Origin of the sequence: Paenibacillus sp. NPDC058898 (assembly GCF_049316025.1) — a bacterium.
In the GTDB taxonomy this organism is placed as follows: domain Bacteria; phylum Bacillota; class Bacilli; order Paenibacillales; family Paenibacillaceae; genus Paenibacillus_AQ.
Map to the genome: position 1 here is coordinate 1 of NZ_JBMOSM010000027.1, position 44,267 is coordinate 44,267.

51 protein-coding genes, 1 riboswitch and 1 other annotated feature are annotated in these 44,267 nt (G+C 49.2%); of the genes, 3 read left to right on the forward strand and 48 right to left on the reverse strand.

Features of this window, described 5'->3' with window-relative positions:
• Window positions 1-128: 128 nt before the first annotated feature.
• From ACOZB4_RS33010 to ACOZB4_RS33095, 18 genes are all read right to left on the reverse strand, one after another.
• The gene (locus tag ACOZB4_RS33010; protein WP_379416183.1) at window positions 129-881 is read right to left on the reverse strand and encodes a hypothetical protein; all 753 of its coding nucleotides are present in this window, start codon (window positions 879-881) and stop codon (window positions 129-131) included.
• 23 nt (window positions 882-904) lie between these two features.
• Window positions 905-1,264 (reverse strand): 2Fe-2S iron-sulfur cluster-binding protein, encoded by a 360-nt coding sequence (locus ACOZB4_RS33015; RefSeq protein WP_071223933.1) that lies wholly within the window; start codon window positions 1,262-1,264, stop codon window positions 905-907.
• A 69-nt stretch (window positions 1,265-1,333) separates the two neighbouring features.
• Window positions 1,334-1,918, reverse strand: a complete 585-nt coding sequence (locus tag ACOZB4_RS33020; RefSeq protein WP_379416116.1) for a hypothetical protein — start codon at window positions 1,916-1,918, stop codon at window positions 1,334-1,336.
• A 41-nt stretch (window positions 1,919-1,959) separates the two neighbouring features.
• On the reverse strand, window positions 1,960-2,139 hold the full coding sequence (locus ACOZB4_RS33025) for a DUF2768 family protein (RefSeq protein ID WP_071223929.1): 180 nt from the start codon (window positions 2,137-2,139) through the stop codon (window positions 1,960-1,962).
• A 142-nt stretch (window positions 2,140-2,281) separates the two neighbouring features.
• Window positions 2,282-2,557 carry a stage VI sporulation protein F gene (locus ACOZB4_RS33030; RefSeq protein WP_076320957.1) on the reverse strand — a complete coding sequence of 92 codons (276 nt, stop codon included), beginning with the start codon at window positions 2,555-2,557 and terminating at the stop codon, window positions 2,282-2,284.
• Window positions 2,558-2,620: 63 nt separating this feature from the next.
• Window positions 2,621-3,661 (reverse strand): NAD(P)H-dependent glycerol-3-phosphate dehydrogenase, encoded by a 1,041-nt coding sequence (locus ACOZB4_RS33035; protein ID WP_076320956.1) that lies wholly within the window; start codon window positions 3,659-3,661, stop codon window positions 2,621-2,623.
• On the reverse strand, window positions 3,654-4,280 hold the full coding sequence (gene plsY, locus ACOZB4_RS33040) for a glycerol-3-phosphate 1-O-acyltransferase PlsY (RefSeq protein WP_379416120.1): 627 nt from the start codon (window positions 4,278-4,280) through the stop codon (window positions 3,654-3,656). The genes ACOZB4_RS33035 and plsY overlap by 8 nt, the downstream gene beginning before the upstream one ends.
• Before the next feature lie 11 nt (window positions 4,281-4,291).
• The gene (gene der, locus ACOZB4_RS33045; protein WP_379416122.1) at window positions 4,292-5,614 is read right to left on the reverse strand and encodes a ribosome biogenesis GTPase Der; all 1,323 of its coding nucleotides are present in this window, start codon (window positions 5,612-5,614) and stop codon (window positions 4,292-4,294) included.
• A 211-nt stretch (window positions 5,615-5,825) separates the two neighbouring features.
• Window positions 5,826-7,043, reverse strand: coding sequence for a 30S ribosomal protein S1 (gene rpsA / locus ACOZB4_RS33050; RefSeq protein WP_379416124.1), 1,218 nt, complete (start codon window positions 7,041-7,043; stop codon window positions 5,826-5,828).
• 120 nt (window positions 7,044-7,163) lie between these two features.
• Window positions 7,164-7,754 (reverse strand): lysophospholipid acyltransferase family protein, encoded by a 591-nt coding sequence (locus ACOZB4_RS33055; protein ID WP_076320952.1) that lies wholly within the window; start codon window positions 7,752-7,754, stop codon window positions 7,164-7,166.
• Window positions 7,755-7,775: 21 nt separating this feature from the next.
• A complete protein-coding gene (cmk, locus tag ACOZB4_RS33060) occupies window positions 7,776-8,456 on the reverse strand; it encodes a (d)CMP kinase (RefSeq protein ID WP_379416127.1) in 681 nt (226 codons plus the stop codon).
• 176 nt (window positions 8,457-8,632) lie between these two features.
• Window positions 8,633-8,920, reverse strand: a complete 288-nt coding sequence (locus ACOZB4_RS33065) for a DUF5359 family protein (RefSeq protein ID WP_076320950.1) — start codon at window positions 8,918-8,920, stop codon at window positions 8,633-8,635.
• Between the two features lie 64 nt (window positions 8,921-8,984).
• Entirely contained in the window at window positions 8,985-9,647 is a 663-nt protein-coding gene (locus tag ACOZB4_RS33070) for a flagellar brake protein (RefSeq protein ID WP_076320949.1), read from the reverse strand.
• 198 nt (window positions 9,648-9,845) lie between these two features.
• A complete protein-coding gene (ypeB, locus tag ACOZB4_RS33075) occupies window positions 9,846-11,195 on the reverse strand; it encodes a germination protein YpeB (RefSeq protein ID WP_339272147.1) in 1,350 nt (449 codons plus the stop codon).
• A 90-nt stretch (window positions 11,196-11,285) separates the two neighbouring features.
• On the reverse strand, window positions 11,286-11,432 hold the full coding sequence (locus tag ACOZB4_RS33080; protein WP_009595221.1) for a hypothetical protein: 147 nt from the start codon (window positions 11,430-11,432) through the stop codon (window positions 11,286-11,288).
• Between the two features lie 73 nt (window positions 11,433-11,505).
• Window positions 11,506-12,201, reverse strand: coding sequence for a glutamic-type intramembrane protease PrsW (gene prsW / locus ACOZB4_RS33085; RefSeq protein WP_076320947.1), 696 nt, complete (start codon window positions 12,199-12,201; stop codon window positions 11,506-11,508).
• A gap of 57 nt (window positions 12,202-12,258) precedes the next feature.
• The gene (locus tag ACOZB4_RS33090; protein WP_076320946.1) at window positions 12,259-12,870 is read right to left on the reverse strand and encodes a genetic competence negative regulator; all 612 of its coding nucleotides are present in this window, start codon (window positions 12,868-12,870) and stop codon (window positions 12,259-12,261) included.
• 201 nt (window positions 12,871-13,071) lie between these two features.
• Window positions 13,072-13,446 carry a hypothetical protein gene (locus ACOZB4_RS33095; RefSeq protein ID WP_379416131.1) on the reverse strand — a complete coding sequence of 125 codons (375 nt, stop codon included), beginning with the start codon at window positions 13,444-13,446 and terminating at the stop codon, window positions 13,072-13,074.
• A gap of 93 nt (window positions 13,447-13,539) precedes the next feature.
• Here ACOZB4_RS33095 and ACOZB4_RS33100 point away from each other — a divergent pair, with 93 nt between their 5' ends.
• Window positions 13,540-14,451, forward strand: coding sequence for a polysaccharide deacetylase family protein (locus ACOZB4_RS33100; RefSeq protein WP_379416133.1), 912 nt, complete (start codon window positions 13,540-13,542; stop codon window positions 14,449-14,451).
• A gap of 51 nt (window positions 14,452-14,502) precedes the next feature.
• Here the strand turns inward: ACOZB4_RS33100 and ACOZB4_RS33105 are convergent, their stop codons facing one another.
• From ACOZB4_RS33105 to ACOZB4_RS33115, 3 genes are all read right to left on the reverse strand, one after another.
• Window positions 14,503-15,321, reverse strand: coding sequence for a metallophosphoesterase (locus tag ACOZB4_RS33105; RefSeq protein WP_379416135.1), 819 nt, complete (start codon window positions 15,319-15,321; stop codon window positions 14,503-14,505).
• Window positions 15,318-15,524: a hypothetical protein gene (locus ACOZB4_RS33110; protein ID WP_379416137.1), complete on the reverse strand. Its 207-nt coding sequence runs from the start codon at window positions 15,522-15,524 to the stop codon at window positions 15,318-15,320. Before ACOZB4_RS33110 ends, ACOZB4_RS33105 begins: the two co-directional genes overlap by 4 nt.
• A gap of 193 nt (window positions 15,525-15,717) precedes the next feature.
• Complete coding sequence (locus ACOZB4_RS33115) at window positions 15,718-16,302, reverse strand: CPBP family intramembrane glutamic endopeptidase (protein WP_076320941.1); 585 nt, start codon at window positions 16,300-16,302, stop codon at window positions 15,718-15,720.
• Window positions 16,303-16,529: 227 nt separating this feature from the next.
• Window positions 16,530-16,760: a binding site (T-box leader), on the forward strand.
• 191 nt (window positions 16,761-16,951) lie between these two features.
• Here ACOZB4_RS33115 and serA point away from each other — a divergent pair.
• Window positions 16,952-18,544 carry a phosphoglycerate dehydrogenase gene (gene serA, locus ACOZB4_RS33120; RefSeq protein WP_076320940.1) on the forward strand — a complete coding sequence of 531 codons (1,593 nt, stop codon included), beginning with the start codon at window positions 16,952-16,954 and terminating at the stop codon, window positions 18,542-18,544.
• Between the two features lie 123 nt (window positions 18,545-18,667).
• Here the strand turns inward: serA and ACOZB4_RS33125 are convergent, their stop codons facing one another.
• The 18 genes from ACOZB4_RS33125 to ribD form a co-directional block, all read right to left on the reverse strand.
• On the reverse strand, window positions 18,668-20,101 hold the full coding sequence (locus ACOZB4_RS33125; protein ID WP_076320939.1) for an ATP-binding protein: 1,434 nt from the start codon (window positions 20,099-20,101) through the stop codon (window positions 18,668-18,670).
• Between the two features lies 1 nt (window position 20,102).
• A complete protein-coding gene (locus ACOZB4_RS33130) occupies window positions 20,103-20,819 on the reverse strand; it encodes a response regulator transcription factor (RefSeq protein ID WP_009595176.1) in 717 nt (238 codons plus the stop codon).
• 100 nt (window positions 20,820-20,919) lie between these two features.
• A complete protein-coding gene (gene ccsB / locus ACOZB4_RS33135; protein ID WP_379416144.1) occupies window positions 20,920-22,173 on the reverse strand; it encodes a c-type cytochrome biogenesis protein CcsB in 1,254 nt (417 codons plus the stop codon).
• Complete coding sequence (gene resB, locus ACOZB4_RS33140) at window positions 22,160-23,863, reverse strand: cytochrome c biogenesis protein ResB (protein ID WP_379416146.1); 1,704 nt, start codon at window positions 23,861-23,863, stop codon at window positions 22,160-22,162. The genes ccsB and resB overlap by 14 nt, the downstream gene beginning before the upstream one ends.
• Complete coding sequence (locus ACOZB4_RS33145) at window positions 23,860-24,387, reverse strand: redoxin domain-containing protein (protein ID WP_076320936.1); 528 nt, start codon at window positions 24,385-24,387, stop codon at window positions 23,860-23,862. The genes resB and ACOZB4_RS33145 overlap by 4 nt, the downstream gene beginning before the upstream one ends.
• A gap of 125 nt (window positions 24,388-24,512) precedes the next feature.
• Window positions 24,513-25,268 (reverse strand): pseudouridine synthase, encoded by a 756-nt coding sequence (locus ACOZB4_RS33150; protein WP_071223906.1) that lies wholly within the window; start codon window positions 25,266-25,268, stop codon window positions 24,513-24,515.
• A gap of 21 nt (window positions 25,269-25,289) precedes the next feature.
• On the reverse strand, window positions 25,290-25,628 hold the full coding sequence (locus tag ACOZB4_RS33155; RefSeq protein WP_076320935.1) for an N-acetylmuramoyl-L-alanine amidase: 339 nt from the start codon (window positions 25,626-25,628) through the stop codon (window positions 25,290-25,292).
• Window positions 25,629-25,753: 125 nt separating this feature from the next.
• Window positions 25,754-26,287: a spore maturation protein gene (locus ACOZB4_RS33160; RefSeq protein ID WP_379416149.1), complete on the reverse strand. Its 534-nt coding sequence runs from the start codon at window positions 26,285-26,287 to the stop codon at window positions 25,754-25,756.
• A 6-nt stretch (window positions 26,288-26,293) separates the two neighbouring features.
• Window positions 26,294-26,926: a nucleoside recognition domain-containing protein gene (locus tag ACOZB4_RS33165; RefSeq protein WP_076320933.1), complete on the reverse strand. Its 633-nt coding sequence runs from the start codon at window positions 26,924-26,926 to the stop codon at window positions 26,294-26,296.
• A 63-nt stretch (window positions 26,927-26,989) separates the two neighbouring features.
• Complete coding sequence (locus ACOZB4_RS33170; protein ID WP_379416152.1) at window positions 26,990-28,171, reverse strand: D-alanyl-D-alanine carboxypeptidase family protein; 1,182 nt, start codon at window positions 28,169-28,171, stop codon at window positions 26,990-26,992.
• 236 nt (window positions 28,172-28,407) lie between these two features.
• A complete protein-coding gene (gene ytfJ / locus ACOZB4_RS33175) occupies window positions 28,408-28,860 on the reverse strand; it encodes a GerW family sporulation protein (RefSeq protein WP_379416155.1) in 453 nt (150 codons plus the stop codon).
• Entirely contained in the window at window positions 28,833-29,513 is a 681-nt protein-coding gene (locus ACOZB4_RS33180) for a DUF2953 domain-containing protein (RefSeq protein ID WP_379416157.1), read from the reverse strand. The genes ytfJ and ACOZB4_RS33180 overlap by 28 nt, the downstream gene beginning before the upstream one ends.
• A gap of 191 nt (window positions 29,514-29,704) precedes the next feature.
• Window positions 29,705-30,310: an SMC-Scp complex subunit ScpB gene (gene scpB / locus ACOZB4_RS33185; RefSeq protein WP_076320929.1), complete on the reverse strand. Its 606-nt coding sequence runs from the start codon at window positions 30,308-30,310 to the stop codon at window positions 29,705-29,707.
• Entirely contained in the window at window positions 30,279-31,070 is a 792-nt protein-coding gene (locus ACOZB4_RS33190; RefSeq protein WP_071223898.1) for a segregation and condensation protein A, read from the reverse strand. Before ACOZB4_RS33190 ends, scpB begins: the two co-directional genes overlap by 32 nt.
• Before the next feature lie 66 nt (window positions 31,071-31,136).
• Complete coding sequence (gene ribE, locus ACOZB4_RS33195) at window positions 31,137-31,604, reverse strand: 6,7-dimethyl-8-ribityllumazine synthase (RefSeq protein ID WP_006209422.1); 468 nt, start codon at window positions 31,602-31,604, stop codon at window positions 31,137-31,139.
• 259 nt (window positions 31,605-31,863) lie between these two features.
• On the reverse strand, window positions 31,864-33,102 hold the full coding sequence (locus tag ACOZB4_RS33200; protein WP_076320927.1) for a bifunctional 3,4-dihydroxy-2-butanone-4-phosphate synthase/GTP cyclohydrolase II: 1,239 nt from the start codon (window positions 33,100-33,102) through the stop codon (window positions 31,864-31,866).
• Between the two features lie 46 nt (window positions 33,103-33,148).
• Window positions 33,149-33,817 carry a riboflavin synthase gene (gene ribE / locus ACOZB4_RS33205; protein WP_379416161.1) on the reverse strand — a complete coding sequence of 223 codons (669 nt, stop codon included), beginning with the start codon at window positions 33,815-33,817 and terminating at the stop codon, window positions 33,149-33,151.
• Between the two features lie 23 nt (window positions 33,818-33,840).
• Window positions 33,841-34,941: a bifunctional diaminohydroxyphosphoribosylaminopyrimidine deaminase/5-amino-6-(5-phosphoribosylamino)uracil reductase RibD gene (gene ribD / locus ACOZB4_RS33210; RefSeq protein ID WP_379416164.1), complete on the reverse strand. Its 1,101-nt coding sequence runs from the start codon at window positions 34,939-34,941 to the stop codon at window positions 33,841-33,843.
• A gap of 267 nt (window positions 34,942-35,208) precedes the next feature.
• Window positions 35,209-35,392: riboswitch (FMN riboswitch) on the reverse strand.
• Window positions 35,393-35,593: 201 nt separating this feature from the next.
• Between ribD and ACOZB4_RS33215 the strand changes: the two genes are divergently transcribed.
• A complete protein-coding gene (locus ACOZB4_RS33215) occupies window positions 35,594-35,995 on the forward strand; it encodes an acyl-CoA thioesterase (RefSeq protein WP_379416166.1) in 402 nt (133 codons plus the stop codon).
• Window positions 35,996-36,064: 69 nt separating this feature from the next.
• Here ACOZB4_RS33215 and ACOZB4_RS33220 read toward each other — a convergent pair whose 3' ends face one another.
• From ACOZB4_RS33220 to ACOZB4_RS33260, 9 genes are all read right to left on the reverse strand, one after another.
• A complete protein-coding gene (locus tag ACOZB4_RS33220; RefSeq protein ID WP_009595227.1) occupies window positions 36,065-36,496 on the reverse strand; it encodes a peptidylprolyl isomerase in 432 nt (143 codons plus the stop codon).
• A gap of 210 nt (window positions 36,497-36,706) precedes the next feature.
• Window positions 36,707-38,038, reverse strand: a complete 1,332-nt coding sequence (gene lysA, locus ACOZB4_RS33225; protein ID WP_379416169.1) for a diaminopimelate decarboxylase — start codon at window positions 38,036-38,038, stop codon at window positions 36,707-36,709.
• A 118-nt stretch (window positions 38,039-38,156) separates the two neighbouring features.
• On the reverse strand, window positions 38,157-39,782 hold the full coding sequence (locus tag ACOZB4_RS33230) for a spore germination protein (protein ID WP_379416172.1): 1,626 nt from the start codon (window positions 39,780-39,782) through the stop codon (window positions 38,157-38,159).
• A 23-nt stretch (window positions 39,783-39,805) separates the two neighbouring features.
• Window positions 39,806-40,234 (reverse strand): stage V sporulation protein AB, encoded by a 429-nt coding sequence (locus ACOZB4_RS33235; RefSeq protein ID WP_379416175.1) that lies wholly within the window; start codon window positions 40,232-40,234, stop codon window positions 39,806-39,808.
• Window positions 40,231-40,875, reverse strand: a complete 645-nt coding sequence (locus tag ACOZB4_RS33240) for a stage V sporulation protein AA (protein ID WP_379416177.1) — start codon at window positions 40,873-40,875, stop codon at window positions 40,231-40,233. Before ACOZB4_RS33240 ends, ACOZB4_RS33235 begins: the two co-directional genes overlap by 4 nt.
• 181 nt (window positions 40,876-41,056) lie before the next feature.
• A complete protein-coding gene (gene sigF, locus ACOZB4_RS33245) occupies window positions 41,057-41,812 on the reverse strand; it encodes an RNA polymerase sporulation sigma factor SigF (protein ID WP_006209412.1) in 756 nt (251 codons plus the stop codon).
• An 11-nt stretch (window positions 41,813-41,823) separates the two neighbouring features.
• The gene (spoIIAB, locus tag ACOZB4_RS33250) at window positions 41,824-42,282 is read right to left on the reverse strand and encodes an anti-sigma F factor (protein ID WP_379416180.1); all 459 of its coding nucleotides are present in this window, start codon (window positions 42,280-42,282) and stop codon (window positions 41,824-41,826) included.
• Window positions 42,279-42,632, reverse strand: coding sequence for an anti-sigma F factor antagonist (spoIIAA, locus tag ACOZB4_RS33255; protein ID WP_076320918.1), 354 nt, complete (start codon window positions 42,630-42,632; stop codon window positions 42,279-42,281). Before spoIIAA ends, spoIIAB begins: the two co-directional genes overlap by 4 nt.
• A gap of 88 nt (window positions 42,633-42,720) precedes the next feature.
• On the reverse strand, window positions 42,721-43,911 hold the full coding sequence (locus ACOZB4_RS33260) for a D-alanyl-D-alanine carboxypeptidase family protein (protein ID WP_379416181.1): 1,191 nt from the start codon (window positions 43,909-43,911) through the stop codon (window positions 42,721-42,723).
• Window positions 43,912-44,267: the final 356 nt, after the last annotated feature.

Genomic DNA, 44,267 nt, shown 5'->3' on the forward strand with positions numbered 1-44,267 from the left:
TGGTCTTATTGGTAAAACCCTCGATCCCTCCACCCGCATAGCGGGTGGTTTTATGTTTCGCACGCTATCGCGTGCTCAACTGACTAAAGTCATAACAAAAATACCCGCCGATAACGGCGGGTATAGGTTTAGGATAGCGGCTGAGCAACGGGCTGCCCATCCTTCCATGTATAAGGTACGGATTTTACAGGGACATAATAGGATTCTTGCTCCAGGAACACCCGTAAATCCTCTCCTTCTTGAGGGTCGGAATCGTTCTTCTGGATCGCCTGCATAATATCAAATGCATAATCGGCGTACACCGTTCCCTCTTCATCCATCATAAAGGCCATCTCCTGACCCGAGTATACACTCATCAATGTAATGGATTTGGCATCGGTCTTGGACAGGTCCACTGCCGTATACCCTGGGTAGAGGGCTTCTCCTGCAGGGAGAGCATTGTCATGCGCCATTTTGTACAAATTCACGGCTCTCTGAACGTCATTCACCTTCTGGGCCGTGGTTAAGTCCATCACCTTCACGGTTGGCTCGGTTTCCTCATTAATAATGAGAAAATATCCGCTGCCGCCCTTCTCAAATGCCGTATCCGGAATTTGGTCGATGTATCCCCGGTTCTTCAGCTGATCCATATCGACCCGGTATTTCTCATACCGCGGAATTTCCGGACCCGCTGTAATTATCGGCAAGATTCCCTGTTCTTTATAAAAGTCATCTACAGCCGATTGTATCCGTTTGACACTTTCTCTATATGAAACCTTGTTCTCCTGCAATTTCTCGTCAGGATAAAGACATCCTGTCAGCAACATCGGAAACAGCACCAGGATTAAGACTGCAGACGTCCGCTTCGAACGGCCTGCCGCTTGGGTCATCCAAGTGATCATACTCAACTAACATCATCCTCGCTTTAAATAAAGTCATCGGACTCCCGGTTTCTCGCAGCTTCCAGCTGTTTGCGTATCGCAGCTTTGAGCGGATCCTCGGGAATCATTACCTTAATGTGATTCGTAATTCTCGTCTGGCAGGATAGCCGGTAGCCTTGTTCAATCATCGATGTCCCCAGCTTCCTGATTTCCTTGGGCTCAGGCGCAGAGCAATGATCGCGTTCCTCGCTCGGAACGATGATCTTGCACATCAAACAACCGGCTTTGCCTCCGCAACGGGTAGGAATACGCACACCCGCCCGACGCGAGGCATCCAGAACATTCGTGTGCGGACGAACCTTGACCTTTTTCTGATCCGGCTGAAATAATACCTCGTAGTCCAAAGGTAACGCGCTCCTTTTCTTATGTACACATTCTGCTAAGCTCCCTGGCCATTTTTCACAGCACTTCGGTTACAATCCAGTTAATCGGTTCAAAACCATTCGATGCCCCCCATGCAGATGGTTCCGGCTTAACAACTGCTGCAGAAGCGGCATATGACGGTCCATGTCCCGCCGGATCGCTTCCCCAATGGCGACGTATCGATCCGGCCTGTCTCGAAGCACATTAAACACCAGTTCATGGGATAACGGCATCAGGCGCACCGTGACGTCCTGTATATGACTCTCTAGTGCTGCAGGATACAGCAATTGATCGATCTCAACGCAGTAGGAGGACCCGTTTGAATTCACTTCAAATCCGCCTACCAGTTCAATCGGGACTTTCTCTATTTCATAATGGCTCAGTATCGAGGAATATATCCCTTCTTGGTCTAAGTGGGGAGCATCCATGGCCATAGAAGCCAGCGACTCATGCAAAGGCTGTACACCCCCTGCATCGGTATAGATATCGATATCTCTCGGCGGCTTGTCCAATGTTACATCCTGAAGAAGCAAGCCGCAGCTTCCACCTAGCAGCCAAGCAATAGGCGCCTGATTCATCTTATGAATGGCGGTAGCTAACACATTCTCCAATTCCGGCAGATCATTCAGCGTCATGCTGCACCCCTTTACCGTAGCGTCCAGATCGGCTTCCTTCGTTATATGATGGAGGCCAGTCCAATAATAAAACCGAAAATCATCATCATAAAGGCTACGAACGACAGTGCCCCGCGCAGAAAACCCTTGGTCTTGCTTCGCGCAAGCGTAACCACGATGACCGATAGTGCCATAATCAATAATGCGACTAGGGACAGCCACATCTTTTGCATTGGATCCATGTCACGAAACTCTCCAATCTCTCATCAATTTCAACCTATTATATCACGAAAATGATAGCGCCTCACCTCAGGTATGTCGAAAAAAAGAACAAAAGCCGCTATCCCATCAGGAGCGTCTTTTGTTCAACATTATCATCGTATCTTATTTGTTCATCATCATTTTCATCAAGGCTTCCATATTGCTCGGATTCATGCCACTCTTCTTCACCGCACCGACAATCTCCTGGATCGTGTCCTCACTAACAGGTATGTTCGCCATCGAAGATACCTGCTTGATCAGCTGGCGGAGCTGGGCTTCATTTTGCATTGTAGACGGTTTAACCGTGCTAGCCAGCTTATTGACAGCCCCTGAAGAAATTTTCTTGCCGCTTTTCTTGTTAATCGCGCTCAGTACATCCTTGTGAAAGCTTTTGCTCATATCCACCCCTCCTCCGACATCCTCACATCAATATATGAGTCAATCATCGAAATGGTGAATAAGCTAAGTGTGCCATTGCTCCCAAGTTTCAAGCGGCATCAATTCCATCTCGGTCTTGGGGTCCCGGCCCATCAAGGCTTCAACGGCAATGCGGGGATTGCGGTCTTTAAACAACACATGGTACAGCTGATCGGCAATCGGCATTTGTACGCCGTATTTCTCGGAGATGGCATGTGCGGCTTGGGTCGTTCGAATGCCTTCCACAACCATTCCCATGGAACCCAGAACCTCGTCTAACTTCTTACCCTGACCCAGCATCGAGCCAGCTCGCCAATTTCGGCTATGCTGGCTGGTGGCGGTAACCACGAGGTCACCGATCCCGGCCAGCCCGGCAAATGTCAGCGGATTCGCGCCCATTTCCATGCCGATTCGCAAAATTTCTGCCAAACCTCTCGTAATAAGCGCTGCCTTGGCATTATCACCGAAGCCCAGTCCGTCGGACATCCCGGCGCCCAAAGCTATGATATTCTTCAAGGCCCCGGCCAGCTCAACACCAATCATATCCCGATTCGTGTACACTCTGAAATATGTGTTCATAAACAAATCCTGAGCGGCTACAGCCGCCTCGGCATCCAAAGACGCCACAACGACCGTTGTCGGGCAGCGTCTGACCACTTCCTCCGCATGGCTGGGTCCTGATAATACTACCACGCGGCCTTCCTCACAGCCAAGCTCCTCGGATATGACGGTGGACATCCGCTTCAAGGATTCAATTTCAAATCCTTTGGTCGCATGAATCACCAGCATGTCCTCGGTCCAAAACTGCTTCAGCTGCCCCGACACTTCCCGCATCGCGGACGAAGGTGCAACGATAACCACAGCAGCAGCCGACGAGACAGCCTCTTTCATATCGGTTGTAGCGCGGATATTCGGTGACAACTCCACCCCGGGTAAATAACGGTTGTTGGTATGGGACTCGTTGATTTCACGAGTCTGTTCCTCTGTTCTTGTCCAGACGACAACATCCAGATTATTAGAAGCGAGAACACTTGCCAAAGCGGTTCCCCAACTGCCTGCCACCAGAACAGCAACTTTGTCAGACAACGCGCTTCCCTCCTTTGCCCTGTCCTTTTCCTGAACCCAGCTTGTTTTCACGCCCCTGCACAAGCTTCACGATGTTCGAGCGATGCCGCCAGAAGGCGAATACACATATGATGAAGCTCGTCCAAAAGATTGGCCACGAATAATCCGCTATCAATAGAAAAACAGGGGTAAGCACTACAAAAATAAGGGAACCCAAAGATACATAACGGGTAAAAACAATGGATAGAATTGCGATAATGCCTGCTATAACCGCTGGTATAAAGCAAAGCGTAGCAAGCACCCCAATGGCGGTTGCAATCCCTTTGCCGCCTCGAAAGCGGAAGTATAGAGGCCAATTATGACCGATAATGGCCGCAATACCGCACAATCCCGGCAGCCACGCATTGTCCCCCCCAAGCCATCGTCCGATCCAAACCGCAGCGATGCCCTTAATTACATCCAAGACCAATACAAGTATCGCAGGTCCCTTTCCCAGGACGCGAAGGGTATTGGTTGCCCCAGCGTTGCCGCTGCCATGCTGACGAATGTCAATCCCTTTCAGGATTTTGGCAAACAGTACGCTAAAGCTTACCGAACCGAGTAAATAACACACTACTATCGCTACGATCTCCAAAATCAAGCTATTCTCCCCTAACTCTCATCAGACTTTCTTCGAGTAAATATCCTGATGGGTGTACCTTCAAAGTCAAACGCGGCCCGAATCTTGTTCTCAAGGTAACGCTCATATGAGAAGTGCATCAATTCAGGATCGTTGACGAATACGACCATGGTCGGCGGCTTAACCGCAACCTGTGTTGAGTAGTTAATACGCAATCTTCTTCCCTTATCCGTTGGAGGCGGATTGATGGCAATCGCATCGGATATGACATCGTTAAGGAGGTGTGTCTGTATGCGAAGTGAATGCTGATCGGCCACATGCTTAACGACAGGGAGCAGCTTTTGCAAGCGCTGCTTCGTTTTGGCCGACAAGAACACAACCGGCGCGTAGGTCATGAACAAGAAATGATCCCGAATCTTTTTCTCGAACTGCTGCATCGTTTTGTCCTCTTTCTCGACCATATCCCATTTGTTCACAACGAACAACGATGCTTTACCGGCCTCATAGGCGTAACCGGCAATATGCTTGTCCTGTTCGATGATGCCTTCTTCCCCGTTTATGAGGACGAGAACAACATCTGCACGCTCGATGGCGCGCATGGCACGCATGACGCTGTATTTCTCTGTGGTCTCATAGACTTTCCCGCGTTTGCGCATGCCTGCCGTATCGATGAGCACATACCGCTGCCCATCCTTCTCGAACGGCGTGTCGATCGCATCGCGTGTAGTGCCGGCAACGTCACTGACAATGACACGCTCTTCTCCCAAAATGGCATTAACTAGGGAGGACTTGCCCACATTCGGTCTGCCAATCAGGGCAACTCGAATAACATCCTCGTCATATCCATCGTCTTCCAGCTCAGGCAGATTCTCAACTACAACGTCCAGCAGGTCGCCAATCCCTGTGCCGTGACTGCCCGATATTCCGACAGGATCGCCAAATCCGAGGGAATAGAACTCATAGATATCATCAACGCGCTTCAAATTATCCACTTTGTTTACACTTAGAATGACAGGTTTACCTGAACGGAACAGAATCTGTGCAACTTCCTCGTCCGATTGGGTAACCCCTGCCTTTGCATCGCACATAAATACGATGACGTCTGCTTCTTCAATTGCAAGCTCGGCCTGCATGCGTATGGATTTCAATATCATGTCATCGCCATCAATTTCAATACCGCCGGTATCAATGACACTGAACGCTTTACCATTCCATTCGGCACTACCGTAAATCCGGTCACGGGTAATACCCGGTTTATCTTCAACGATGGCTAATCTGTCGCCAATCAATCGGTTAAATATAGTCGATTTACCGACGTTAGGCCGTCCAACGATAGCCACTACGGGTCTTGCCATAGTCACTCCTCCTGTCAATTCTTACGATTATCATCATAGCAAAAAACGTTACAATTGGCTAACCTTTCATCTTTATTTCTATTATGCTCTTCCCCATGTTACAACATCCGCAAACGTTCGTCCCCTAAAAAAACAAATGGCGAACCCAGATTTCTGGGTTCGCCGACTTCGTTATGATAGGTCAATAGACCGAACAAAACTGTTCCCGGGCTTACTTGAATTTGCTCAGCTTATCGCCGAAACGCTCTCCAAGCGTAACGCTCATGCCTTGATTGTTCAAAGAAACGTTCGGATTGTCTTTCAGGTCGATTTTAGGACCTTTGGACGGTTTTTCAGCTCGAGGAGCTTGAGCTGGTGCTTCTTCCGTTTCTTTGATGCTCAGGCTGATACGTTGCTCAGAAGTGTTGATATCAAGCACTTTAACCTGAACTTCTTGGCCTTCTTTCAATACTTCTTGCGGTGTACCGATATGCTTGTGAGAGATTTGGGAGATATGAACCAAACCTTCAACACCTGGTGCCAGTTCAACGAAAGCTCCGAAATTAACCAAACGTTTAACAACGCCAGTTACGATGTCGCCAGTGTTGAATTGCTCGCCAGCTGTTTCCCAAGGACCTGGAGCCGCTGCTTTGATACTGAGGCTGATTTTTCCTTTTTCAGGATCCACTTTCAGTACCTTCACACGCACTTGATCGCCTTCGGACAATACATCAGCAGGCTTGTCGACGTGGCTCCAAGCGATCTCGGATACGTGAACCAATCCGTCTACGCCGCCAACATCAACAAATGCGCCGAATTGCGTAAGGCGTTGTACTGTACCTTCCAGCACTTGGCCATCTTGAAGCTCGGACATCACTTTTTGTTTGTTAGCTTCGAACTCTTCTTCCAGAACATCCTTCTGGGAAAGAATCACTTTGTTGTTCTCGCGGTCCAATTCCTTCACTTTCACGCGAAGCGTGCGGCCTTTGTAGTCGCTGAAGTCTTCAACGAAATGACGCTCTACCATGGATGCAGGAATAAATCCGCGTGCACCAACATCAGTTACGAGTCCGCCTTTAACCACGTCAGCCACCGTTACTTCGAATACGTCCTGATCCGCAAAATGCTTCTCAAGCTCTTCCCATGAATTCTCGGTGTCGATCGCGCGCTTGGAAAGAACCAGGCTTTCCTTATCGTCGTTAATGCTAACGACTTTGCACTCTACCTCTTGGCCAACCTGAACCGCATCAGATGCGTTATCAAGTTGTACAGAAGACAGTTCGCGAACAGGAATTACGCCGTCATATTTATATCCAATGCTTACATAAGCTTGGTTGTCCTCCAGTTTGACGATCGTCCCTTTCACGGTGTCCCCTTTTTTCAAGGATACGATTTGGTCCAGCTGCTCTTGGTTTTCAGCAGCCTCTTGATTTCTTGTTTCTTCCGACATGTCAAATAACCTCCTCAATTCAAACCCCATTTATTTAAACTCGCATTGGCGAAGTTCAAAACATAATTGCTGTAGTATCTTTCCAATCTTCCCATGCTTTTTATGCATGAAGCGAATAAATCAGTTCATGGTTGGTTTGCCGCTTGCGCGCATTTCGTGAATCTTGGCCATGATCAACTCGGTTGCCGCATCCAGAGCTTCCGGTGACTTGTCACCTTCAAACTGAGATAGATCCACAGGTGCACCATAAATGATCTTCACTTTGCGAAAAAGCTTGTAATCTCCAATGATAGCAGCCGGTATGACCGTCGCCCCGCTGCGGAGAGCGAAGCTTGCCGCACCCCGTTTGGCCGCCGTTGAATCGGAATTACGCGTCCCCTCAGGGAAAATGCCCATGATCTCACCCGTGCGCAATATCGTGAGCGCGGTTTTGATCGAATCTTTACTTACTCCGCCACGCTTGACCGGAAATGCTCCAAGCTGACGAACCAGCCATCCGAACACCGGGATGTTGAACAGTTCCGCTTTGGCCATGAACTTAACCTGGCGCTTGACGTGAATGCCGACAGATATCGGATCTCGAATGCTAATATGATTGCTGCAGATTAGCACGCCGCCTTCTGAAGGTATGTTATGTACGCCGACAGATTCGAATCTGTAGAGAATAGCGAACAAACCGCGGACCACCGCTCTGCAAAAAATATAAATCATGCCCATTTCTCCCCATCCCACTTAAGTTTCGCAATATGAAAGAATTGCTTCCACAACCTGGTTGATATCCATATGTGTCGTATCCAGTATGATGGCATCCTCTGCGCATCGGAGCGGCGACACTTCACGTTCCTGGTCAAGCCTGTCACGATCTGCGATATCTCTTTCCAGTTGTTCCAGCGATATACCTTCATCACTCAACTCATTGAAGCGGCGGAGAGCACGTTCCTCGACACTGGCCGTCATGAAAATCTTCACCTCGGCATCCGGCAAAACCGTTGTGCCGATGTCACGTCCATCCATGACAACGCCCTTGTCTTGTGCCATTTGCTGCTGTAAACGGACAAGCTTTATCCGCAAACCCTCGATTCGTGCATATTGGGATACCACTGCACTAACCTGATGTGAACGAATATATGGTGTGACGTCTTCCCCGTTCAGCCAGACCATTTGACCATGTTCATGCGGTTTTAATTCAATCACCATGTTTTGTGCGTGTTGAAGCACTTTTTCGGGATTTCCTGGAGAAATCCCTTGGTTCAGCATGAACCAGGTGACTGCCCTGTACATGGCTCCGGTATCCACGTAGATGTAATGGAGCCTGCTGGCTACCATACGCGCTACGGTGCTTTTACCCGCGCCTGCCGGACCGTCGATGGCAATATTAATTCTGTCGCGATAACCTGTCCCCTGCGTAACCAACGGGGCATTCCTCCTCAAACATATACCTCGAAATCGAAAGGGCTTACCATCCGTTACGGACGGGATCACCGTTTCTCTAGTGAAAACTTATAAGAAAGCGCGGATGAAACAAAGGCGCAATCTTATATTTCAAGAAAAAAGCAGGCGCCCGCCTGCGACGTGAAAATTATACCACACTAGCTAGAGTGATGCAAAAGAGAAGGGGTGTTTTCCCCCATCCAATCGTTTACATTTGGCTCGTTAACGGGAACACCCTCCATCTGCTGAATGGGCGAAATATAGGGCCGGCTAGGCTCATAATGTAATAGCAGCTGGGTGATCACCAGGGCAAGTACAAGCCAGATCAGCAGCTTAAGCAGCATGATTCCATATCGGTCATGCAGAGCTTGTCCCTTCTCTTCATGCTTAACTTCCAGTCTTGTTTTTTCAAGCAGACGGTCTTGATCGTTTACTACTTCTGACATGGCAGACAGCCCCTCCGGGACAATTTTTTCGGATAGTGTGCCACCGGCATGTCCTATTTATGCATTAACGATTGCGAAAATCAAACTGTCTCTCAAAACAATAACGAATCAGCTTCTGGCGCTCCATATCTGCGATCTGACTAAACTTCAGCATCACGATGCGTCGATTGGTAGGCAGCTCCTTCACCCTCACAACCTCGCCTTCAAACGGAACATGCTCCACGGATCCGTTCTTAAACGGGATGAGTATCCAGCATGTCAGTATACTCCCTTCCGCAATCGTATGATCCGGCTGCAGATAAAAGGATACGCCACCGCCGCCGACATCATCGGTTTTGGCTAAAAACTGGGTGCCATCTTTGGTCATGACTGCTACCTCGAGCTCGGCTTGCACCCTTAGGAAGCTTCTTCTCTGTACCTTCGTAATTTGATCCTGCTCCGGCTTCTTGATCCGAACCAGACGGATAATATCCTCATGGTGACTCAGGACGTAGGAATTGAAGAAATTCTTAACTCCCCCTTCCGTTAAAAAATAAGCGGACAGCTCGTCCCCGATGTATAGCTTTTTCAGCTTGCCTGTTCCTTCTTGCAGCGGAACCTCCATATACATCGATTCGTCATCCATGTCGGAGATGCGGGATTTATATACAATATTGGCTTCCTTCTCATCCCCCGTATCCAACTGGATATAAAGGATGTCGTTAATCTTTGGATACAATGCGCTCACCCACTAATTCATCATAATCATTATTTTCCATTATATCATGGGATGCCGCGGTCCATAGGACAAAATCTTCAAATTAAGGTCGAATCCTGTCTAACCTTGGGAAACATGGGACTCTCCCCACTCTTTCAGCTCCTTCATCCAAGCAAAAAGCCGATTCAGGTTATCTCCTGAACCGGCTTCAATCGCGCAATACTTTGATTATCTAATTCCTGCCTGTGCATCCTTGACGACCTCAACCGTTTCCTCAAGGCCGGTATCCGAATTAATGTAAATTCGGTATTGGGACCCATTGATTCGCCCGCCGAACTCATAACACAGAACATCCTCGGAGCGATCGTTTTTGATTAAGGCCTTACGGTGATAGAGCACTTTGAACTCAGGATTCAAGACCTTCTCCGCTTCGGCAAGACTAAGTTTCGGCTGCGGGATTTCTCGCTTGATTTGATGCTCGTACACAAAGTCGCTGGCCTGGAATCCAATGACATCCCCATTATCCAGAGCCGAACGAACGGTAATTTTTTCAGGGTAAATCAGCACGCCGTCCTCTTCGCGGACAAAGGAGAAGTTGGCCAGGTTGTCATATTGGTCCGCCGAAACAACCGTCATGTCGGAATAGCCTTTTTTTGTCAGGAATTGCTGGGCTTTGTCGATAGCATTTTGAACGGACACTTTCTTCGCACCAACATTCCGCTCATCTGTATAAGAGATCAGCTGTCCGCCTTTTTCGGTAAAGTCCATGCTGAGCATATGACCCTTCGGATGTTGCACCTTCGCCGTATAAGATACCCACTCGGTGCCACTGCCGTTCTTCGTCACTTGTACTTTGGCATTATTACCCACATCGGAGAACTTCAGCGCTTTACGCTTCACATCCGCTTCCGATATCGGCATACCCGCCAATTGCTTCACAGAACGGCGGTCATAAATGCTGCTTACCGATGGTCCCCAGTCAAGCTCAGGGTAGGACTCCACCTTTTTATCCACCGTTTTGAAGCCGTCAATAATGGAGTTGTCCTGGACTTTATTCGTAGCCAGAGCCGTCTCTACATCCATCCAGCGCAAACTGTTTGCGATAACCTTATTCTGCACATGCTGCAAATCCTTCGTAATTTCACCGGAGTTGGCGTACAAGGATTTCAACGTTTTGACTTCACCCTCACTGAGCGGCTCCTTCGTTAAATCGCGTACACCTGTTTTGTAAGCAAAATTCGAAATTCGGGAAAGGAACTCTTCCGTCTTGTTGAAAGGAAGGAGCGTAAGCGGCAGCTGGCTGATCTCATTCTGAGCCTGGCTGGTTAGGCGCCATACATTCATCAAGCCCTTCCGGTGCATCCCTTGGGAGGTAGAACTTACCGCAAGCGTATTACCGAGCTCGGCATGAATCCTGTCCATATTGTAAGACAAGTCATGGAATGCCCGTTGGTATTGGTTCTCCGCATTAATCAATATGGCGTTTTTCTCTTTATTCTCTTGATAACCCCATACCAGAGCCCCGATCAATAAAATTGTGGCCACAGGAAACAGAATAGCGCTTAATCGTTTGTACATGATGCTTATAGTCTCCTTTCTTCTACTCACTGCCGTTAGTTTGACTAGAAGAAAGAAGTCTTATGCATATCTGTATAATTCCTTCATCCTTTAGAAATCTTCCTCAATATCGAAGTGATCGCGATTGTTGCACAGACACTGCTTAAATCCAGTTTCGATCCGGCCCTGCTCCTTTTTTCCCCGCAGCACAAAACGTTCACCGCAATCCTTACAAAGAATTTTCACTTTTACACGCAAAAAAAGACACCTCCCTTTCTATGATTCCCTGGCTGTCAACCGAGGTCTATAGAAAGAAGTGTGCCCTGATTTGTTAAGTGTTAACCTCTTCCTCCCGCTTGATGAAACGAAAAGGAGAACGGTTGTTAGCTCTAGAGATTTTGCCCATGCCGCCATACCATAGCAGCACCATAAGCGGTACGATAAACCATACCCATGTGTGGGTCAGCAGATTCAGAATCAGGTCGTACAGACCATGCCACATCCAAGGCAGGAACAAGGATAGAACGAGAAAGAACCTTCTTCGTTTCCCTTCCGTGAACCTCGCATGTCCCATGTAGTATCCCATGATGACACCAAACATCGCATGCCCCGAAACGGGCAGCAGGGCTCGCAAGAACATCGGACCAAAGGCTGCCTGGCTGTACCAGGCGTAAAGCAAGTTCTCTACCGTAGCAAATCCCAGCGATATCGCCACTGCATAAAGGATGCCGTCATAAGGCTCGTCAAATTCCGTATGGTTAAAAATAATATGGTACATCACGAACCATTTCAGAAATTCCTCAACGCCCGCCGAAACGAACAATGAGTTGACTACCGGATTGTCGCCAAGCCATAGTATCATTCCCCGCTGCAAAATCATAACCGGGAAAACGATCAGAACCCCTAGCATGAACACCTTGATCACCATGTGCAGGGGCTCTTGATCATACCTATCTTTCAGGTAAAAATACGTGAGCAATGCGAGTCCCGGCGCCAAAGCTGACGCAATTACCGAGAACACCAGCACTAAAATTCCCCTTCCGTTAGTTGCGGGCCTGAAGTCCGGCACGCACGCCCACCTTGATTAATGCTGACGCTGGAAGTGTGTACAGATAACCTCAATCGCTTGCTGAGGCATGACTTTCTTCCCGTATTCCTCCAGCATAGCCTCCGTTACTGAGGAGGATTCACCGAATTCAGCCAGCATCGCAATCACTGCCGGCAGCTTCTCGCTATCCAATTCCTCAGGATCGAAGTACAAAAACCATCTATCCATATAGTGATAGAGCTTACCCGCTCCGCCTACAAGATCCTTCAACATATGCGATGCTTCAATGAGCACTTCAAAATCTTGAAAAACATAGACGATAGTATCACTTTGATCCAGCGTTACTTCCATTTCATAAATCTCGTCCGGCATATCTTCTTCGGACAAGCCGCCGAAATGATGATCGTATTTCCCTCTCGTCACAATAACCACCATGCCCTGGGCAGGCAGTGCAAACACCTCAACAGCAAGAGGTCCGGTGGCATCAAATCCGAGTTCACTGTATGCCTGATCCATCATCTCCGTAAACAGGTCATAAACTTTCGGTATTTCCTGCCACATCTCTTCCTTCTGGATCCCTCGCTCACTCAGATCGTCAAACGTGAGGAAAATCCGTATCTTATCTTGACTCAAACGCTCTATTTTCATGACAGGATCCTCCTTACGTAAACAAAAGTTTATAACAAATTATGATGTCTGGATTATGACGTGATAAAAATGGTTTTATATAATTGATTTTATCATTTAATAACCACAAATGCACGCAAATATGTAGCTGAAGAAAAAAGAATCATTCACAGGGATTCATGTGGCCGCTCCCCGTGAATGATTCAAAATGGTTCATGCCGTTTACAAACCCGGTATGACGGTGTGGGTCTCTTTCAAAATCTGTTCGACTTCGTTCTTGACATCAGGGTTGTTTCGGATGAAATCCTTGACTTGTTTCAGGTTGGCAGCCTTCGAATGAGTCGATGTCTGTACCCCTGCAGTTCCATTGGAATGAGTGGAATCATGTCGGCCTGAACTGGGAGACACGCTTTCTTGGCTCGAGCCAGAGTACTTCTGGCTCTTAGTGCCCTGAATTTTACTCATCGCGGTATCCGCAAATCGGCCAAGATTCCCATCTTTCATCATCGAGGAGAAAAGTCTGCTGTTATTCCGGGAAATGATTCGGCATGCAACGGCACCGATAATGACACCATATAGAAATGACGAAGTCTTCACACATGATACCTCCTTCTATGATAAACTCGAGATTATTGTTCTCGCACCGCCAGAAACTCATGCTACATAAATACAGGAAAGTGAGATGGAATCATGGTTAGAAAACGAACAGCACTTCTGCTGGCTTGCTGCCTTATGCTCAGCGCATGCGGCAACAACGGAATGGATCAGAAGCAAAGCACGGCCACGGAAGTCGGTAATGACAGAGCAGCGCAGCAAAATGAAACCTCTGGAGCAGTGCCCACTCCGAAAGAAGGTACCGAGAAGACAACTGAAACAAACAAGCCTGAAGCCGAGCCTGACGTGGATAAATCCGCGGACCCATCAGATGGAACCGACAAGAGTCCCGATGCCGAGGCACCGATTGAACCGAAGTATCACATGAATAAGGTGTATCGCATCGTCCCCAATGATGAGTCCGTCCCCGAAAAAGTAGTGCTGCTCACGTTTGATGACGGCCCAAAGGACGAAACCATGATCAACCAAATGATCGACACGCTGGACAAACATGATGCCAAAGCGATTTTCTTCGTCAATGGATACCGTGCGAAGGCGCATCCAGAGCTGTTGAAACTGATCCATGACCGCGGTCAAATCATTGGGAATCATTCCTGGGATCATATCGACCTAAAAAAAGAAACCAAACAGACAGTGAAGAAACAGATTGGGGATGTGCAGCAAATCGTTAAGGAAGCGACCGGATCGGAACCGAAGTTTTTCCGTCCTCCGTTCGGCTCCGGCGGAGATACTGTAAAGGAAGTTGCCCTGAATCATGACCTGCTGTTCATGACCTGGTCCAACGGTTCGCTCGATTGGGAAAGCAAAAATAAAAACAAACCCGATGCCGTAGTCAGTAATGTGCTGGAACAGCTTCACCCTGGCAGCAACATTCTGATGCATGAGCTTCCGTGGACCGTAGAGGCCCTCGATACCTTACTGACCAAGCTTGAAGCCAAAGGGTATGGCTTCGTGGATCCGCAATTCATCGAACCTAAAATAAGATAATCCGAGAAAACACAAAAACCTTAATTCTGCCGTCACCATCTGACGATCGAATTAAGGTTTTTTGCGTAGTGTAATCACATGATATTCTGCGGGACATTGCAAGCGCAACGGGATATGCGAAGTGCCGAATCCCCGGCTGATCAGCATCCTGGAAGAATGCTTGGTTTCACCCGCCTTTCTCGGCAGCGTATACCATCCGGATCTAAACTTCTTGTAGAAACGTGTCAATCGAACGGCTCCTGCAACTGGCAGTACAATCTGCCCCCCATGGGTATGTCCCGCCAGCACGAGATCCCCATGCACCGCATCCTTGTCTTTGACCCATATTGGATCATGCACCAGAATAATGTGATACTGGTCTTCGGCTGCATTCCCCCGAAATCTTGTATACGGGTGCTTCCGGCTTGCCGGCTGCCTTACCCCGCTGAGAACCATAAGCTCGTTACTGCGCTTTAACGTAACGGTCTTGTCATTCAGCAGAGTAACGCCGCTCTCCCGTAATACTTTACGGACGGCGTCCTTGCCTGCATTCAAATCATGATTCCCCAAGACGGCATACACGGGTGCGATACGGACCAGCACCGACATATTATGCCTCATACGCTGAAGGGGCACGCCTCTTTCCGTAATATCTCCACCAAGCAATACGCAATCCACCGATGATAGATTGGATAATAGCTTTTCTTCTGATAATTGTCTGCGATGTATATCGGTAATGAACAATATCCGAAACCCGTCAAACGAGTGAGGGACACGTTCGGATACCACTTCTTCTTCACGCACCCGATAGCCCCTGGCTTCAGCCCTCATCCAGCCGATAGCGCCTGCACCAAGCGCCGCAGCACCTGCTATCCACATCAACACACTCATAATAACTCCTTTAATGGAGGCGCTCCGATAAGTCCCCACCACAGAAGACCCACCATTAACAATATGAAAATGACGATCAATGAGTTCACAAACCATTTGCTCATTCTTACGCGATACGAGGAATATGTATTCGTTCGTTTAGGAGCAGACGCTTCTTCCTCTGCTTGACGCTGGCGGGACCGGGTCGATCTGGAACGACTCAATCCATCCCCTATGCTGCTTCTCTGGTGCTTTTGTTCCACGGAACTTGTGGAGGGTGGCGATTTAGATCGACTCGATGTTTCATCTGCTTGTCGCGATTTCGCTGCCGCTCTTTTTTCTGATTGAGCCGTTGACGTGTTCTTGCGGCTTTTTTTTCGGCTCTGATGTCGCTGCATTCTGCTAAGTTCGTTCATGTTACTCTTTCCTCCGAAACCGAATCAACATTCCTGATATGAAATCAATCAGAAAATGGCACAGGATGGGCGCCCAAATGGTACCCGTTTGAATATAAACATAACCCAGACCGTAACTGCTCAAGAAAACCCATCCGGTTGGAAGCCAATGTTTTAAATATCTGACATGAATAAGTGCGAACAAGATACTAGTCCAATATGGTCCGAACGCATGCTGGATGGCTCCTCGAAACAATAACTCCTCGCAGATGGATACGATCAGAGCTATAACAAAAATATGCCAAACCGGCCTTTTCCGGAACAACATTTCATTGATTCCGCCATCGTCCATACTATCCTCTGACACAAACCGGGATAATACAAAATCCACGACCAACATTGCTGCAGCAAGTCCGAGCCCCCAATATACAAACTCGATATCCTTCGGAATGATAAAGAGCCCAAACGGATTCCTCTGCTGAAACAGGATCCAGATCAAACCTGCAATTAGCGTCAATGCTTGGGTAAGATACAGATTAATAAGCAGCAGCCGATCATTTAATTGATGGGCCTCGATTCTTTTTACGCGTATTTTAAATTTTTTCATAGAAGATGGGCCTGTCTTTCATCTTGATTTTTAAAGATTATTTTCGTGGACAACCATAGTAATATCAGAATAATTCAATCATAGGCGGGCATATGCATCATAGCAAATTAACGGCATGACATTCAAGGCTAACCCTTGATTCTTCCCCTACTATAAGGCCTATGGACGGAATAAACACCTATTGACACAATGTTAGAGCCATGATACATTATGAAAAAATTAATCTGTGAAAACCGATGATGGAAAAGAGAAGCTGTAACGTCCTCAGAGAGCCGATGGTTGGTGTAAATCGGTGGCGTAAAAGTATTCTTAAGCGTTCCTGAGATATTTCGCTGAAACTTGAAGTAGGCGCAAATCGGATGATATCCGTTACCAATCATGGTCTGAACAGACCGCTTGAGGCTGCCGCATCTTGGTAGCGAATAAGGGTGGCACCACGAATAACTCTCGTCCCTTACTACGGAGGTAGTATGCGGATTGGGAGTTTTTTTATGTTCCTGTCTCTTTGCCACGACACCGCGTCAAACCTGTATAGACCTCTTGCAGCTCTATTGGAATCTTTGGTGTATAACGGAATACGCCCAGCGTAATCCTTATTCAATATTGCAATACCGCAATTTATAGAGGATTTTAAGGAGGAAGAGAAACCATGTTTAAAGTATTGGTATCGGATCCGATCAGTGATTTGGGGATCCAGCAATTAATGGATGCCGCCGATGTGCAGGTAGACAAAAAAACGGGGCTTAATGAAGATGAGCTCACTGCCATTATCGGTGAATATGACGGGCTCCTCGTACGGAGTCAGACACGTGTGACAGAACGCATTATGAATGCAGGAACCAATCTCAAGGTTGTCGGCCGTGCTGGTGTTGGCGTTGACAATATCGATCTTGAAGCCGCTACGAAACGCGGGATCGTTGTTATTAATGCGCCTGACGGTAACACGATTACCACTGCAGAGCATACATTTGCCATGATGATTGCCCTCGCCCGCCACATCCCGCAGGCCTATGCCAAGACGGTAGGTGGATCTTGGGACCGCAAATCCTTCCTCGGCGTTGAGCTGCGCAACAAAACGCTGGGCGTTATGGGAATGGGAAGGATCGGCAGCGAGGTAGCTAAACGCGCCAAGGCTTTCGGCATGAACATCCTTGCCTTCGATCCGTTCTTGACGGAAGAGCGTGCGGACAAACTGGGCGTGACACTCTCCTCGGTAGATAACATTATCCGCAGCGCAGACTTCATTACGGTCCATACTCCGCTTACGCCGGAAACCCGCCATATGATCGCAAGACCGCAATTCGAAGTCATGAAGCGCGGCATGCGCATCGTGAACTGCGCCCGTGGCGGCATTATTGACGAACGTGCCCTCGTGGAAGCCATCGATGAAGGCATTGTTGCCGGAGCCGCATTTGACGTGTTTGAACATGAGCCGCCTGAAAGCGATCATCCGTTCCTGAACCATCCAAAGGTTATTGTAACCCCGCATTTGGGTGCATCTACCGTTGAGGCTCAGGAGAACGTGGCGATTGATGTATCGGAACAAGTGCTTCATATCCTGCGCAACGAGCCGTTTAAGAATGCGGTCAACTTCCCGCTTGTAGCGGCTAGCGTGATGAACAAGCTGCAGCCATACTTCTCGCTCGGCGAGAAACTGGGCAGTGTAGCTGCTCAGATCACCGCACACGCGGTGAAGGAGATTCACGTTGACTATGCAGGCGAGCTGGCTGAAGTCGATACGCAAGCACTGACCCGATACATCGTGAAGGGTGTGCTGGAACGCCATCTCGGAAGCGAAGTGAATATTGTAAACTCCATGCATTTGGCGAAGAGCCGTGATCTGCACGTCGTTGTGTCCCAGACACCAAAAACCAAAGACTTTACCAACCTCGTTACCGTTACGCTTAAAACGCAAAACGGTTTGGAGCGAATTGTTGCAGGTACCCTCCTGCTGGGTTACGGCGAACGGATCGTCCGTCTGGATAAATTCCCGGTCGATATCTCTCCGGAAGGTCATCTGATTCTGATCTCCCATAACGACAAACCGGGCCTTATCGGTCGTGTCGGAACGCTGCTCGGCGAGAACGATGTCAACATCGCCTCCATGCAGGTTGGACGTAAAGTCATCGGCGGGGAAGCCATCATGCTTCTGACGGTGGATAAAGACGTTCCTAAGGACGTTCTGATCAAGCTTACCGGGCTGCCGGAACTGAACACCGCGCAGCAAATCGCGCTGGGCTAAATCCAGGCCAGTTTAAGATATAAGGGGTTAATCATTGTTCCACGTAGAACAAGATTAACCTCTTAATTTCAACAAAAAAACACGCTCCCTGTGAGCGTGTTTTGTCTTTTGTGGAGACATTCCCTAAGATTCTGCCGATTTTGTTGGAATGATCATCGTAAACACCGTTCCTTCGCCTACTTCACTTGTTGCGTTAATCGTACCATGATGCGCAATCACGATATTTTTCACGATAGCGAGGCCTATGCCGGTTCCCACCGTCTCCCCCCGCACACGCGCTTTATCGGCCTTGTAGAATCGCTCAAAAACAAAAGGCAGATCCTCAGGCGGAATACCGACGCCTTGGTCGCTAATCTTCACCTGGAGAGCCTCTGTGTTCGATACGGTAATCCGATCCGCAATGATTCGAATCTGCTTGCCTGAAGGCGTATGACGAAAAGCGTTGTCCAGCAGATTGGTCAGTACCTGTTCTAGCTTATCTTCATCCGCCGCTTCAAGCAGAAGATTCGAGTGAAGTTTATTAAGCTGAAGATCAATACCCCGCTCCTTGGCTCTAACAGTAAACTTCCGATATACCCTTTCACACAATTCACCTGCATCCATCTTCCGCAGGGACAGCTCTGCATGCCCCGCTTCCATACGGGTTAAATCAAGCAGATCCTTCACCAGTCGGCCCATACGAAGCGATTCCTCATGAATTACCTGTATCAATTCTCTGCTCTCTTCCGGTGAAGCTGCCATTCCGTCAAGCAGCGCTTCACTGTAGCCCTGCATCATGGACAGCGGTGTACGGATTTCATGCGACACGTTGGCGATGAAATCCGTACGCATTTTCTCCAGCGTAACTTGCTCGGTAATATCTCTTAACACGACAACGGCTCCGCGGATCACCTCATCCGAATATAAGGGAGCCATATGGGCTGACCATATTCCCTGCTTCACATGCAGGTCAGCGCTTTGGTCTTTTCCTTCGTTCACGGTGGCATAATAAAGCTCACTGAGCGGTTTTGGCATGACATCGGCCGCCCAGCCTCCGCCCTGCAGCTCATCATCCCATTGCAGCCCTTTCCAGGTTTTCATGATTTCCTGCCCTGGCGGGTTCACCAAAATGACCTGACCATGATTATCAAAAGTAATCACCGCGTCGCTCATGCTTCTCAGCACACTGGATAGATGCTCCTTCTCATGGTTCAAATTGCGGATATTCGTTTCCAGCTCTGCTGCCATATGGTTGAACGTATTGGCCAGCTCGCCAATCTCATCACTGGTTACCAAATTTAATCGCGTGCCATACTTCCCTTTACGGATGTCATTGGCTGCCTCAATGAGCTGCTGCATGGGCTGGGTAATCTTCGTTAACAGAAACAACCCGAAAAAGGTGGTCATCGAAAAACCAATAATGGCCACATAAGTAAATAAACGTTTGATGGCATCCGAATTCGCAAACGTGGTATCGATATAGGGGAGCAAAAATAATCCGAGCGTCAGCAGTACGCACGCGACTAAACAGGTTATCGTAATCCACAACTTGCCGACGAGTGATCTCCAGAAACTCACGTTACTTCGGTACCTCCAGCTTGTAGCCTACTCCCCATACGGTCGTAATCATCGCTGCGGATTCTGCGGATACCTTATTTAACTTCTCGCGCAGCCGCTTTACGTGGGTATCGACGGTGCGAAGATCGCCGAAAAATTCATAATTCCATACGTCCTTAAGCAGTTCTTCGCGCGAGAATACTTTGTCCGGGGACGAGGCTAGGTAGTGCAGAAGCTCATACTCCTTCGGCGTCAAGCTGATTTCATGCCCTCCGGCCGTCACGCGGTGAGCATCATGTTCAATGATCAAATGCGGAAAAACAATGCTGTTGCTTGGGTTCGGTTCCTTGCTCAAATAGGCCGTAGCGGACGAGCGGCGTAAAATCGCTTTAACACGATAGATCACCTCGCGCGGACTGAACGGCTTCACAACATAATCGTCGGCCCCCACTTCAAATCCCTGTACGCGATTGATCTCCTCACCCTTGGCAGTCAGCATGAGAATAGGCGTAGACTTTACCTGACGGAGACGTGTGCACACTTCGACACCATCCATCCCGGGCAGCATCACATCCAGAATAACGAGCCCGTAATCTTCGGAACTTGCTTTGCGAAGAGCAGTTTCTCCATCTTCCGCCTCTTCGATTTCATACCCTTCCTTCTCCAAATACATTTTTAACAATCGGCGAATTCGTTCTTCATCATCAACAACTAGTATGCGATTTCCGTGCTCTGACATTGGCAGCCAACTCCTTCATTTTTATAGGGAAAATCAGAAGTGGCCCTCTTGATTAAGAAAGGGCCCTTCTGATTGATCATTCACTGCTATTCGATTTACATTAATCGGTTCCCGCATAGGAATGCAGACCCGCGATTATCAAGTTGACGCCGACCAGCGTAAACATGACCACGATAAAGCCGATAACGGACAGCCAGGACGAATATTTACCCTGCCAGCCGCGCGATAGCCGGAGATGAAGGTACACGCTGTAGAACAACCATGTAATAAGCGCCCATACTTCCTTCGGATCCCAGCCCCAGAACCGGCCCCAGGCAATTTCTGCCCAGATCATGGCGAATATGAGACCTCCCAGTGTAAATACCGGGAACCCAATCGCAATGGCTCGATAACTGATTTCATCCAGATCGTCCGGATCCAATCTATTAAGGGCAGGCTGAATGAACTTGGCCAGCGGCTTGCGCAGGATAAGGCGGAGCAATCCGTACAGGATCAACCCCGTGATCAGCGACCATATCACCGTATTCAGCTTACGTCCAGCGTTCACGCCGTGCATCCAGGACGGAGCTTCCATGAGTGGAGATTTCATGCCCAAGAAGGACTGCATGCTCTCCGTTTCGCTTTTATAAGGTGCGACAAGCGGTGGCATGTTATATTCCACTTTTACTATTGTACTATTTTCTGTCTTCGGGTCAACCAAAGTCTGGTTAAATTCAGCCTGATATCCGCTCGCACGGAAGCTGTATACCGACAAAATAAATCCGATCAGGATCACGATGGCAAACATGCAGAGTTCAAGCCAGCGCTGTTCCTTGCGCGCGCCTTTGTCTGTTCCGCTAAAGTTAACGGTACGGAGCAAGTGCATCAGGCCGGCGATAAAACCGACCGCAAAAAATGCATCGCCCAGCGCAGCCAAGGTTACGTGAATCCCCAGCCAATAGGACTGAAGCGAAGGAATCAGCGGCTGCACCTCCTGCGGAAATACAGCAGCATACGCCATGATCAGAATAGCCAGCGGCAGTGCAAACAATCCGAGCAGCGATTTTTTGTAGATAAAATAAAGTACGAGGAAGGCAATCATGATTGCCATCGACAAGAAGGTCATAAACTCATACATGTTGCTGACAGGCACATGTCCAGAGCCCGCCCATCTCGTAAAGAAGTACAGCAGATGTCCGATCAAACCGATCGATGCCGTCACAAATGCAATCTTCCCCCATTTAGCCAAATGGGCTTCCGGGTCCCGCTTGCGGAACCGTCGTCCCATCACGGCAAGTCCATACATAATAAATGCCGCACAATACAAGGTAAAAGCAACGATAAATGCGTTGCCGCTAAAATCAATTAGATTCATGCTTAGTCCCCCCGTTATTCTCCAATGACTTTTCATCGACTTCGATATTCATTTGCTTGAGGATCGCGGAGATCTCCTTGCGAAGCCCAAACCAGTTCTTGTTCGTATGTGCGCCAAGGGTCAGCGTTTGGTTATCAATACGCAGCCAGATCCGGCGATGGGTGAAATAAAAGCCCATGATCAGGCCGAGCATACCGATAAAACAACCAATCCAAATGAACGGCATGGCTTTATCCACACGAATATTCAGATAAGTCGTAGATTCCGAAAAGTCCACATCGTCCATGCTCCGTACATCCAGTTGTACGAGCGCTTCCCCACCCGCCAGCTGTGCATTGATCGCTTCCTGATTAAAGCGTTCCTTGTCAATCTGTTTAGGGAAGTAGAAGTATTGAATGCCTTCCTTTGGCAGTTCAGGTCCCTTAATCAGAAATAAGAATGCAGGCGCATTCGGGTTAGGTGACAGGTTTACCGGTTTGCCGTTATCGCCAAGTCCAAAATCGGTAAAGGATTGTGTAAGCGTTAACGTATATTCTCCCGCCTGATACTCTCTTTGAGGATCGTCGATCGACAAGGTGATTTTGCCGTATTCCTTCCCGCTCTTACTGTTAATCAGCACCGGCGAAACCGAACGGAGAATCGGGGTCAGATCATAATCGAATTGATAAGCTTTTAACCCTTTGTAATTAAGAGGATGATTCACCTCGATGTTATGGCGTGTCAATTCCACGAGCTGAGGTTTTTTATCAAAATCGTCGCAATTGGCCTCGCACATATACAGGATCGCCTGGGTTTGGAACTCCTTCGGCAGTACTTTATTCTTGCCTTTGAATTCCTCAGGCATATCGTCCTCGGTGTAGAACTCCACCTTAAAGCCATCGTTCAATAAATAGTAACTGGTGTTCTTGATGTGCACCGGTTCATCTTGAGGGAAAGCCATGTGCTCGTCCATATGCAGTCCGGGAAGATTCCGTCCAAGAACTGCAAGCAGGAAAACAATCAGACCGATATGAAGAACATAGGGGCCCCAGCGGCTGAACCGCTGCTTCTCTGCCAGTAGGGTTCCGCCATCCGTTCGCACTCGGTAACCCTTCTTCTTAATGATTGGCTTCACCCGTTCAACCCAGTCGGCACCGTCTTCATCAACATGCCCTTGGTATACCACCTTCTGGCGGGTAAGGAAGGACATGTGCTTCGGAATCCGCTGTCTGCTGAGCGCTTTGTACAGGGGCAGGACCCGGTCAAGACTGCAAATGACAAGCGATGCGCCGATCATGACAAGCAGCAGCACGAACCACCATGACGTGTATGTATGAGACAGCCCGAGCAAGTAATAAATATGCCCCAGCTGTCCGTACTCCTCTTTGTAATAAACTGAGGGGTCAATATTAAGGAATGTACTTTCCTGCGGAAAGATGGTCCCCAGCGAGGAGCCGATCAAGGTAAGCAATATCAGATATATTGCTACCTTTACCGAAGAGAAGAAATTCCATACCCGATCGATCATACCGGGGTTTTCTTTCTGTGATCGACGAGCAACGCCGTCATACCGCATTTCCAGAATCGGCTGGGCCTCCGCTTCCTCGGTCAGCGGCTTCCCGCAAGCCTCGCAGAGGACCGTCCCCGTTGGATTCTGGTGTCCACAATCACACTTCGTGTTCTGGATCAAAGGCTTGGAACCTTGACTCATTTCGCATTCACCAACTGTTCAATTTGTTTATCAAGGGTGTTCAAATCCAGTTCGCCTATACGAATATGGTCAATCTTGCCAGAGGCCGTAACAAAAAAGGTGGTTGGCATGGGCCCAACCCCATAGCTGGCAACAGCATTCCGTTTCGGATCCATCAGTATGGGGAACTTCACGCCGGTTTGAGCAACGAAATTCTCAACGGTCATTTTGTTCTCTCCCACATTAATTCCGATGATCTCAACGCCTTGACTGCTCCATTTCTCCCACTGAGCTTGTAGAGCCGGCATTTCCCGCACGCATGGCGGACAGTAGGTGCCCCAGAAATTAATCACCCTGGCCTTACCCTCGTATTCACTCATGGTATGTACGCCGCCATCCATGCCTAGAAGTTCAAAATCCGCTGCCTTTTGACCCACTTTGGGAACCTCATCAGAGCCGAATACAACGGTTGCAACGGCGTACACTCCGATCAGGATAATGGCAAGCAGAATCACAATCTGTACGCTTTTCTTTGATTTGCCCATAAAGCAGCAGCTTCCTTTCTATGACATTCATCATATCGTATACTACGGGTGTGAACATCCTATGAACAATTATAACGAAATTTGTCATAAACGCCGCTCGCCATTTTGAATATTATGTGTCGGGTTTAACGTTTTCTCTTCGGTTTCCCGCCCGGCTTAGCGGCTTTCGCCATCTGCAAAAGCTGGTTGATTTCATCCGCTGTCAAATGGCGGTACAAGCCCCGTTTTAAATTTTGCAGCAGCAGATCACCGTAAGATATACGCTTCAATCGCGTTACCGGATGGGAAATCGCTTCGAACATCCTTCTCACTTGACGGTTGCGGCCCTCATGAATGGTAATCGATATGACGGATTGTTTATTATCCGGATCCACATCCTTATACTCCACCTCGGCAGGAGACGTCATGCCGTCTTCCAGCATAATCCCTTGGCGAAGCTTGTCCAGTTCGGTGCCATGGGGCACCCCTTTCACGGTAGCCAAATAAGTCTTGGGTACATGATATTTAGGGTGGCTGAGCAGATTGGCAAATTCGCCGTCATTGGTCAGCAGCAGGAGTCCTTCTGTATCATAGTCCAATCGTCCAATCGGATATACCCGCTCTTTAATGCCCTTGAGATAATCCGATACAATTTTTCGGCCTTCGGGATCAGAAGCGCTTGTAATGACTCCCTTCGGCTTATTCAGCATAATGTATACCTTTTTCTCATTCTTTATCGGTTTGCCTGAAACCGTAATGATATCCTGGGCTGGATCGGCCTTCGTGCCGAGTTCGGTAACGGTCTCTCCGTTTACCTGCACCTTGCCTTCAAGAATCAATTCCTCGCACTTGCGGCGGGAAGCGACTCCGGCCTGTGCCATAATTTTCTGTAATCTCTCCATGTTCGTTAGGTCACCTCATTCCTAATGATAACCATCGACAGGATAAATCACAAGCGCGTTCCATGGAAAATGTGCCCCGGGACAGGTGTCGGAGTGAGGAAACAAGTATAACGGGGAAATATCATGGAGTCTGGATAGCTCCAAAATGATTTTGCTGGCGGTAAACAGCTGTGTTTTCTGGTCCAGCGACATGGACTGGTAGCCAATATTGAAGTCGCCCTCAAGACAGATGTGAATCTGTCCCGGCTGAACCAGCATGGATGAAGAAGAGACCGAGCCGTCCTGATGGATTTTAAAATCCCAGTTCCGCGGTTCCCGCTCGCACACGGTATGATGAATAACAAAACCCTCGAATTCCATTTCATCACCCCTACTACAATTTGTAACTGCAGCAGTATATGACGCGATGGAATCGAGGGTATAGGCATACGTCCTGTTACATAGAAAAAACGCTCCGTCTTACTCAGACAGCCCGCATGTCTTAATTATCCGAACACCAGCAGACATACGGCAATCGCTGCAATAAAACCGATCAAATCGGAGAACAGCCCCACCTTCAGCGCATACCGGCCATTGCGGATACCCACGGCGCCAAAATAGACGGTCAGAACGTACAAAGTCGTGTCCGTGCTTCCTTGTATGGTCGAAGCAATTCGGCCAATCATGGAATCCGGACCGTATGCGCGGATCAGCTCAGTCGTGTAAGCGAGAGAGCCTGTACCCGTCAACGGCCTGAGAATTCCCAAAGGCAAAATCTCGCTCGGTACCCCTAGCGATTGCAGAAAGGGGCCCGTCCAACCCACAAAAAACTCAAGCGCACCGGAAGACCGAAATACGCTAATGGCAACCATCATGCCGACCAAGTGCGGGATAATCCCAATCGCTGTGGAGAAGCCGTCCTTGGCTCCATCCACAAACGATTCATATACGGGTACTTTGCGCGTGTAAGCATAAAGCGGAATGAATGCGATAATCATGGGAATAGACCAAGCGGATACAAGATTAATCCATGATAGCAACCCTCATCACCCCTTCACATCCGGGTTCAGGCTTGTACCGATTCCCGGCGGCTTCTGGCGGCGTATCGTCCTTCTACGATACCATCGGTCAGCCATAATGGCGGCCGCCGTTGCAATCGCTGTGGCCAAAAGCGTGGTGCCGACGATTTCCGAAGGATTGGCGGACTCATAATTCAGCCGGATCGCGATTAGCGTTGTCGGTATCAGCGTAATGCTGGCCGTGTTTAATGCAAGCAGGGTACACATCGCCGGAGACGCTGTTTCCTTATCCGGGTTTAACTTCTGAAGCTCCTGCATCGCTTTGATTCCCATCGGAGTTGCCGCATTGCCCAGACCGAACAAATTGGCGCTCATGTTAGACAGTATATATCCCATAGCGGGATGATTCTTCGGTACATCCGGGAACAGGAAGCGGACAACCGGGCCCAGCAGCTTGGCAACCTTCTTCAGCAGGCCCGCGTCCTCTGCCAGGCGCATCATGCCAAGCCAGAACACCAGTATGCTGATGAGACCGAAGGAGACAGTCACTCCCGTCTGGGCTCCGTCAAAAGCGGCTTTTGTAACACTTTCGATGTTCCCGTTCACTGCCGCAAAGCAAACGCCGATCAGTATCATCCCCATCCAAATCAAATTGATCATCTCTTCGCCCCCGTTTGCTGCCCCCGCTCCGTGAGAATCCACGATCTCTTTAGCGAAGGCTAGTTATGATTTGGCCCTGAACAGATGCCTAAGCACTTCTCCTGCAGACTGCCACAGCGACAACGAACCGAGTGGTCCGGATGTGCTTCTGGACTTCTGCAAGACCTCAGGGACTTCAGGAAGCTTGCTTCCTTCCGCATAGACTGGAATTTTGCCGATGCTGACATTATCGAGCAGCAGTTCAATATGACCCCGTAGTCCGAAAGACAAGTCGGGTGTGCTCGCTTTATGCAGGACCAGTTTCTTCACCAAGCGTGCTTCCTCATCATGCGCGAACGCATAGGTAAAGGAACTGCCCGTGACGAGTGGATAGCCCTGGATCTTCTGCCCTTTCTCCGTAACCTTTTTCAGTGGAAAATGGGCAAATCCGTAATCCAGCATCTTGGAATGATCATTCCAATCGTTGCCGTCGTTCAGCGTGACCGCCGCAATCTGCTGACCGTTTCGGGTGGCGGAGCTCACCAGGCAGCGGAATGCTTTTTTGGTGTAACCGGTTTTGACGCCGTCCGCCCCCTCGTAGAAACGAAGCATCTTGTTTTTGTTATCCCATTTGTAGTCCCACGCTTCATTCGGATTGGGCGCTTTCTTGGCCTTGGTTTTGACAATCTCGCTAAAGACAGGGTTCTTGAGGGCATAGGCCGTCAGTTTGGCTACGTCATTAGCAGAAGAGTAATGTTCATCATGATCCAGTCCATGGGGATTCATAAAATGCGAGTTCGTCAAGCCGAGCCCTGCCGCCTTCTCGTTCATCAGCAACACAAAGCCTTCTTCCGTCCCTCCGACATGTTCGGCAATCGCCGTCGCGGCATCGTTGCCTGATCGCAGCATTAAGCCGTACAGCAAATTCTCAAGCGTCATCTCCTCACCAAGCTTCAGGAAGATCGAGGAGCCCTCTTTGGCAAAAGCATTTTTGGAGACCTTGACGCGATCATCCAGCTTGCCGTGTTCAATTGCCACGATGGCTGTCATGATCTTGGTCAGGCTTGCGATTCTCAAACGCTCGTCCCCGTTCTTGCTGTACAGCACTCTACCGGAAGTGACATCAATCAGTGCGGCTGCCTGGGCATGATTGGCGGGGCCATTCTCATGATCTGCATGCACGGGGACAGCCGTAACCAGCAAGCAGCTTATGACCATCAACATGGATAACAAAGACTTGCAGTTCGTCCATTTCATTTTCATCATCTTATCCTCCGGTGTTCAGAAATCTTGTACAAGTATATGTCGTTCACGCTAAAGGTATGTCCATTTCGCAACAGAAACGTCTGTCGACGTACTTTCACCAAAACCGCCCCCCATTAAAGTGAAGTTTTACCAGCAATGATCGGTTTGAGTTTAGCCTCGGCTGAAAGCTTATAAATCCACTAATCTTCACAGCAAAAATCCCTTTCGTTGTGAACGAAAGGGATTTGCTTGCTCCATCAGTACGCAGGCGGAGGCGTGGTGTCGTTCGCGGCATTGCTGCCTGATTGAAACATCGACTGGATTTGATCGAGTAAAAACGGTGTCGCATCAATAATCCGTTCAAACAGATGGGTTTGATTGTCCAGCGGCACGATGTGCACGCCTTCTTTACCCACGACCAGAAAAGCAATCGGCCGAATGGACACGCCACCGCCGCTGCCGCCGCCAAAAGGAAGGGCACTATGATCGTTGTGCGTCCCGTTAGTGGTGGTAGTTGAGTGGGTGCCTCCCGCCTCAACGTTGTAGTCGCTGCCGCCGGCAGCGAAACCAAAAGCCACTTTACTGATTGGCAGGATAACGCTGCCGTCAGGCGTATTCACCGGGTCGCCTACAATCGTATTAACGTCCACCATTCCCTTGATGTTTTCCATAGCCGTTTGCATCAAGCCTTGAATAGGGTGTTCTGCCATGATCTAATTCCTCCTTTCACCTTTAACACGCGAACTATAAGTACCAGTCCAGCATACATAGCTTTTCCGCAGGAGATTTTCGCTATGCAGTTTAGCTCTGTGGAAATTTGCGGCGGACCGTTAAAGATTGGCACCACATCGATTTGGGGCATCTCTTCCATGATCAGGTGATACGACATCCATCCCAGAAGCGTATGCTTGATGCCATGCAGCAGCCCGGTCGCTACCGCTGTATCGGCCGCATGCTCAAGCGCAATCCGGGTTGACCAGCGCACATCCATGAAATGAACGGCCGCCATCGTCTGTCTCGTCCATTTTTTGAAACCTTTTGTAGACCACAATACCCGCGCATAGTCCCTGTATCGAATAGTTCTTCTTGAAGGATCCTCCTGCTCTTTCGAACGGAGGGGAATCCCCTGCTCTGCGGGAACGGTTTCCTTCTTAAACTCGATCCCACCGTTTGCCAGGTGAAAGGGGACTTCATATTTCCGCGTAATCAATCCGAAGATCATTTTAATTTCCGCCAACAATTTATATTCATCTTTTCTTAGAACCACATCCAGCTTAATCGTTACCTTGGAGCTCAGCACAACGACCAGCAATACGATGAGGAGAACGACCAAACCGACCGCCAGAAAGATCCATACCCTCACGAAGTAACCCCCAAAACGTACTTAGTAAAATGTAATCCGCTTGGCTTAGTATGGCAAAAGTGCCCCCAAATGATGCGAAACGATTCCAAGTCCCTCTGATTTCAAACTTTCGCAAGTGACATTAAAAAATCCCGGGCGGTGGATTTCTCCACGCCCAGGATTCTATTACAGCCTATTGTGTTCTATAATGGCTAACTTTCCTCTACATCATCAAACGTAAGTTGACGACCGTCAAGCTTATCGAACAACAGCTGCGTTTCCTCTTCCAAGTTATCATTATCTTCAAATTGCGACGGCTCCGGCAAATCCTTGATATTGGCAAGTCCGAAATATTCCAGGAAAGACTTGGTTGTTCCATACAAAATCGGTCTGCCAATCGCCTCGGCCCGTCCGACTTCCTCGATCAGTCCTTTGCTTACCAGCGTATGGATCGCCCGTTCGGCCTTGACGCCGCGGATGTCTTCAATCTCTACACGCGTAATCGGTTGACGATAGGCAACGATGGAGAGTGTTTCGAGTGCGGCTTGTGACAAGGAAGAACGGGAAGGCGAATACGCCAGGCGCTCAAAATACGGAGCATGTTCGGCCAGCGTAGCGATTTTGTAGTTCCCCGCAATCTGTACGATCTGAATCCCCCGCTCGTAACGCTCCCATTCTTCCTTCATGTCCTCAAGCGCTTCGCCAACCAGGCCATCCGACTGCTCGGTGATCTCAGCAATTTGCCTAACCGACAAGCCCTCTTCTCCCGACAGGAACAGAAGCCCCTCAATAATCGATTTCAGCTTCGGATAATCCATCAATGCGTCCTTCCCCTCTCCACTCCATGACGATATCTTCAAACAACTTCTCTTGGTAGCACAAAATTTGCTTCATTTTCATCAGTTCCAAAATGGCCAGGAAGGTTACCACGATTTCATGCCGTACCATCTCTTCGTGAAGCAGCTTGGAGAACAGGATCCTGCCTCCCGGCCCAACCTCCTCCAGGGCATCCATGACCTGACGAATCCGGTCCTTAACCGATATTTCATCCCGCTGAATGCGGGCATACGAAGTGCGTTTGACTGCTTTGCTTAATGCTTTTTGAAAAGCAGCGATCAAATCCGAAATATGTAATCCCTGCACCGGATTCTCTTCCACTTCCGGCATGTAAGGCGTGAGGTCTTCGGCTTCCTTGGAATAAATTAAACTGCGTTCCCATTCCTTCTCATGCAAATGGCGGGCAATGCCTTTGTACTTGCGGTATTCGATCAGCTTGGCAATAAGCTCTGCTCTCGGATCCATGTCATCTTCTTCATAAAAATCAAACTCGTCCATCTCGATAACCGGAGGCTTCGGAAGCAATAACTTGCTTTTTATAGACAGCAGCGTTGCAGCCATCACCAGAAACTCACTCGTAATCTCCAGCTCCAGCTCCTGCATGTTGTGCAAATAGGCCATGTATTGTTCGGTAATCTCGCTGACGGGAATATCCTGGATGTCGATTTCCGCTTTATCAATCAAATGCAGCAGCAGATCGAGCGGTCCTTCAAACGTTTCCAGCTTGTATAATACGGTCACGGTGAATCCTCCCGCCAAAAAATAAAATGCAGTGCTCTAAAAAAAGAGCACTACATTAAATAAGCACTATTTTAGGCTTTTCGTCAAGTTCGCCATCTCGATGGCTGCCATCGCGGAATCCCAACCTTTATTGCCAGCCTTCGTTCCCGCACGCTCCACGGCTTGTTCGATATTCTCCGTCGTCACGACACCGAAAATCGTTGGTACACCCGTCTTCAGGTTAATTGCGGATACCCCCTTGGCCACTTCGTTGCACACATAATCATAGTGCGTGGTAGAGCCGCGAATGACGGTTCCCAAGGTGATGATTGCATCGTATTTGCCGCTTTCTGCCATTTTTTGGGCGATGAGCGGGATTTCAAACGCTCCCGGCACCCACGCGACATCCACTTCGTTCTCCTGTGCGCCGTGTCGCTTCAATGCGTCCAGTGCGCCGCTCAGCAGCTTGCTGGTGATGAACTCGTTGAAACGACCTACGACGATACCGTACTTTAATCCCTCGGATACTAATTTACCTTCAAATATAGTTGCCATAATGGAAAACTTCCTTTCGGTTTGGAGTTTATAAGGTCAAACATGGGATTTGGGATGACATCGATGTGGTTGCCCGCTGCGCTGACGGCTGCTGCTTCCGATCGCTGTTAACTCCTGATTTCATGATCTATTTTCTGGAGGGAAGAAATCAGGATTTAAAGGCGAACGCTACCGCTTCTCCAGCAGCATTCCGTCCTCTTCGCTGGGTCGTTCCATGAGGCAAACCTCCCCACATGATTGACCTTTTGTTATGTGGTGATTAATTGGTGCTCTCGTTCTGCTCAATATCGTTGAATTTCAGCATATGTCCGAGCTTGGCTTGCTTGGTATGCAGGTAGCCCGTGTTATCCTCGTTCTCCGGCATTTGGATCGGAACGCGCTCGACCACCTCCAAGCCGTATCCTTCGAGGCCTTTGATTTTGCGTGGATTGTTTGTCAGCAACCGGATCTTTCTGATCCCCAAATCCTTCAGGATCTGGGCTCCGATGCCGTAATCACGCAGATCTGCCGCAAAGCCGAGCTTCAGGTTGGCGTCTACAGTGTCGAGTCCCTCTTCCTGGAGCTTGTAGGCTTTCAGTTTGTTGATTAAGCCGATGCCCCGCCCCTCCTGGCGCATGTAGAGAAGAACGCCTCTACCCGCTTCATCGATTTGGCGGAGGGCCGCCTCGAATTGGGGACCGCAATCGCAGCGATGGGAGTGGAACACATCTCCTGTCAGGCACTCGGAATGCACGCGTACGAGGACAGGCTCATTCCCATCGATCTCCCCTTTTACCAAAGCTACATGCTCTTTATTGTCCACGTCGTTGGTGTAGGCAACCGCTTGAAACACGCCGAAATCGGTCGGCATCCGCACAGCTACCTCTCGCTGGACCAGCTTTTCTTTTTCATTGCGGTAATGAATCAGATCCTTGATGCTGATCAGCTTCAGATCATGCTTCTTCGCAATCTCCACAAGGTCCGGCAGCCGTGCCATTGTGCCGTCTTCCTTGATCACCTCGCAGATGACGCCGGCCGGATAGGACCCGCTCAATCTGGCAAGATCGACAGCGGCCTCCGTATGCCCTGCCCGGCGCAGGACGCCTCCATCCTTTGCGATCAGTGGGAACATATGACCCGGTCTTCGGAAATCGGATGCAGATGCATTCGAATCCAAGATACCTTTGACGGTGATGGACCGCTCATAGGCCGAGATGCCCGTCGTGGTATCCTTATGATCAATGGAGACCGTAAAGGCCGTTCCATGATAATCCGTATTTTGGGTAACCATCGGTTTGAGGTCGAGCTCCTGAGCTCTGGCCTGCGTCATGGGCAAACATACCAACCCTCTGCCTTCGGTTATCATAAAATTAATGACCTCCGGTGTTGCCATATCAGCTAATGCGATAAAATCGCCCTCATTCTCACGGTCTTCATCGTCTACGACAATGACGACCTTGCCTTCCTTCAAATCGGTTAACGCCTCTTCGATTGTATGAAATGAAAAGCGCTCATCCATCGCTACTCCTCCTTCTTCTCATGGAGACTCTATGTGAGCACTCGGCTTAGGCAAATCCATGCTCCGCAAGATAATCCCTGCTGATTCCCGGTTTTGTCCCGCCTCTGCTCCCGGCCCCTTCTGAGCCGTAATGCAGCAGGTGATCTACATATTTTCCTAAAATGTCGCATTCGATATTAATCGTATCGCCTGCTTTTTTATATGCCAGCACCGTCTCCGCCAGCGTGTGGGGGATGATGGATACCGTAAAGGAGGAATCTGTTGTTTTGACAACGGTCAAGCTGATTCCATCCAGTGTGACGGAGCCCTTCGGAATGATATATTTGAATACATCCCCACTCGAGGGCGCAATCTCGTATACCACGGCATTCTGATCTGCCTGCACATTCCGAATGATGCCGACGCCATCCACATGCCCCTGAACGATATGGCCTCCAAATCGACCTCCGGCCGCCATTGCCCGTTCCAGATTCACCTTTCCGCCTGGCTGCAGTTCCTTAAGGTTCGTATTTCTGTAGGTTTCCGGCATCACATCGACCGTAAATATTCCTTTGTCAATCGTTGTGGCTGTCAAGCAGACGCCATTAACGGATACGCTGTCCCCCAGCTTTAAATCATCCATGATCCGGCTAGCGGAAATGCTCAGCAGCATGGCTTCGCCTTTCCGTCCGATCCGCCTCATTTCGCCGATCTCCTCAACCAATCCAGTAAACACAGGCTTCCCTCCTTTCTTTCTCCTTATTTCCAGACCGGAATCCCGGTGACATAAATATTGTCGCCCAGTCTTTCCGTCTCAAGTCCTGTCAGCATAATCGCTTGGTCCATCTGTTCATACCCGCTTAACATGTAATTCCCAGGTGCATCATACCCGCCGATAATCTTAGGGGCGATAAACTGGATGAGCCGATCCACCAGCTTCTGTTCCAGCATCGAACCATTTAGAGTACCGCCACCTTCCAGCAAAATGGAGGCAATCCCCTTCTGTCCCAGCTTCGCCAGCGCAGCCTTCAGATCCACACGTGGACCTGGCCCGCAGGGGATGACCTGAACGCCCAGCTCTTCCAGCCCGATCCGCTTCGTCTCATCGGCCTTCTCCGTCGTCAAGATCCACGTTGGCGCCAATCCGTCTGTCACGACATGGCTGTCGGGCGGGATTCGCAGGCTGGAATCCACGATGATCCTGATCGGATGCAAACCTTTCACGCCAAGTCTCGTTGTCAGGCTCGGATTATCCGCGATAACTGTTGACACGCCAACCATGATGCCTTGATGGCGATGACGCAGCGTATGCACAAGCTCTCTTGATTCTTCATTGGATATCCACTTGCTATCGCCGGTTTTTGATGCGATTTTTCCGTCCAGCGTGCTGGCTGTCTTTAACGTTACGAAGGGCTGACCCGTCGTAATGAACTTAATGAAGGTTTCGTTCAAGCGAAGCGCACGTTCCTTAAGGACACCGGTCTCAACCCGAATTCCCGCTGCGCGCAGCATTTGAATCCCTTTGCCCGCAACCAGAGGATTAGGGTCCTCGCAAGCAACAACCACTCGCTGAACACCCTCGGCAATCAGCCTCTCGCTGCAGGGCGGCGTCGTACCATAGTGACTGCAGGGCTCCAGTGTCACGTACACCGTACTTCCCGCCGCTTTGCTGCCAGCCATATTCAGAGCATGAACCTCAGCGTGCGGTGTTCCGCGCTCCAAATGTGTTCCCACCCCTGCAAGCGCGCCATCCTTAACAACGACACAGCCAACAACCGGATTTATCCCGGTTTGACCCTGAGCACGTTCAGCCAGGTCCAGCGCAAGTGACATATAAAATTCATCGTTGACGGTATCCATGGTAAACATGCCCCTTTCCCAATGTTCACATAAAAAAGCCCTGCCAAAGATTCGGGGAATCCTTAACAGGGCTTGATGGAAGTTAATCATTGACACACTTAATAACCGTCATAAATGCAGGTTTTGCCTATAACAAACGACCCAAATCCGTTACCGGCGACATCCAATCATCGCAAGCACAGATTTGAATTGCATGTGAAAACCTGCACATAACGCATATCACGTTGTGTGCATAGACACAAATAGCACATGTTGCTTATGTGTCTCTCACTCCTTCTCCCATCCAGACTATACTGTCGGTCCCGGATTTTCACCAGGTCCACCGCATACGGTGTGTAACAACACACGCGTATCCGGGTCACGGACTAAGACACAGCCATCTGCTTTCAAAAGCTCAATCACTGCGTTCATCACCGCCGGTAGGGAATTTCACCCTGCCCCGAAGGATAAAACATATGAAATTGTTTGATCTTATGAAGAATCTTATCACCACCTTTTGATAATTGCAAGAAAAAACAACTAACTTTTTTAAAGTTCATAACTTTATTCTCCAATATGTGTATGGACCCAGAAGGAGAATACTCCCCATAGAGAGAACAGTTTAGTAGGATAAACACGGGAACTAGATACAGTTAAAAAGGAGCGAGCTGGGATGAAAACTTCGCTGGACATTATCGTCCGTCCTACGGAAATCGACGTGAACGGACATGTAAACAACGCCAAATACCTGGAATATCTGGAGTGGGGCCGTGAGGAATGGTATGAAGCAGGAGGTCTTCAATATGATATGCTGAAACGGCTTGGCGTCCAGACCGTTACCGTCAATATCAACATCAATTACCGCAAGGAGTGCGGCCAAGGCGAACGGCTGACCATCGTGACCGAACCGCATTCTATGGGTCGTACGAGTTATGTGCTGATTCAGAAGATTTACAACAAACAGGAAGAGCTTTGCGCGGATGCCGCCGTTACCAGTGTGGCGATGGATGTACATACTCGTAAAAGCCGGCCTGTTCCGGAAGAGTTTCGTCAATTATTTCCCGACCCTGCGTAACTCCTACCGGAATAACAATAAAAACAGGCTCACCCTTAAGAGTGAGCCTGTCCTGAACAGAAGCTATTTTTAAGCTTCGTATACTTCTACTTTTTCCATTTTATCACGGCCCTTGAATGCATCCACGTACTCCATGCCCTCAACAACTTTGCCGAACACCGTATGCTGTCCGTCCAAATGCGGCTGCGGCTCGTAGCATACATAGAACTGGCTTCCGCCCGTGTTACGGCCAGCATGCGCCATGGCCAAGCTGCCACGCTCATGCTTGTTAGGGTTGATCTCGCAGTTGATGGTATAGCCAGGACCGCCTGTTCCCGTTCCCTGTGGGCAACCGCCTTGAGCTACGAACCCAGGGATTACGCGGTGGAATACAAGACCGTTATAAAACCCGGAGTTTGCCAATTTCTCAAAATTAGCTACCGTGTTCGGTGCATCATTCTCAAACAGATCCAGCACTACCTCTTTGCCGTTCTCCAATGTGATCTTTGCTTTTTTAGCCATATGTGTTATCTCCTTCCGTTATTAGAACGCTTCAATCGATTTTTTTACAATGCATTCTATAGTTTACTATGAATTGAGCCTCGAAGCAAAATGATCTTGTCCCCGTTTGCACATTCCATATCAAGTCCAAGGCACGCCAAAGAGCCCTGACCGCAACCGGTGGCATTGGCGGGCCCTCTAGGATATTAGAGCCGTAAAACAAACATCCGTTTAGTTCGTTACGGTTTCTTTGGTTACACTTGCCGGCACTACATCGTGGCTGATGATGTCCGCGAGCGACTCGCGGCGTACCACCAGCTTGCTCTGTCCGTCCTTCACGAATACAACCGCAGGTTTGCGGATCCGGTTATAGTTGCTAGCCATGGAATAGTTGTATGCGCCTGTGCAGGATACGGCCAGCAAATCGCCTGTTGCTACCTTCGGAAGCTCCAGATCCCAGATCAGCATGTCTCCGCTCTCACAGCACTTGCCGGCAATGGATACCGTTTCTTCCGGCTTCTCATTCGCCCGGTTCGCGAGCAGCGCTTCATATTTTGATTCGTACAGCGCCGGACGCGGGTTGTCCGTCATTCCGCCGTCTACGGCAACGTATTTACGGATCCCGGGAATATCCTTGCTTGTGCCCACCGTATAAAGGGTAGTGCCTGCTTCACCGACAATACTGCGCCCCGGCTCTACCCAAATTTCAGGGAGCGTGTTGTCAATGCCGGCGAAGTGGGTCTTCACCGCATCCGTAATCGCTTTTACGTAGTCGGATACATGAAGTGGAGTGTCCCCGTCCACATATCGGATTCCAAATCCGCCGCCAAGATTTACAACCTCGAACGTAATGCCGAGTCCCGCCTTGACCTTGGCCGCAAATTCTGCAACGCGTGAAACTGCCATCTGAAACCCTTCTACCTCAAAAATCTGGGAGCCGATATGGGAATGAATGCCCATCAAATGAATATTCGCTTGAGCCTCGGCAAGCTCTACCGCTTCATAAGCGGAGCCGTTGCCGATATCGAAGCCAAATTTCGAATCCGTTTGGCCTGTTGAGATATACTCATGCGTATGAGCCTCAACTCCCGGTGTCACGCGAAGCAAAATGTTGACCTTCCGGTTCTTCTCGGCAGCAATCGCTTGCAGCATATGCAGTTCAACTACGTTATCGACAACGAAACAGCCGATTTCCGCATCCAGCGCCATCTCAATCTCCTCCGGCGTTTTATTATTTCCGTGGAAATGAATCCGTTCTACCGGGAATCCGGCCTCAAGTGCAGTGTACAGCTCTCCGTCGGAAACAACGTCAAGCGACATCCCTTCCTGTTCAGCCAATTGACACATAGCCATCACGCAAAACGCTTTACTGGCATACGCGACTTGGAACTTCAAACCGGACGCCTTGAAGGCCTCGATGTATTCCTGGCAGCGATTACGGACCGACTGCTCGTCTACAATATATAGTGGTGTTCCATATTGAGCTTTTAAATCGGATGTGTCACACCCGCCGATTTCCAAATGCCCCTGATCGTTAAACTTGCTAGTACCGTGTAAAAACATGCTTACAATTCCTCCGATCCATTGATTCAAAAATAGGGTAATCGAATAATTGTTCACAGTATAGCAGACAACGGAAGGTAATCAAAATGGATTTTTCAACACAACATTTGTGTTATTGTTATTGCTCGCCTCTCGGATTCATTTCAGGGCCCATTTTGGTGTTGTCACGCGTTTTGTTGATAGCCGGGCGTCTTCTTGACAGAAGCAGCGGTTTGCGGAACAAAATTTCGCCCATCGCTTTTGCACTAAATGGTATAAATGGCCACAAGTAAGACGAGTTGTAGGAACGGTGGGCCGTCAGGAGCAGAATCAGAAGCGTCGTACCGATGACAAAGCCCTTCACCGCGAACAGGGCTGTTGCAAGCAGAAGGAGCAGCCTGACCATACGGTTGGCAAGTCCCAGCTCATAACTCGGGGTCGCGTACATCCCTATGGACGCAACCGCCATATACAGGATGACCTCGTTAACAAACAATCCGGTCTTAACAGCAATATCGCCGATCAAAATCGCAGCGATCAAACCCATCGCCGACGCTAACGGTGTCGGCGTATGCACGGCAGCCAAGCGGAGCAAATCCACGCCGAATTCAACAATCAGAAACTGCAGGATAATCGGAATTTTAGAATTCTCATGCGGACCGATGATATCAAGTCCCGGCGGTTTCAGTTCAGGATGGACAACCAGCAGCATCCACAGCGGGAGCAGGAACATGGATGCAAAAATGCCTATAAAACGTATCCAGCGCAGGTACGTTCCCATAAACGGGGTCTGACGATTCTCCTCGGCATGCTGGCAGAGATCCAGGAATGTGGTTGGCATGATCATTACGCTCGGCGAAGTATCTACCATAATAACAATTCGGCCTTCAAGCAGATGGGAGGATACAACATCCGGCCGTTCCGAATATCGGACAAGAGGAAAAGGGTGCCAGCCCTTGTTCACAATCGCTTCCTCAAGCTGTTTATCGCCGAGTGGAAGCCCCTCTAAATCCACTTCCTGGATTTTTCTGCGAATCGCCTCAACTTGGGTTCGGTCCGCGATGTCATCAATGAAAACCAGGCATACATCCGTTCTCGTCCGCCTTCCGACCTTCATGACCTCTACGTGCAGTCCCGGATCGCGAACCCGTCTTCGCACCAGGTTCACGTTGGTAACGAGTGTCTCCGTAAACCCATCCCTTGCGCCGCGAACCACGCGTTCCACCGCAGGTTCCTCGAGCCCACGCACAGGATATTTCCGGGTATCCAACAAAATGGCGGAATGCGCGTCTTCAATGAACAGCGCACATATACCGGAGAGCACTTCGTTAATCACTTTGCTGAGTCGTGTATCCCGCTCCACTTGTACGTGGGGAATATAGCGGGTCATCATCTCGGTAAGTGCATGGTTACTTACATCCTCCGGAGTCAGGTACGTCAGCCTTGTCAATATATCTGTCACCACGACATCGTTCGTGAAGCCGTTTAAGAAGAGAAGCCCTGCATTTCTGCCGGCAAAGTTCATCTCACGGAATACCACATCAAAAGAAACCCCAAGACCGATAACTTCCTTAAGCACTTTTTTCAGTTCACTCAGCTTCGCGGGGACATGGTCGGTTTGCTGCCAGTAGATGACGGATTCCTCAGTGCTGTTGGAGGTTTCTGCCTCTCTTTTCTCCTTCAGCTCTTGTTCCCCCAACGCTTTGATGGGAATGACCGGAATATCGCTATCCAGTTCGCCGCTATGTGTTGTTTTATCGTCCATAACCTACCTCCTAGCCATTACTATCACTTGCTGTAAACAAACCAATCGAACAGAGAGCCCGCCACCTTACCTGCCACCATGGCCATTAGAAGACCAAACAAATACCCCGTCAATCGGAGCCGCTTGGCCAGAATCGGCAATACGTTCAATACTTCCGTCAATGCAGCTGCCAGCATGCCGATGAATATCCCGCACATCAATCCGATCACGGTACTCACAACCGGTCCCAATGGAATGGACCATCTCCAGAAATCGGCCACCGTGCCGATGAAAGATCCCGTTATTAAAGCCCCTTCATACCAATGAACCCGGCTGTATGTTGCCGTCAGTTGGGACAATCTCGGGATGATGTCCAGGACGATGATGAGCGCTATGACTCCGCCGCCGACGGCGATGCCCCCTGCGACGCCAAGAAAACAGGTGAATATCCCTTGCAGAATGGACAATATCATGGTTCCTTACCTGTCGTATCGTCGCCGGCGTTCATTTTCCGATATTCTTCGGCGACCACGAACTGATCCAGATTTTCCTGATAGAGGTACATTTCCACCTCAAGCGGTGTCGGCTCTTCATTCCATTTTTTCTTGAACAAATGATTGAAGAACACCGTCATCCCAAATCCGAGCCCCAGCGAGTATGCAATCTGGAACAAATAGGGATGCTCGTCTCTTTTCCCCGTCACCATTTCAACGATTCGGATATGAACCTCAAGCATGTTAACATCGGCATGGAAGTTCATAATGGTCAGTGCGGAACCGAAAAACAAGAGCAGCCAAATGAGCGGGAACCACAACTTTGACCGCTTGCTCTCCGGACCGACAAGCTCCACCAAGGTATGATGGTTTCCCATCGGTTCGATATGGGCGCCAGGAATCAACGCTTGAATCCTCGGGATGATTTGAATCAGATCCATGACAAGGCGGTTGCCATCGAGATCCTTCGGCTGCGTAAGCGGCAGGGCTCTAAGCCGTCTCTCCCAGTCGGAATCGCAGACAATGAAGGCGACATCACCTAGTTTGACGGTCTGGTCTCTTGGTAACCGTATGCGGCTCCTTAGCTGCAGAAACACCGTCGGAGTGGGATTAACCTTCATCCGAAACACTCCTTTACTGCTAAATTACCGTTAGTATGGGAAATCTCTCTCCTTTCTACTCGGATTTACCATACTTTCTTATCCGCCAAACGACCAAAAGGTTTGCTAAAAAATGAAAAAACGCCGTTCCCTAAGGGCGGCGTTAAGTTTGAGCAGACTTTCGAATAACGGCTGAGACCCGCTACTGCGCGATCTCGTTCCGTATGCTCTGCAATATTTTTTTCTCAAGTCGCGATACCTGCACCTGGGATATGCCCAGCCGGCTGGCAACTTCCGACTGCGTCTGATCCCGGTAATACCGCAGATAAACTATGAGCCGCTCCCGTTCGGTCAAGCCTCCTATTGCTTCATTCAAGGCCAGCTTGTCGAACCAGCGTTCTTGCGATTCATCAGCTATCTGATCCATTAGCGTTATGGGATCCCCGTCATTTTCAAATACGGTCTCATGAATTGAGGTTGGCGGTTTATTCGCCTCCTGGGCAAACACCACTTCCTCGGGGGTTACCCCAAGCTCTTCGGCAACCTCTTTCACCGTTGGAAGACGATCGAGCTGCTTGGACAGCTCGTCCCGCTTCTTCCTGACTTTGTTGGCCATTTCCTTAAGCGATCGGCTGACCTTCAGGGTCCCGTCATCTCTTAAGAAACGCTGAATTTCTCCGATGATCATCGGTACGGCATAGGTCGAGAACTTTACGTCATAACTGAGATCGAACTTGTCCACGGATTTGAGGAGACCGATACAGCCGATCTGAAACAGATCATCAGGCTCATACCCCCGGTTCATAAACCGCTGAACGACAGACCAGACAAGACGAATATTACAGTTGACGAGCGTGTCCCGGGCGACATTATCCCCGCTTTGGCTAAGTGCAATGAGTCGTTTGACCTCCGCGTCGTCCAAATAAGTCTGCGAAGTTTTCTTCACATCGGCATCCATTTGTCCAACCCCTAATTATATAAAGCTTTCTTAGATTCGATCCTCTTTTTCATTTTGATCGACGTACCGTTGCCTGGTTCGCTGACCACTTCAAATTCGTCCATGAAATTTTCCATGATGGTGAATCCCATGCCGGATCGCTCCAGTTCTGGCTTTGATGTATAGAGCGGCTGCTTGGCCATTTCCAAGTCTTCGATCCCATGGCCGGAATCTTCAATGCACAGCGTAATCATATCCCCGTCTATGGAGGCTTCAATCTTGACAATCCCTTCCGAATCACTATCGTACCCGTGGATAATGCTGTTTGTGACCGCTTCAGAGACTACCGTTTTCAGATCACTCAGCTCATCCATGTTGGGATCCATCTGGGAGATGAACGCAGCCACGGCGACACGGGCAAAGGATTCGTTTTCCGACTTTGCGGCAAACTGCAGAGTCATAAAATTATGCTGTGCTTTTCCTTCACTCATGACACTACCTCCAAACCCGAGAGTGCCGTGCCCTCGTTCTCATATATCGGCATGATCTTGAACAGCCCTGACATTTCAAGCAAGCGGTAAACCTGCGGTTTGACATCGCATACCGCCATCTTTCCGCCCTTTTGCTTGATGAATTTATAGCGTCCCAGGATGACCCCAAGTCCTGAGCTGTCCATAAAGTCCAAGTCCTTTAAGCTCAGTACCAAGTGCTCTGTTTGACGTCTCTGAATAGCTTCATCCAGCTGCATCCGGACATGATCGGCCGTATGATGATCCAGTTCCCCGGACAGTCGGACGATCAGTACATGCCTGTGATGCTCCATATCAACATGCAGATTCATGTTTGCTCACTCTCCTCCCTGACATGAACAAAGATTTCTACATTTGAAAAAGACATTCCTGCATCCCGACAAAACTAGAAGAAAACTCCTATGAATCTACATGAAACAACTTGCCGGTTGTCCGCTTGAACAGCTTCCAGAACCCGGCCTTCTTCACCTCGACAGGAGATGTCAGCTCGAACTCCTTCACCACGCGTTCACCTTGATAGACGGTTAGCTTGCCGACAACTTGTCCGGCAGTTACCGGCGCCTTCAAATTCGGCTCCAGCTGGATTTCATGACGGATATCCGGACTTTTTACGCCCTTCTTAACCAGCACGCTGTAATCTTTATCCGCTTGAATCGAAATCTCGGGCACGGTTCCCTTCTGGACCTTCACGATACCGAGCACTTCACCCGGTTTATAGATGGAATGCATCGAATACTGGGAAAAGGCATAGTCAAACATGCGAGAAACTTCATTGTTCCGCGTCTTCGTATCCGAAGCTCCCATAACTACAGCAACAGCGCGCAGTCCATCCCGTTTGGCCGTTGCCGACAGACAGAACTTGGCCTCTGATGTATATCCGGTTTTCAATCCGTCAGCGCCTGTGTAGAATCGAACCAGCTTGTTCGTATTGACCAGCCAGAACGGTTTGTCCGAATCTTTACGCAAATAATCTTGATAGGCGCCCGTATATTTGGTGATCTGGTCGTATTTCAGCAGCTCCCGGCTCATGACCGCAATGTCGTGGGCTGAAGTATAATGATTCTCAGCAGGAAGGCCGTTGCAGTTCACAAAATGTGTATCCTTCATTCCCAGCTCGGCTGCTTTCTCATTCATCAGCTTCACAAAGGCTTTCTCCGAGCCGGCAATTTTCTCCGCCACTGCGACGGAAGCATCATTGCCTGATGCCATGGCAATGCCTTTGAGCATCTCATCCACCGTCATTTCTTCTCCAGGCTCAAGAAAGATCTGGGATCCGCCCATGGAGGCCGCATATTCGCTGGTACGCACCTTATCCGTCCACTGCAATTGCCCTTCGTCGATGGCCTCCATCGTAAGCAACATCGTCATGATCTTGGTGATGCTCGCCGGAGGCAGCTTATCATGGCTGTTTTTCTCGTAAATAATGGTTCCGGTATCCGCATCCAGCAATATAGCAGAACGAGCACCTGGTGCCAGCTCCTCTTGAGATGATCCTTCGCCGGGTTTGCTATTTTCTGCATAACTTGGTACAGCTACACTGGACAACCCTACAAATAGAACCAGAAATCCAGCTATTAACGCTTTTTTCACTTCCATCCCCTCCTGACATTCGTAATAGCATCCGTAAAAAGAAACGGGTCTGATATTCATTGTCGTCAGGATGAAAACAAATTATTCCAGTTTTCAAGGAAATATTATCGCCCAGAACTTAAGGGAACGCAGAATAGCCCCACAAAGTGGAGCCTATGCTTCGATACTTATTCCAAATACTTTGCGGGACCCAAAAAACATATAAATGCGAATAGCTTCGCTGAAAACCTATACATTCTAGAATCTTAAGCAAAAAGGGGCTGTCCCAAAAGATCTTAGATCTGGCGGAATGCCCCCTTTTCCTGTGAGGAGACGCTCCGTGTACGAATCGATCCTCCCATCGCTGTTGCCCCCAA

Bases quoted from the DNA above. Each gene is read 5' to 3' on its own strand.
- ACOZB4_RS33010 (WP_379416183.1), bottom strand. From the start codon at position 881: ATGATCACTTGGATGACCCAAGCGGCAGGCCGTTCGAAGCGGACGTCT.
- ACOZB4_RS33020 (WP_379416116.1), bottom strand. From the start codon at position 1,918: ATGACGCTGAATGATCTGCCGGAATTGGAGAATGTGTTAGCTACCGCC.
- ACOZB4_RS33025 (WP_071223929.1), bottom strand. From the start codon at position 2,139: ATGGATCCAATGCAAAAGATGTGGCTGTCCCTAGTCGCATTATTGATT.
- ACOZB4_RS33030 (WP_076320957.1), bottom strand. From the start codon at position 2,557: ATGAGCAAAAGCTTTCACAAGGATGTACTGAGCGCGATTAACAAGAAA.
- der (WP_379416122.1), bottom strand. From the start codon at position 5,614: ATGGCAAGACCCGTAGTGGCTATCGTTGGACGGCCTAACGTCGGTAAA.
- rpsA (WP_379416124.1), bottom strand. From the start codon at position 7,043: ATGTCGGAAGAAACAAGAAATCAAGAGGCTGCTGAAAACCAAGAGCAG.
- ACOZB4_RS33055 (WP_076320952.1), bottom strand. From the start codon at position 7,754: ATGATTTATATTTTTTGCAGAGCGGTGGTCCGCGGTTTGTTCGCTATT.
- ACOZB4_RS33065 (WP_076320950.1), bottom strand. From the start codon at position 8,920: ATGTCAGAAGTAGTAAACGATCAAGACCGTCTGCTTGAAAAAACAAGA.
- ypeB (WP_339272147.1), bottom strand. From the start codon at position 11,195: ATGTACAAACGATTAAGCGCTATTCTGTTTCCTGTGGCCACAATTTTA.
- ACOZB4_RS33090 (WP_076320946.1), bottom strand. From the start codon at position 12,870: ATGAAAATAGAGCGTTTGAGTCAAGATAAGATACGGATTTTCCTCACG.
- ACOZB4_RS33100 (WP_379416133.1), top strand. From the start codon at position 13,540: ATGGTTAGAAAACGAACAGCACTTCTGCTGGCTTGCTGCCTTATGCTC.
- ACOZB4_RS33105 (WP_379416135.1), bottom strand. From the start codon at position 15,321: ATGAGTGTGTTGATGTGGATAGCAGGTGCTGCGGCGCTTGGTGCAGGC.
- ACOZB4_RS33115 (WP_076320941.1), bottom strand. From the start codon at position 16,302: ATGAAAAAATTTAAAATACGCGTAAAAAGAATCGAGGCCCATCAATTA.
- serA (WP_076320940.1), top strand. From the start codon at position 16,952: ATGTTTAAAGTATTGGTATCGGATCCGATCAGTGATTTGGGGATCCAG.
- ACOZB4_RS33130 (WP_009595176.1), bottom strand. From the start codon at position 20,819: ATGTCAGAGCACGGAAATCGCATACTAGTTGTTGATGATGAAGAACGA.
- ccsB (WP_379416144.1), bottom strand. From the start codon at position 22,173: ATGAATCTAATTGATTTTAGCGGCAACGCATTTATCGTTGCTTTTACC.
- resB (WP_379416146.1), bottom strand. From the start codon at position 23,863: ATGAGTCAAGGTTCCAAGCCTTTGATCCAGAACACGAAGTGTGATTGT.
- ACOZB4_RS33145 (WP_076320936.1), bottom strand. From the start codon at position 24,387: ATGGGCAAATCAAAGAAAAGCGTACAGATTGTGATTCTGCTTGCCATT.
- ACOZB4_RS33150 (WP_071223906.1), bottom strand. From the start codon at position 25,268: ATGGAGAGATTACAGAAAATTATGGCACAGGCCGGAGTCGCTTCCCGC.
- ACOZB4_RS33155 (WP_076320935.1), bottom strand. From the start codon at position 25,628: ATGGAATTCGAGGGTTTTGTTATTCATCATACCGTGTGCGAGCGGGAA.
- ACOZB4_RS33165 (WP_076320933.1), bottom strand. From the start codon at position 26,926: ATGATCAATTTGATTTGGATGGGGATGATACTGATCGGCGTTTGCTTT.
- ACOZB4_RS33170 (WP_379416152.1), bottom strand. From the start codon at position 28,171: ATGATGAAAATGAAATGGACGAACTGCAAGTCTTTGTTATCCATGTTG.
- ytfJ (WP_379416155.1), bottom strand. From the start codon at position 28,860: ATGGCAGAACACCCTATTCAAGGCTTGATGCAAACGGCTATGGAAAAC.
- scpB (WP_076320929.1), bottom strand. From the start codon at position 30,310: ATGGATTATCCGAAGCTGAAATCGATTATTGAGGGGCTTCTGTTCCTG.
- ribE (WP_006209422.1), bottom strand. From the start codon at position 31,604: ATGGCAACTATATTTGAAGGTAAATTAGTATCCGAGGGATTAAAGTAC.
- ACOZB4_RS33200 (WP_076320927.1), bottom strand. From the start codon at position 33,102: ATGGATGAGCGCTTTTCATTTCATACAATCGAAGAGGCGTTAACCGAT.
- ribD (WP_379416164.1), bottom strand. From the start codon at position 34,941: ATGGATACCGTCAACGATGAATTTTATATGTCACTTGCGCTGGACCTG.
- ACOZB4_RS33215 (WP_379416166.1), top strand. From the start codon at position 35,594: ATGAAAACTTCGCTGGACATTATCGTCCGTCCTACGGAAATCGACGTG.
- ACOZB4_RS33220 (WP_009595227.1), bottom strand. From the start codon at position 36,496: ATGGCTAAAAAAGCAAAGATCACATTGGAGAACGGCAAAGAGGTAGTG.
- lysA (WP_379416169.1), bottom strand. From the start codon at position 38,038: ATGTTTTTACACGGTACTAGCAAGTTTAACGATCAGGGGCATTTGGAA.
- ACOZB4_RS33230 (WP_379416172.1), bottom strand. From the start codon at position 39,782: ATGGACGATAAAACAACACATAGCGGCGAACTGGATAGCGATATTCCG.
- ACOZB4_RS33235 (WP_379416175.1), bottom strand. From the start codon at position 40,234: ATGATATTGTCCATTCTGCAAGGGATATTCACCTGTTTTCTTGGCGTC.
- ACOZB4_RS33240 (WP_379416177.1), bottom strand. From the start codon at position 40,875: ATGAAGGTTAATCCCACTCCGACGGTGTTTCTGCAGCTAAGGAGCCGC.
- sigF (WP_006209412.1), bottom strand. From the start codon at position 41,812: ATGGATGCCGATGTGAAGAAAACTTCGCAGACTTATTTGGACGACGCG.
- spoIIAB (WP_379416180.1), bottom strand. From the start codon at position 42,282: ATGAGTGAAGGAAAAGCACAGCATAATTTTATGACTCTGCAGTTTGCC.
- spoIIAA (WP_076320918.1), bottom strand. From the start codon at position 42,632: ATGAATCTGCATGTTGATATGGAGCATCACAGGCATGTACTGATCGTC.